The 41,564-nt window shown below is 71.0% G+C and carries 44 protein-coding genes, 1 pseudogene and 1 riboswitch; of the genes and pseudogenes, 32 read left to right on the top strand and 13 right to left on the bottom strand.

The features are described 5' to 3' along the window. Positions 1 to 2,858 (top strand): helix-turn-helix transcriptional regulator (locus tag ACT4N7_RS16565; protein ID WP_444829630.1); only part of this gene is annotated, 2,858 nt, incomplete at its 5' end. A gap of 114 nt (positions 2,859 to 2,972) precedes the next feature. On the opposite strand, the gene ACT4N7_RS16560 is transcribed toward ACT4N7_RS16565, so the two are convergent. Continuing rightward, positions 2,973 to 4,037 (bottom strand): GNAT family N-acetyltransferase, encoded by a 1,065-nt coding sequence (locus ACT4N7_RS16560; RefSeq protein WP_444829629.1) that lies wholly within the window; start codon positions 4,035 to 4,037, stop codon positions 2,973 to 2,975. 263 nt (positions 4,038 to 4,300) lie between these two features. Here ACT4N7_RS16560 and ACT4N7_RS16555 point away from each other — a divergent pair, with 263 nt between their 5' ends. Then, positions 4,301 to 4,897, top strand: coding sequence for a carboxymuconolactone decarboxylase family protein (locus ACT4N7_RS16555; protein ID WP_444829628.1), 597 nt, complete (start codon positions 4,301 to 4,303; stop codon positions 4,895 to 4,897). Here ACT4N7_RS16555 and ACT4N7_RS16550 read toward each other — a convergent pair. After that, the gene (locus tag ACT4N7_RS16550) at positions 4,867 to 5,319 is read right to left on the bottom strand and encodes a MarR family winged helix-turn-helix transcriptional regulator (protein WP_444829627.1); all 453 of its coding nucleotides are present in this window, start codon (positions 5,317 to 5,319) and stop codon (positions 4,867 to 4,869) included. The two genes, ACT4N7_RS16555 and ACT4N7_RS16550, sit on opposite strands and share 31 nt — an antisense overlap. A 14-nt stretch (positions 5,320 to 5,333) precedes the next feature. Between ACT4N7_RS16550 and ACT4N7_RS16545 the strand changes: the two genes are divergently transcribed. After that, positions 5,334 to 5,909, top strand: a complete 576-nt coding sequence (locus tag ACT4N7_RS16545) for a pyridoxamine 5'-phosphate oxidase family protein (protein WP_444829626.1) — start codon at positions 5,334 to 5,336, stop codon at positions 5,907 to 5,909. Here the strand turns inward: ACT4N7_RS16545 and ACT4N7_RS16540 are convergent. Further along, complete coding sequence (locus tag ACT4N7_RS16540; protein WP_444829625.1) at positions 5,906 to 6,106, bottom strand: hypothetical protein; 201 nt, start codon at positions 6,104 to 6,106, stop codon at positions 5,906 to 5,908. The genes ACT4N7_RS16545 and ACT4N7_RS16540 overlap by 4 nt on opposite strands. Before the next feature lie 68 nt (positions 6,107 to 6,174). Between ACT4N7_RS16540 and ACT4N7_RS16535 the strand changes: the two genes are divergently transcribed. Then, on the top strand, positions 6,175 to 6,648 hold the full coding sequence (locus ACT4N7_RS16535; RefSeq protein ID WP_444829624.1) for an NUDIX domain-containing protein: 474 nt from the start codon (positions 6,175 to 6,177) through the stop codon (positions 6,646 to 6,648). Between the two features lie 150 nt (positions 6,649 to 6,798). Here the strand turns inward: ACT4N7_RS16535 and ACT4N7_RS16530 are convergent, their stop codons facing one another. Next, positions 6,799 to 7,422, bottom strand: coding sequence for a TetR/AcrR family transcriptional regulator (locus ACT4N7_RS16530; RefSeq protein WP_444829623.1), 624 nt, complete (start codon positions 7,420 to 7,422; stop codon positions 6,799 to 6,801). 131 nt (positions 7,423 to 7,553) lie between these two features. Here ACT4N7_RS16530 and ACT4N7_RS16525 point away from each other — a divergent pair, with 131 nt between their 5' ends. The 3 genes from ACT4N7_RS16525 (at position 7,554) to ACT4N7_RS16515 (ending at position 11,523) form a co-directional block, all read left to right on the top strand. Further along, positions 7,554 to 8,675: an acyl-CoA dehydrogenase family protein gene (locus ACT4N7_RS16525; RefSeq protein WP_444829634.1), complete on the top strand. Its 1,122-nt coding sequence runs from the start codon at positions 7,554 to 7,556 to the stop codon at positions 8,673 to 8,675. A gap of 29 nt (positions 8,676 to 8,704) precedes the next feature. Then, a complete protein-coding gene (locus tag ACT4N7_RS16520) occupies positions 8,705 to 9,841 on the top strand; it encodes a CaiB/BaiF CoA transferase family protein (protein WP_444829622.1) in 1,137 nt (378 codons plus the stop codon). Positions 9,842 to 9,948: 107 nt separating this feature from the next. Beyond that, the gene (locus ACT4N7_RS16515; RefSeq protein WP_444829621.1) at positions 9,949 to 11,523 is read left to right on the top strand and encodes a protein kinase domain-containing protein; all 1,575 of its coding nucleotides are present in this window, start codon (positions 9,949 to 9,951) and stop codon (positions 11,521 to 11,523) included. A 30-nt stretch (positions 11,524 to 11,553) separates the two neighbouring features. Here the strand turns inward: ACT4N7_RS16515 and ACT4N7_RS16510 are convergent, their stop codons facing one another. Next, positions 11,554 to 12,336 carry a crotonase/enoyl-CoA hydratase family protein gene (locus tag ACT4N7_RS16510; protein ID WP_444829620.1) on the bottom strand — a complete coding sequence of 261 codons (783 nt, stop codon included), beginning with the start codon at positions 12,334 to 12,336 and terminating at the stop codon, positions 11,554 to 11,556. Positions 12,337 to 12,536: 200 nt separating this feature from the next. On the opposite strand from ACT4N7_RS16510, the gene ACT4N7_RS16505 reads away from it, so the two are divergent. The 7 genes from ACT4N7_RS16505 to ACT4N7_RS16475 all read left to right on the top strand — a co-directional run bounded on the left by ACT4N7_RS16505 (position 12,537) and on the right by ACT4N7_RS16475 (position 16,307). After that, complete coding sequence (locus tag ACT4N7_RS16505) at positions 12,537 to 12,698, top strand: hypothetical protein (protein WP_444829619.1); 162 nt, start codon at positions 12,537 to 12,539, stop codon at positions 12,696 to 12,698. Between the two features lie 223 nt (positions 12,699 to 12,921). Beyond that, positions 12,922 to 13,410, top strand: coding sequence for a helix-turn-helix transcriptional regulator (locus tag ACT4N7_RS16500; protein WP_444829618.1), 489 nt, complete (start codon positions 12,922 to 12,924; stop codon positions 13,408 to 13,410). A gap of 109 nt (positions 13,411 to 13,519) precedes the next feature. Continuing rightward, complete coding sequence (locus ACT4N7_RS16495) at positions 13,520 to 14,350, top strand: lytic transglycosylase domain-containing protein (RefSeq protein WP_444829617.1); 831 nt, start codon at positions 13,520 to 13,522, stop codon at positions 14,348 to 14,350. 103 nt (positions 14,351 to 14,453) lie between these two features. After that, positions 14,454 to 15,296 (top strand): helix-turn-helix domain-containing protein, encoded by an 843-nt coding sequence (locus ACT4N7_RS16490; protein ID WP_444829616.1) that lies wholly within the window; start codon positions 14,454 to 14,456, stop codon positions 15,294 to 15,296. Positions 15,297 to 15,309: 13 nt separating this feature from the next. Continuing rightward, positions 15,310 to 15,564: a DUF397 domain-containing protein gene (locus tag ACT4N7_RS16485; protein WP_444829615.1), complete on the top strand. Its 255-nt coding sequence runs from the start codon at positions 15,310 to 15,312 to the stop codon at positions 15,562 to 15,564. A gap of 75 nt (positions 15,565 to 15,639) precedes the next feature. Next, a complete protein-coding gene (locus ACT4N7_RS16480) occupies positions 15,640 to 15,957 on the top strand; it encodes a hypothetical protein (RefSeq protein WP_444829633.1) in 318 nt (105 codons plus the stop codon). After that, entirely contained in the window at positions 15,954 to 16,307 is a 354-nt protein-coding gene (locus ACT4N7_RS16475) for a DUF3817 domain-containing protein (protein ID WP_444829614.1), read from the top strand. The genes ACT4N7_RS16480 and ACT4N7_RS16475 overlap by 4 nt, the downstream gene beginning before the upstream one ends. Positions 16,308 to 16,346: 39 nt before the next feature. Here the strand turns inward: ACT4N7_RS16475 and ACT4N7_RS16470 are convergent, their stop codons facing one another. The 5 genes from ACT4N7_RS16470 to ACT4N7_RS16450 all read right to left on the bottom strand — a co-directional run bounded on the left by ACT4N7_RS16470 (position 16,347) and on the right by ACT4N7_RS16450 (position 20,868). Continuing rightward, positions 16,347 to 17,192 carry a spermidine synthase gene (locus ACT4N7_RS16470; RefSeq protein ID WP_444829613.1) on the bottom strand — a complete coding sequence of 282 codons (846 nt, stop codon included), beginning with the start codon at positions 17,190 to 17,192 and terminating at the stop codon, positions 16,347 to 16,349. Next, positions 17,189 to 17,593 (bottom strand): adenosylmethionine decarboxylase, encoded by a 405-nt coding sequence (speD, locus tag ACT4N7_RS16465; RefSeq protein WP_444829612.1) that lies wholly within the window; start codon positions 17,591 to 17,593, stop codon positions 17,189 to 17,191. Before speD ends, ACT4N7_RS16470 begins: the two co-directional genes overlap by 4 nt. Before the next feature lie 24 nt (positions 17,594 to 17,617). Next, positions 17,618 to 18,787, bottom strand: coding sequence for a type III PLP-dependent enzyme (locus ACT4N7_RS16460; RefSeq protein WP_444829632.1), 1,170 nt, complete (start codon positions 18,785 to 18,787; stop codon positions 17,618 to 17,620). Between the two features lie 87 nt (positions 18,788 to 18,874). Then, entirely contained in the window at positions 18,875 to 20,464 is a 1,590-nt protein-coding gene (locus ACT4N7_RS16455; protein WP_444829611.1) for a solute symporter family protein, read from the bottom strand. After that, a complete protein-coding gene (locus ACT4N7_RS16450; protein WP_444829610.1) occupies positions 20,461 to 20,868 on the bottom strand; it encodes a DUF485 domain-containing protein in 408 nt (135 codons plus the stop codon). The genes ACT4N7_RS16455 and ACT4N7_RS16450 overlap by 4 nt, the downstream gene beginning before the upstream one ends. 858 nt (positions 20,869 to 21,726) lie before the next feature. On the opposite strand from ACT4N7_RS16450, the gene ACT4N7_RS16445 reads away from it, so the two are divergent. From ACT4N7_RS16445 to ACT4N7_RS16430, 4 genes are read left to right on the top strand one after another with little or no spacing between them, the layout of a single operon-like run. Continuing rightward, a complete protein-coding gene (locus ACT4N7_RS16445; protein WP_444829609.1) occupies positions 21,727 to 24,918 on the top strand; it encodes a nitrate- and nitrite sensing domain-containing protein in 3,192 nt (1,063 codons plus the stop codon). Between the two features lie 39 nt (positions 24,919 to 24,957). Further along, positions 24,958 to 25,398, top strand: coding sequence for a roadblock/LC7 domain-containing protein (locus ACT4N7_RS16440; protein WP_444829608.1), 441 nt, complete (start codon positions 24,958 to 24,960; stop codon positions 25,396 to 25,398). Between the two features lie 7 nt (positions 25,399 to 25,405). After that, the gene (locus ACT4N7_RS16435; RefSeq protein WP_444829607.1) at positions 25,406 to 26,008 is read left to right on the top strand and encodes a DUF742 domain-containing protein; all 603 of its coding nucleotides are present in this window, start codon (positions 25,406 to 25,408) and stop codon (positions 26,006 to 26,008) included. Continuing rightward, positions 25,989 to 26,591, top strand: coding sequence for a GTP-binding protein (locus tag ACT4N7_RS16430; RefSeq protein ID WP_444829606.1), 603 nt, complete (start codon positions 25,989 to 25,991; stop codon positions 26,589 to 26,591). The genes ACT4N7_RS16435 and ACT4N7_RS16430 overlap by 20 nt, the downstream gene beginning before the upstream one ends. Here ACT4N7_RS16430 and ACT4N7_RS16425 read toward each other — a convergent pair. After that, positions 26,530 to 27,210 (bottom strand): TetR/AcrR family transcriptional regulator, encoded by a 681-nt coding sequence (locus ACT4N7_RS16425; protein ID WP_444829605.1) that lies wholly within the window; start codon positions 27,208 to 27,210, stop codon positions 26,530 to 26,532. The two genes, ACT4N7_RS16430 and ACT4N7_RS16425, sit on opposite strands and share 62 nt — an antisense overlap. Positions 27,211 to 27,306: 96 nt before the next feature. Between ACT4N7_RS16425 and ACT4N7_RS16420 the strand changes: the two genes are divergently transcribed. From ACT4N7_RS16420 to ACT4N7_RS16360, 13 genes are all read left to right on the top strand, one after another. Continuing rightward, positions 27,307 to 28,458 carry an acyl-CoA dehydrogenase family protein gene (locus ACT4N7_RS16420; RefSeq protein WP_444829604.1) on the top strand — a complete coding sequence of 384 codons (1,152 nt, stop codon included), beginning with the start codon at positions 27,307 to 27,309 and terminating at the stop codon, positions 28,456 to 28,458. Positions 28,459 to 28,468: 10 nt separating this feature from the next. Further along, entirely contained in the window at positions 28,469 to 29,638 is a 1,170-nt protein-coding gene (locus tag ACT4N7_RS16415; protein WP_444829603.1) for an acyl-CoA dehydrogenase family protein, read from the top strand. Between the two features lie 94 nt (positions 29,639 to 29,732). Beyond that, a complete protein-coding gene (locus ACT4N7_RS16410; RefSeq protein WP_444829602.1) occupies positions 29,733 to 30,815 on the top strand; it encodes an alcohol dehydrogenase catalytic domain-containing protein in 1,083 nt (360 codons plus the stop codon). A gap of 149 nt (positions 30,816 to 30,964) precedes the next feature. Next, entirely contained in the window at positions 30,965 to 31,672 is a 708-nt protein-coding gene (locus ACT4N7_RS16405) for an energy-coupling factor ABC transporter permease (protein ID WP_444829601.1), read from the top strand. Continuing rightward, positions 31,669 to 32,031 carry a PDGLE domain-containing protein gene (locus tag ACT4N7_RS16400; RefSeq protein WP_444829600.1) on the top strand — a complete coding sequence of 121 codons (363 nt, stop codon included), beginning with the start codon at positions 31,669 to 31,671 and terminating at the stop codon, positions 32,029 to 32,031. The genes ACT4N7_RS16405 and ACT4N7_RS16400 overlap by 4 nt, the downstream gene beginning before the upstream one ends. A gap of 2 nt (positions 32,032 to 32,033) precedes the next feature. Next, positions 32,034 to 32,789, top strand: a complete 756-nt coding sequence (gene cbiQ, locus ACT4N7_RS16395) for a cobalt ECF transporter T component CbiQ (RefSeq protein ID WP_444829599.1) — start codon at positions 32,034 to 32,036, stop codon at positions 32,787 to 32,789. Then, a complete protein-coding gene (locus tag ACT4N7_RS16390) occupies positions 32,786 to 33,559 on the top strand; it encodes an energy-coupling factor ABC transporter ATP-binding protein (RefSeq protein ID WP_444829598.1) in 774 nt (257 codons plus the stop codon). Before cbiQ ends, ACT4N7_RS16390 begins: the two co-directional genes overlap by 4 nt. Before the next feature lie 31 nt (positions 33,560 to 33,590). Next, positions 33,591 to 33,685, top strand: a riboswitch (glycine riboswitch). 288 nt (positions 33,686 to 33,973) lie between these two features. Next, entirely contained in the window at positions 33,974 to 35,074 is a 1,101-nt protein-coding gene (gene gcvT / locus ACT4N7_RS16385) for a glycine cleavage system aminomethyltransferase GcvT (RefSeq protein ID WP_444829597.1), read from the top strand. 18 nt (positions 35,075 to 35,092) lie between these two features. After that, positions 35,093 to 35,470, top strand: coding sequence for a glycine cleavage system protein GcvH (gene gcvH / locus ACT4N7_RS16380; RefSeq protein WP_444829596.1), 378 nt, complete (start codon positions 35,093 to 35,095; stop codon positions 35,468 to 35,470). An 8-nt stretch (positions 35,471 to 35,478) separates the two neighbouring features. Then, the gene (glyA, locus tag ACT4N7_RS16375) at positions 35,479 to 36,750 is read left to right on the top strand and encodes a serine hydroxymethyltransferase (protein WP_444829595.1); all 1,272 of its coding nucleotides are present in this window, start codon (positions 35,479 to 35,481) and stop codon (positions 36,748 to 36,750) included. Between the two features lie 71 nt (positions 36,751 to 36,821). Next, entirely contained in the window at positions 36,822 to 38,195 is a 1,374-nt protein-coding gene (locus ACT4N7_RS16370; RefSeq protein WP_444829594.1) for an L-serine ammonia-lyase, read from the top strand. Continuing rightward, positions 38,089 to 38,538, top strand: coding sequence for a DddA-like double-stranded DNA deaminase toxin (locus ACT4N7_RS16365; RefSeq protein WP_444829631.1), 450 nt, complete (start codon positions 38,089 to 38,091; stop codon positions 38,536 to 38,538). Before ACT4N7_RS16370 ends, ACT4N7_RS16365 begins: the two co-directional genes overlap by 107 nt. Then, the gene (locus tag ACT4N7_RS16360; protein ID WP_444829593.1) at positions 38,526 to 38,930 is read left to right on the top strand and encodes an Imm1 family immunity protein; all 405 of its coding nucleotides are present in this window, start codon (positions 38,526 to 38,528) and stop codon (positions 38,928 to 38,930) included. The genes ACT4N7_RS16365 and ACT4N7_RS16360 overlap by 13 nt, the downstream gene beginning before the upstream one ends. Positions 38,931 to 38,944: 14 nt before the next feature. On the opposite strand, the gene ku is transcribed toward ACT4N7_RS16360, so the two are convergent. Beyond that, positions 38,945 to 39,907: a non-homologous end joining protein Ku gene (ku, locus tag ACT4N7_RS16355; protein ID WP_444829592.1), complete on the bottom strand. Its 963-nt coding sequence runs from the start codon at positions 39,905 to 39,907 to the stop codon at positions 38,945 to 38,947. Positions 39,908 to 40,005: 98 nt separating this feature from the next. Continuing rightward, complete coding sequence (locus ACT4N7_RS16350; protein WP_444829591.1) at positions 40,006 to 40,788, bottom strand: SigB/SigF/SigG family RNA polymerase sigma factor; 783 nt, start codon at positions 40,786 to 40,788, stop codon at positions 40,006 to 40,008. A 365-nt stretch (positions 40,789 to 41,153) separates the two neighbouring features. On the opposite strand from ACT4N7_RS16350, the pseudogene ACT4N7_RS16345 reads away from it, so the two are divergent. Next, positions 41,154 to 41,564: pseudogene (locus ACT4N7_RS16345) on the top strand (hypothetical protein); the annotation flags it as partial.

Here is a 41,564-nt window from a genome sequence, read left to right as displayed (position 1 = left end):
AGACCCGGATGACCGCGGAGGTCGGGGCGTTCGCCCGCGACCAGGGAGCGCTGGTACTCACCGGCCGCTGCCTGGACGCGGGCGAGACCGGTTTGCCCTATCTGCCCGTCGCCGAGGCGCTGGCGGCGGTGCGGGACCGGGCGCGGGTCCGGCCCGCGCTGGGCAGGCTGTTCCCCGAGATCGCGATGCCCACCGGGCCCGACCCCGGCAGGCTCGCCTCCGGCATGGCGATCCCGGTCGTCGGCCCGCGGTCCGAACAGGACATCGGGCAGCTCCAGCTCTTCGACGCGGTGCACGGGGTGCTCGGCGACCTGGCCGAGGAGTCGCCGGTCGTGCTGGTGCTGGAGGACCTGCACTGGGCCGACGCGTCGACCCGCAGCCTGCTGTCGTTCCTGTTGTCCCGGCTGCGATCGCAGCGGCTGCTGGTGCTCGGCACCTACCGCGCCGACGACCTGCACCGCAGGCATCCGCTGCGCCCGCTGCTCGCCGAACTGGTGCGCCTGCCGCAGGTCGAGCGGATCGAGCTGGCGCCGTTCGGGCCCGCCGACGCGCGCGCGTTCGTCGCCGCGCTCGCCGAGGACCGGCTGTCCGAGCCGACGCTGCGCGAGGTGGCCGGGCGCTCGGAGGGCAACGCGTTCTTCGCCGAGGAACTGCTCGCCGCCTACCTCGACTGCGGCGCGGGCGGCATGCCCGCCACCCTGGTCGACGTCCTGCTCGCGCGGATCGAGCGGCTCAGCCCGGCCGCGCAGAACATCGTGCGGGTGGCCTCGGTGGCGGGGCGGCGGGTGCCGGACGCCCGGCTGCGCGCGGTCGCCGACCTCGACGACGCCGGCCTGGAGGAGGCGCTGCGCGAAGCCGTGCAGCGCCACGTGCTCGTGCCGGACGACGGCGAGGTCTACACCTTTCGGCACGCCCTGCTGCGCGAGGCCGTCTACGGCGATCTGCTGCCCGGCGAACGGGTGCGGCTGCACAGTGCCTACGCGCGCGAGCTGACCCACGAGGCGGGTGTACGCGGGGTCGCGGCGGCGCTGGCCCACCACAGCATGGAGAGCCACGCGCTGCCGCGCGCGTTGTCGGCGTCGGTCGACGCGGCCAAGGAGGCCGAGCGGCTGGGCGCGCCCGCGGAGTCGTTGGAACACCTGGAACGCGCGCTGAAACTGTGGGACGCGGTGCCGCCCGCCGAGCGCCCGCCCGATGTCGACGAACTGGTCCTGCTGCGGCGCGCGTCGTGGGTGGCGGGCATGTCCGGCGACCCGGAGCGGGCCATCGCGTTCGCCAAGTCGGCGGTGGCGCTCGCCGACCAGGGCGCCGACCCGGAGCCCGCGGTGAAGCTGCGCAGGCGGCTCGCGCAGGCGCTCTACGCCGTGGACGGGCGGGAGGTGGAGGCGCAGGAGGTCATCGAGCACGCGTGGGCGCTGGTGGCCGACCGGCCGCCGAGCCCCACCCAGGCGTGGGTGCTCGCCGCGTACGCGACGATCCTGCGCGGCATGGGCCGGATGGACGACGCCCGGGAGCACGCCGAGCGCGCGGTCGAGGTGGCCCGGTCGCTGGACGCGGGCGGACCGGAGGCCGACGCGCTCATCACGCTGGCGATCCTCGCCGAGGCCCGCGGCGAAGGCGTCGAATCGCGCGCCCGGCTGGCCGACGCGATGCGTCGGGCCGAGGAGGTCGAGGCCATCACCGTCGAGCTGCGGGCCCGATATTCCTTGTGTGTCAACCTTTACGAGCAGGGCCTGCTCGACGAGGCAGGTGCGGTGGCCGACGCGGGGGTCGACCGGGCCTGCTCGACCGGCCTCACCTGGAGCGTCTACGGGCTGGAGCTGCGCGTCATCCAGGTGGTGATCCGCTACGCCCGCGGCGACTGGGACGGCAGCGAGGCCGCCGCGGAGCCGCCGGGCCACCGGGTGTCCAGCACGGTCTCGGCCCGGCTGGCCGCGGTCGGCGCGTATGTCGCGGTCGGTCGGGGCCGGTTCACCGAGGCCGAGCGCCTGGTCACCGAACTGCGGTCGGACTGGCACCGCGACCTGCAGATCCCGCTGGTCGCGGGCGGGGTCGGCGCGGAACTGGCGAGCTGGCGCGGTCGCCCCGATCGCGCCGTCGAGTGGGTCCGCGAGGCCCTGGACTGGGTGGCGCAGGCGGGCGGGCAGTGGTTCCTGGCGGGCATTCGGATGGCGGCGCTCGGCATCGCCGCGCACGCCGACCTCGCGCACGCCGCCGCGACCGGCCGCGATCCCGACGCCGGGGACCGTGCCGTCGCCGACGGTGTCCGGCTGGTCGAGCGGGCCCGCCGGACCGCCGAGCTGGGCAAGCCGCGCACGGGTGTCCTAGGCCCCGAGGGCCGCGCGTGGCTCGCGCGTGCCGAGGCCGAGCTGAGCCGCCTGCACGGCGCGAGCGACCCGACCCGCTGGCGCGCCGCGGTCGACGCCTTCGACTACGGCGCCGTGTACGAACAGGCGGTCTGCCGCAGGCGCCTCGGCGAGGCCCTGCTCGCCGCCGACCGCCGCGACGAGGCCGCCGTCGAACTCCGCGCCGCCGACGCCGTCGCCACCCGGCTGAACGCCAAACCCCTGCGCGACGCCGTGCGCAAGGCGGCCCGCCGGGGCCGTGTCTCGCTCGACGAGACGGTCGATCCGCGCGACGAGCTGGACCCGTTCACGCCGCGCGAGCGGGCGGTTCTGTCGCTTGTCGCGTTAGGACGGACGAACCGGCAGGTGGGGGCCGAGCTGTTCATCAGTGAGAAGACGGTGAGTGTCCACTTGAGCCGGATCATGGCGAAGCTGGGCGCGAGCAGGCGGGCGGAGGCGGTGGCGGTCGCCTATGACCGGGGGCTGCTGACCGAGCAGGCCGCGCAGTCCTGACCGGTCGGCGGGGAGGTGCGCCTGGCCGCGTTGCCGGACACGGCCATGGACAACCCGGTACGCGACCATTCCGGCGCCTTGCCTGCCACGCCGTCGACCAGCCGATACCCGGCACTAGCGAACAGTCACCTCGGCGGCCGGACTCCAGGCCGGGGCCACGCCCAGCGACACCCGCAGCATGCTGTCCTCATGCCGGACCGACACCGGCAGCCCGGACGCCACCGCCGCCCGCTCGAACCCGACCTCCGACGGCAGGCACCAGGCGATCATCCGCTGGTGGCCCGCCGCGCGCGCGACCGTGCCGAGCCGAGAGATCATCGCGGTGCCGATGGCCTGGCGCTGCCACTGGTCCTCGACCAGCAGCGAGATCTCCGCCTCGGCCGGGTCCTGGGTGTGGATGAGCTGCGCCATGCCGATGACCTCGGTGCCGCACAGGGCAAGCAGCGTGTTGCCCCGCGGCGGCTGCAGCAGCCGGTGCAGCCAGCGCCGGGGCAGCGTGCGCAGCCCCGCGTGGTACCGGGCGAACAGGGTCTGCGCCGAGCAGCGCGCGTGCAGCGCCGACACCGCGTCGGCGTCGGCGGGCGTGGCGCCGCGCAGCACGATGCCCGCGCCGTTCGCGGCGATGACGGCGGACGGGGTGGTCGCGGCCATCGCGCCCGCGGCCAGCACCTCGCCGAACGCCGCCACCCTGGCCAGTTCCACCTCGGTGAACGGCGCCCACCCCCGGCGCGCCACCAGCGTGGTCCCGTCGCGCAGCGTCAGCGGCGCGCGGTGGCCGATCGCGTCCGGCTCGTCGGCGCCGTCGGCTGTCGTCACCGCGTCGGCGCCGAGCATGGTGCGCACGGCCTCGGCCACCGCCGCCGGGTCGCCCAGGGCCGCGGCCACCGCCCGCAGCGCCGAGGTCGTGTTGTCCACCAGGTGGCGCAGGTCGGCCCGGGTGATGCCGACGCACCGGCCGCCTTCGGCCCGGATGTCGGCGATCACCTGCGCGGGCGTGGTGTCCGCCGGGGTGTTCACCACGATCTCGTCCACCACGCCGCCCGGCACGGGCAGCACCGACAGCCCCAGCACGTTGCAGTCCCGCGCGGCGAGCCGCGTGGTCACGCGGGCGAGCGTGCCCGGCCGGTCGTCGAGCTGAATCCGCAGCCGCCAGGTCGTCGGTGTGCCGATCGTGTCCATGCCCCCAGGGTGCTGGCGCACTGTTGCCGATCGGGGACCCCGGTGTTTCCAGTGTGTGAGCAGCCGGGCCGCCGGACGCGCACCCTCGCCCCGGGTACCAGTGTCCACAGTGGACCGCTATCGCGCAGCACCTCGGCCCAGCCCTGCTCGGCCCAGCCGACCCCGGTGCGGAAAGCGCCGCCTGAGCGGATCGAGCTGTTCGAGGGGACCTGAGCAAAGTAGTCAACTAGATTGACTATATCGACGACCGCGGGCTACCTTCGATGGACAGGTTCGACCGAAGGGAAACCATGTTCATCACCCACACCGCCGACACCGCCCCGGCGGGCTCGAAGCCGATCATCGTTGGCGCGGCCAGGAAATTCGGCTACGTCCCCGCCCCGGTGGCCAGGATGGCCGCATCACCGGAACTGCTCGGCACCTTCATGGCGAACCTCGCCGTGTTCGACCGCACCACGCTGACCGAGTTGGAGCGCGAGATCGTGGTGATGACCATGGCGACCCACGTCGAGTGCCACTACTGCGTCGCGATGCACTCCGCGACCCTGGCCGCGCGGGCCACGCCCGCCGAGGTCATCGACACGCTACGTGACGAGAAACCGTTGGCGGACAACCGGTTGGAGGCGCTGCGCCGGTTCACCCTCGCCGTGCTCGCCACCCACGGCGGAGTGTCCGAAGTGGACACCAAGGCTTTCCTCGACGCGGGCTACACCCAGCGCGCCGCGCTGGAGGTCGTGCTCGGCATCGGCACCTACACGCTGTCCACCTTCGCCAACCGGCTGACCGGCGCGCCGCTCGACCCCCCGTTCGAGCCGTACCGCTGGCCGGGTCACCAGACCGGGCGCAACCCCACCGGCTGACCCGAATCCGCGACGATCGTGCCCAGGTCCGCGCGCAGCCGGGCGAGCCGGTTCGCGCCGATCAGGTCGGCCCAGTGCCGCTCGGTCTCCGCCCACAGCTCGGTCACCCGCCCGATGCACGCCCACCCGCGCGGGGCGAGCGCGACCAGCCTGCTGCGCCGGTCGGTCGGGTGCGGCGTGCGCTCGACGTACCCGCGCTGCTCCAACTCGTCCACGAGCTGCACCGCGGCCTGCTTGGTCACCCCGAGGTGCCTGCCCAGTTCCACCGCGGTCGCCCCCGGCCGGTGCGACAGGTACTGGAACACGAAGCCGTGCGCGGGCCGGATGTCGTCGTACCCCTCGGCGGCGAGTCGGGTGTGGACCTGGTCCGTCACGGTCCGAAACGCCATGGCCAGCAGCGCGGGGATGTCCGCCGATGTCATGGCCATACTGTGGCATGGGGAAAACCTATGAGCGCATCGACGGCAGACTGCGGGAGTTCATCGAGCGCCAGCCGATGTTCTTCGTGGCCACGGCACCACTGGCCGACGACGGCCTCGTCAACGTCTCCCCGAAGGGACGTTCCGGGTCGCTCGCCGTGCTCGACGAGCACACCGTCGGCTACCTCGACTTCGGCGGCAGCGGCGCGGAAACCGTGGCCCACCTGCGGGAGAACGGCCGCATCACCGTGATGTGGTGCGCGTTCGACGGCCCGCCGACCATCGTGCGGGTCTACGGCCGCGGCGCGCCCGTCTTCCGTGACGACCCGCGCTGGGCCGAGCTGATCCCGCGTTTCCCCGACGGCCACGCGCCATCGGTCCGCGCGATCGTCGTGGTGACGGCCGAGCGGATCAGCGACACCTGCGGCTACGCCGTCCCGCTGATGGACTACCAGGCCGACCGCACCCTGCACGCCGAGTACTTCGGCCGCAAGACCGACGCCGAGTTCGCCGCGTACTGCGAAGCCAAGCCGCACGTCGGCACCAGCCTCGACGGCCTACCCGGACTGCCGCTCCCACTGCCGCCGCGCTAGCCGCGGCCGACGAACTCCGCCGGTCTCACCGTGCCGATCACCACCAGCAGTGGCCGTTCGGCGAAGATGGCAGGCACCGCACCGTCCACAGTGGCCACCTCCGGCGGGCAGTCGGGTTCGCGTGAGACCGACGCGAGCGTGCCGGGCCAGCCGTGGCAGCGCTGGGTGCCGCCCGGGGTGACGGTCCATTCGGGCACGCGATGGTGCCCGGCCGCACACCTGGTCGGCGATCGACGGGAACCGCCCGCGCGTGTGCACTGGGGCCATGACCGAGATGGTGGTGGCGGGCGCGGCGATCGTCCGCGCGTTCCGGCTGTTCGTCGCCCGGCGCTCGCAGCCGCAGTCGGTGTCGGGCTACTGGGAACTGCCCGGCACGGAGGTGGCCTCGGGCGAGGACGAGCAGTCCGCCCTGCAGCGCGAGTTCACCACGGAGTTCGGCATCTCCCTGCGCTGCGTCGACCGGATCCTCGGCGACCGCGCGCTCACCGCCTGGCCCACGGCGGACGGCGACCACGACGCGGCGGTGCTGCGGGTCTGGCGCTGTCAGCTCCCCAGTGAGTCCACATGGGACCTGGAGATGGGCGATCCCCGCCCGAACCACTACGCCTACGACGAGACCCGGTGGGTCGCCATCGACGACCTGGACGCGGTCGGCCCGTGGCGGGACGCGGACCGGATCACCGCGGGCGAGGTCGCCGACTACTACCACGCCGACGAGTGGTGGCAGGTGGCCGACTGACGGTGTGCGTCGCCGGCAGCGGGTTCGAAGAAGAAGTTCGAAAGAAGTTCACGAAAGCGAACGTCACCAAACCGGGTGCGGCCCCTCATCTATGAGTAGCAGCGGCCGACCCGAGCGAGGGCCGGGTCGGCCGCTGCAAACCACGGGTCGTCAGGTCCGCTCGACCGCGGTGGCATAGCGGTCGAGCACGGTGGCCTTCCATTCCTCCAGCAGCCGCGCGCGCCGCTCGGCGCCGCCGCCGATCATCGCGTCGAGGGCCAGGCCGCGCACGAAGTTGACGCTCAGCAGCATCAGCGTCTCCACCTCGGCCTCCGGCAGTTCCACCCCGGCCGCCTCCCGGTACAACTGCAGCGTCGCGTGCCCCAGGGCCCGGTCGACCGGGCGCAGCGTGTCCCGCAGCTCGTCGTCGGTGCGCGCCGCGACCCAGAGTTCCACCGCCGCCGTCGACAGCGTCCCGGAGTACGCCTCCCAGAGCAGGTCGATGCCCATGGTGACCCGCTCGCGGCCGGGCGGCAGCGACGACGCCGCGGCCGTCATCTCGCCGATCAGCCGGGCGAACAGGTGCTCCAGCGCGGCGGTCAGCAGCTCGGCCTTGGTGGTGAAGTGGTGCTGCTGGGCGCCGCGGGACACCCCGGCCCGCGCGCAGATCTCCTGCACGGTGGTGCGGGCGTAGCCCAGTTCCACCAGGCAGCCGATGGTGGCGTCGAGCAGGGCGACGCGGGTCTGTGCGCGGCGTTCCTGCTGGGTGCGGTGCGTGCGCACGGTCGACACCACGGCGACCTCCTCGGAGGCTTTACGGACAGTCTCGGCGACAGGTACCTTCTGGGGAGAACTTACCTGCACTCTGGAATGTTTACCAAGCACAGGAGGTCGGGGTCGTGACCCTCACCCAGCGTTCCCCCTGGATGGACGAAGACCTGGACGCCTTCCGCGATCTCGCGCGCACCTTCTGCGAGAAGGAGCTGAGCCCGAACACGGAGCGCTGGATCGAGCAGAAGCAGGTCGACCGGGAGCTGTGGACCAAGGCGGGCGAGGTCGGGCTGCTCTGTCTGTCGATCCCGGAGGAGTACGGCGGCGGCGGGGGCAACTTCGCGCACGAGACCGTGCTGATCGAGGAGCAGGCCCGCGCGGGCGACAGCGGCTGGGGCGTCTCCCTGCACAACGCCATCGTCGCGCACTACGTGCTCGCCTACGGCAGCGAGGAGCAGAAGCACGCCTGGCTGCCCCGGCTCGCCTCCGGCGAGTGGGTCGGCGCGATCGCGATGACCGAGCCCGGCACCGGCTCGGACCTGCAGAGTGTCAAGACCAAGGCGATCCGCGACGGCGACGAGTACGTGGTCAACGGCTCGAAGACCTTCATCACCAACGGCGGCCAGTGCGACTTCGTGATCGTCGTCGCCAAGACCGACCCGAGCAAGGGCGCCGAGGGCACCTCGCTGATCGTGGTCGAGACCGAGCGCGCCGGGTTCCGCCGCGGCCGGGTGCTGGACAAGATCGGCCTCAAGGCCCAGGACACCGCCGAGATGTTCTTCGACGACGTCCGGGTGCCCGTCACCAACCTGCTCGGCGCGACCGAGGGGCAGGGTTTCGTCCAGCTCATGCAGCAGTTGCCCCAGGAGCGGCTGCTCATCGGCATCACGTCGGTGATCGCGATGGAGTTGGCGCTGCGCGAGACGCTGCGCTATACCAAGGAGCGCGAGGCGTTCGGCCGCCCGGTGTTCGGCTTCCAGAACACCAAGTTCACCCTGGCCGAGGTCGCCACCGAGGCCCGCATCGGCCGCGTGTTCCTGGACGACTGCATCATCAAGCACCTCAAGGGCGAGTTGGACATCCCGACCGTGGCGATGCTCAAGTGGTGGACCAGCGATCGCGCCATGAAGGCCGTCGACGAGTGTCTGCAACTCCACGGCGGCTACGGCTACATGAACGAGTACCCGATCGCGCGGATGTTCACCGACCAGCGCGTGCAGCGGATCTACGGCGGGACCAACGAGATCATGAAGGAGATCATCGCCCGCACGCTCTGACCCGATCCTGATCGAGAGGAACACCCCGTATGGGTACCGGACCGCTCGCTGGTCTGCAGGTGGTCGAGCTGGCCGGGCTCGCCCCCGCGCCGTTCGCCTGCACGGTGCTGGCCGACCTGGGCGCCGACGTCGTCCGGGTCGACCGCGCCAAGCCGGGCCTCGACGTGCTCACCTTCCCGAACGACCCGCTGACCCGCGGCAGGCGCTGGATCGGCGTCGACGTCAAGGCGCCCGAGGGCCGCGACCTGGTCCTGCGCCTCATCGACGGCGCCGACGTGCTGATCGAGGGGTTCCGGCCGGGCGTGGCCGAGCGGATGGGCCTGGGGCCCGACACGGCGCTCGCGCGCAACCCGCGCCTGGTCTACGGCCGGATCACCGGCTGGGGCCAGGACGGCCCGCTGGCGCCCGCCGCCGGGCACGACATCAACTACATCGCCATCGCGGGCGCCCTGGAGCCGATCGGCCAGGCGGGTCACAAGCCCACTGTCCCGCTGAACCTGCTGGGCGATTTCGGCGGCGGCGGCCTGATGCTCGCGATGGGCGTGCTGGCGGCCCTGGTCGAACGGCAGTCCTCCGGCCGCGGCCAGGTCGTCGACGCGTCCATGGTCGACGGCGCCGCGCTGTTGATGACCAGCCTGCACGGCCTGAGGAACGTCGGCGCCTGGAACAACCCGCGCGGCGCCAACCTGCTGGATGGCGGCGCCCCGTTCTACGACACCTATGAGACCGCGGATGGCAAACACGTCGCGGTGGGGGCGATCGAGACCAGGTTCTTCGCCGCCCTGGTGAAGGTCCTGGACCTGCACGACGCGCCCGATCACCTGAACCCGGACAACTGGCCCGCCCTGCGTCAACTCCTCACCGACGTCCTCCGCACCCGCACCCGCGACGAATGGGCCGCCCTCGCCGAAGGCACCGACGCCTGCCTGTCGCCCGTACTCACCCCCGAGGAGGCCACGACCCACCCCCACAACGTCGCCCGCCACACCTTCGTCAAGGTCGGCGACGACGTTCAACCCGCTCCCGCCCCGAAGTTCAGCCGAACCGCCCCGGGCGTGCCGACCCCACCGAGCGAGGCCCGCGCGGACACGGCTGAGGTCCTGGCGGAGCTGGGCGTGCGCGCCGAGGAAGTGGACCGCCTGCGGTCGACCGGCGTCATCGCCTGACCCGCTCCATCGCCGGTACCGACCGGCACGCCGCCCACCAGGCCGTTGTTTCGGTTGTGCGTGCTGGTGCAATCACTATGGAGTGAGTGCTGACCTGGTGAGTCGCGGTGAGTGACGACGACAGCCTGATCGCGGGCCGGTATCGGGTGATCGAACGCCTCGGTAGTGGCGGGATGGGCGTGGTCTGGCGGGCCTACGACGAGCGGTTGCACCGCACGGTCGCGGTGAAACAGTTGTTCATGCCGGAAACATTGAGCGGACCGCAGCTCAAGGAGGTCAAGCGGCGAGCGATGCGCGAGGGCCGGATCGCGGCGAAGCTGCAGCATCCGCACTCGATCACGGTGTTCGATGTGACCGAGGACGACGGCAGGCCGTATCTGATCATGGAGTACCTGCCGTCGACCAGTCTGTCCCAGCGGCTGGCCGAGCACGGCACGATGGGGGAAACCGAGGTAGCGGAGATCGGCTCCCAGGTCGCGGCCGCGTTGGCCGCGGCGCACGCGGTCGGCGTGGTGCACCGCGACGTCAAGCCGGGCAACGTGCTGCTCGGGCACGACGGCACTGTCAAGATCACGGACTTCGGCATCTCCCGGGTCGTCGAGGACGTCACCGGGACCGCGACGGCGGATGTCGGGGGCACCCCCGCCTATCTGGCGCCCGAGGTGGCGAGGGGCAGCCGGGCGACGTTCGCCTCCGACGTGTTCTCCCTCGGTGCCACGTTGTACAGCGCGGTGGAAGGCGTATCGCCGTTCGGGGCGAGCGACAACGCCATGGCGCTGCTGTACCGGTCCGCGTCCGGGGAGATCACGCCGCCGACCCAGGCAGGCCCGGTCACCGACGTGCTCGGTCGGTTGTTGAGCGTCGACTCCGACAGTCGTCCGACCATGGCCGAGGTAAGGGACATGCTCGCGTCGGCGGCGGCATGGCCGTTGGTCGCGGGCGAAGAGGTGTGGTCGACGATGACGCTTCCCGCGGAACCGCGGCACACCAGCCAGGTCGCCTGCGCTCGGCCCGAGAGCGGTCCAACCGGCTCCGGCGCCCAGCAGGCGACCGTATCCGGCGCACCGGGGGGCGGGCCGTCGAGGAAGCGCAGACGGCTCGTGGTGTCGGTCGCCACGGCCGTCCTGTTGCTCGCGCTGGCCGGGACCCTGTTCGCGGCGAACAACGGCGTATCCGGCCGTGGTAGCACGGCCGAACAGCTCCCTTCGTCCCCGACGTCCCCGTCTGCTACCGAGTCCGGTCGGCCGGCCGAAGGCCGGCCACCCGCCGCCCTGCCCGTGGCCACCACGACCGTCACCACCACGACCGTCGTGACCACGACGGCCGCGTCTCCGGCAGCCCCGGTCGCACCGCCTGGCGGCCCCCAGACGCCACAGGCCGCGGTGATCGACTACTACGCGCTGGTGCCCGGCAACCTCCAGGAGGGCTGGACGCGGTTGACGCCGAAGTACCAGCGGAGTCCGGCAGGCGGCTACAGCGGTTATCAGGCTTTCTGGAACCAGATGAGCGGTGTGCGGGTTCCCGAAGCCACCGGCACGCAGGGAGACACGGTCGAGGCGACTGTGGAGTACGCCTTCAAGGACGGCAGGGGCCTGCGCGAACGGCACCGCTACTCGCTGGTCCGGCAGGACGGTCGCTGGAAAATCGACGAGTCCACCGTCATCAGCAGCGTGTCCATCTGATCAGGCGGGGCTTGCCCCTGCTGCAGAGTGTCACTCCGCAGGTGGGTGATGGCGTTCACTCGAACGTGCTGTGTCTGCCCCCGCCGCGAACCGGCCCGCGCCCGTCAACGCCTCGGCCAGTACCCGCGAGCCCAGCGCGAACTCGCCTGCCAGCGCGTCCGTCGCGTCCAGCCCCCACTGTCCGAGCGCCGACATCCGGTCCGCGCGCAGGCAAGCCTGCGGGAACCGCGCCAGCGACTCCGCCAGCTCCCGAGCCGCTGCCAGAGCGGTGCCCTCAGGCACCACCCGGTTGGCCAGGCCCATCGCCAGGGCTTCGTCGGCGGGCACCGGCCTGCCGGTCAGGATCAGGTCCATGGCCCGGCTCTGCCCGATCAGCCGGGGCAGCCGCACCGTCCCGCCGTCGATCAGCGGCACGCCCCACCTGCGGCAGAACACCCCGAACACCGCGGTCGTGTCGGCCACCCGCAGGTCGCACCACAGCGCCAGTTCCAGCCCGCCCGCCACCGCGTGCCCCTGCACGGCCGCGATCACCGGCTTCGACAGCCGCATCCTGGTCGGCCCCATCGGCCCGGCGCCGTCGGGAGTCACGCCGTTGCTCGACGGCCCGCCCAGCGCCTTGAGGTCCGCGCCCGCGCAGAACGCGGGCCCGACCCCGCCGAACACCGCCACCGACGCGGTCGGGTCGGCGTCGAAATCCGCGAACGCCGAGGTCAGCGCCGTCGCGGTCGGGCCGTCGACGGCGTTGCGGGCTTCCGGGCGGTTCAGCAGGATTGTGACGACCGGACCATCGCGTTCGACGAGGACAGCGGCCATAGTGTGTCTCCAGAGTGATTGTCAGGCTAGACCCGTAGAGTGATCGTCTGAGCGAGGGTGGCTCCCCGGAGCCGAGTTTCTCACTCTCGGTGGGCCAACTGCGTGACATTGGTGCCGAGCGTGGTCGAGTTGGAGGACCATGATGCGGTACGGGGGCTCGTAGGCTTGGGGGCCACGGGCGGAGCGGATGGAGTGAGCTGATGAATGCCAAGAAGGCCGTGATCCTGGTAGGGGTCGCCCTCGTGCTGTTCTACGTCATCACGCAGCCGACCCAGGCGGGCGATGCGGTGCAGAGCCTGTTCGGCTGGCTCCGCGAGGGCGCCGAAGCGATCATCACATTCTTGAAGAACCTCTTCGCCTAGCCGCGAACGGGGGATCGACGCGACGGCGCGGAGCCCTGCCCGTAACGCGGTCACCGTCCGTAGCGATCTCTGTCGACAAGAGATCCACATTGGACCGTCCGGGTGGATCTGACCCGTAGAAGCCCAGATCGCGAAACTGGTCGGGCTTTGGGTCTGGCGATCTGTCGGTGTGGACCCCTACGGTTTCAGCCATCGAGTGATCATGAGACCTCCAGGAGGCAGAATGCTCGACGACCCCGGGGTCGACGCCTTGGTCCGCCAGTGGACCGCAGAGCGCTCGCAGGACGCCGACGCGGCGGAGGCACACCGCATCGCGTCGGAATGGCTGGCCGACGCCCCCGTTGCCGCGCCGGGTATCCCCGGCCAACGCGCACGCGGCGGCAACCCGCGCTGGTCCGCCGTCGAAGGAGCCGACCCGCGCTATGTCGCCGCCATGCGGCGACGTCTGCCGGAGGCTCCACAGGAGCTGTTGGCGGCGGCGGCGAGCTGTTGGCAGATGGTCGGCGGTGTGGCCGAGGCCGAGGAGTGGTGGGACGCGGGCATGAGCCCGCTCGACCAGCGCGCCCTCGACTACCGCGCGGCCGGTCTCGCGCCGTCGGATCTCGGCCGCAGACTCGGCCCGCTCACCGTGCTGGAACACCTGCGCCGGGGCAGCGCCCCCGCGTGGTGCGTGGCCCGGCTGCAGCGGCAGCGCCGCGACGGCGCCGCCTAGTCTCCGGTCGCGTACGTCACGTGGCGTAACGCTACTGTGGTCAAGTCGTTGATGTTGTCGTGACCGGTGCGCGCACGCGCCCGGCACGGCGATCCAGGGCTGGAGCACGGTGGCGGACACGAACAGCGCGACGTCCCGACGCGGCGCGGGCATCCTGACGAGGCTCATCGTCGTGGTGTCCGTGCTCGTGGTGGCCGCGGGTGCCGTGTGGGTGGTCCGGGCGGCCGTCGTGCCGAAGTCGAGTGACGTCGCGGCGGAGATTCCCGCCCTGGAGGTCCAGGCCGCGCAGGTCGAGCCGAACTCCGTGGTTCCGGCCCAGGTCGACACCGCGGTCATCGCGCCACAGCCGCAGGCCGGGCAGAGCGGCACCGACCCGCTGCGCGCGTGGGCCGAACGGTTGGCAGGCCCGACCGGCGTCCCCGCGCGGGCCCTGATGGCCTACGGCAACGCCGAACTGGTGGTGCGGTCGACCACGCCGAAGTGCGGGCTGTCCTGGGCCACGCTGGCGGGAATCGGCCGCATCGAGTCCAACCACGGCCAGTACGGCGGCGCCACCCTCGGCGACGACGGCCTGCCGTCCATCCCGATCATCGGCGTCCCCCTGGACGGTTCCCCGGGCGTCAAGGCGATCGCCGACACCGACCGCGGCCAGTTCGACGGCGACACGGCGGTCGACCGCGCCGTCGGCCCGATGCAGTTCATCCCGTCCACCTGGCGCCGCTGGGCCTCCGACGCCAACCTCGACGGCCGCGGCGACCCCCAGCAGATTGACGACGCGGCGCTCGCGGCAGGCCGGTACCTGTGCGCCAACGGCCGCGACCTCGGCACGGCGGCCGGCTGGTGGCAGGGCGTGTTCTCGTACAACAACTCGGTGCCCTACGGCCAGAAGGTCTTCGGCCTCGCCGACGGCTACGCCCGCACCGCCGCCGCGCGCGGCTGAGTCGGGGAGAACGCGATTCGCCGATGGGCGGATGTGCACACTCAGGTACGCACCGTGCGTGTGGATGATGGTAGGTAATCATTCGCACACGGGAGGTAGTTGGATGGCAGTCGTACCGCCGTTCCGCCGCAGGCGGCTGGGTCGCAGGCTTCGCGAGCTGCGCGAGAGCAGGCACCTGACCATGGAGGAGGCCGCCGAACGCCTGGAGATGACCCGTTCCAGCCTCAGCAGGCTGGAGTCGGGCCACGCCAGGGTGAACATTCACCTGGCCAAGTCGATGTTGGACCTGTACTGCGACGACTACGACGAAGACCTGATGGAGCAGGTCCGCCACGCGGCCCCGCCCGGCTGGTGGACCAAGTACGGCATCCAGGATCGCGGCTACATCGGCATGGAATCCGAGGCATCACACGTCCGCGAGTTCAGCCTGGTCTATGTGCCCGGGCTTCTCCAGACCAGCGACTACATGAACGCGCTGTTCGCAGCAGTCCGGGTGCCCTGGAGCGCCAGACAGGTCGGAAACCACGTAGCGGCCCGACTGATCCGGCAGAAGCGACTGGTCGATGAGGAGTACCCGCTCCATGTTTCGGCCATCCTCGATGAGGCCGTTCTCCACCGACCAGTGGGAGGATCGGAGGTGATGCACGCGCAACTGATGCACCTGGTCGCTACCGCCGAGCTGGAAACGGTGGTCGTGCAGGTGCTTCCCCATGCGGCAGGTGCACATGTCGGCATGAATGGCGCCTTCACGCTGCTGAGCTTCCCCGACAGGAACGATCCCGACATCGGCTATGTCGCCTATCCCACCGGCGCCGCGCACATCGAGCGGGAGGACGAGGTCGAGGAGACTAGACTGACTTTCGATCATCTTTGCTCGCTGGCGCTGAGCCAAGCTGAGTCGGTGCGCTTCATCGAGGAGTTGGCGCGCCAGTACCGGACCGACTAGAGAGGCGATTTTCATGGCAGCTGTGACCTTCTCGGAAGCGGTGTGGCGCAAGAGCAGTCGCAGCGGTATCGGCGCAAACGACAACTGTGTCGAGGTGGCGTTCGCCGAGTGGCGCAAGAGCAGCGGCAGCGGCATGGGCGGCAATGACAACTGTGTCGAGGTGGCGGTTGAGGCTGAGGTGGTGGGGGTTCGGGATTCCAAGAACGGCACCGGCCCCCATCTCACCTTCCCCGGACCAGCCTGGCACCGCTTCCTCGCGGACAGCTAGCCCGAGACCCGGGTGTCGGCGCTCACTCAGCTTCCTGGCGTTAGCATCGCAGGCGTGGGCGATCGGTCGAACGGCATGCGCAAGGTCCTGGTAGTCGGGGTCTGTGTGCTGTCCCTGGTCGTCTGCTGCGGTCTGGCGTGGTGGCAGTGGCAGCGGTTCTCCGCCGCCAACGGCACCTTCCAGAACCTCGGCTACGTCCTGCAGTGGCCCCTCTTCGGCCTCGCCCCGGCCTACATGTTCTGGCGACTGCGCCGACTGCGTGCCCAGCACCCGGAAACCCAGCCGGAACCCGAGAAGCCGCCGGAACCCGTAAAGGTCATCCACGGGGACGACGAACTGGCCGAGTACAACCGCTATCTCGCACGACTCAACGCAGACCAGGAGACTCGATGAGCATGACCGACGAGGAGAACCCGGCACAGGCGGTCGCGGTGAAGGGCACTCGCGGCGCGCTCGCCCGGTTCCGGGTGCTCGCCTACATCGTCGGCGTCGGGCTGCTGACCCTGGTCGCGGCGATGATCCTCAAGTATGGCGCGGGAAACGCGGGCCCGATGGCCGTTGTCGGGCCGGTGCACGGGTTCCTGTACGCCGTCTACCTGGTGTTCGCGTTCGACCTCGCGCTCAAGGCCCGCTGGTCGGTCAAGGGCACGCTGGTGGTCCTGGTCGCGGGGATGATCCCGTTCCTGTCCTTCGTCGTCGAACGCCGCGTCACGCACAAGGTTCGGGCGGGCGAGAAGCTGTAGCGAAAGGTGCCCTTCGAGCCGAAGGGCACCTTTTCCTCGCTACCGCGACTTTCGGACGCGGTACGGCGGGATCGTGTTGCCGCGCAACGCTTCCGCGTCGATGGTTGCCGGCTGATAAGCGAGCGTCGACAGGCGTTCGATCATGCGGGGCGTCGGGTCCGGCTCCGGCTCGGCCAGGCCGAACAGGTACGCCCACTCGTGCTCGTCCGAGCCGTAGTACACCGTGGTGTCGAACACGTCGTGGAAGCGGCGCCAGGATCGCAGCAGCGTTTCGTTGCGCCACAGGGTTTGGCAGCCCGCCTGGCACACCACGACACCCCCCGGCGACAGCACCGACCGGCAGCGGGTGAGGAACTCCTCCTCGTACAACCGGTTGTGCTGGGCGAATTCCGGGCGCTCGTCGGGGAGGTCGACCAGGACGATGTCGTACCGCTCAGCGGTTTCCGCGAGGAACTGCCAGCCATCGGCGTAGTGCACGCGCACCGGGCCGTCGTGGGCGACGGCGCGGGCCAACTCCGCTTCCGTGTAGCCGTACGGCAAGTGTTCCGCGCACAGCTCCACAGCCTGGCGGTCGATGTCCACGTGGTCCACAATGGACGCTCCGGCGGCGACCGCGATCTGGCAGACGACGCCCTCGCTGGAACCGACGACGAGGACCCGCTCGACCGAGCGGGCCAGCAGCAGCGCGGGCACCAGCAGGGCCTCGTGGTAGGTGAGCTGGCTGAACTCGGTGCTCTGCCGATCGTCGTCGCAGAACAGGCTGATGCCCTGGGACGTCGTGCCGATCACCAGGTGCTGGAACTCGGTTCGGGTGTCCACCAGGACTTCCGGCAGCTCCCACACCCGGGTCATCCCCGGCGCAAGCGGCTCCACGATGGGGCTCATCGGGCGGACTCCGCGGCAGGCACGGGGTGTCCTCTGTGGACAGTGGTGATCCGGGCGTCCAGCGCGCCGAGGCTGTCGCGCAGCAGGGCGGCGGCCAGCTCCGGGTCCGCGGTCTCGCCGCAGGTGAAGATGTCGACGAACATCGAACCGATCTCGGGATAGGTGTGGATGGAGGCGTGCGACTCCGACAGCAGCGCCAGCACCGTGACGCCCTGCGGCTCGAATCGCTTGGACACCACGTCGCAGATGGTGGCCCCGGCCCGGCGCAGCGAATCCTCCAGTGTGGCCCGCAGGACGGCCGGATCGTCGAGCAACAACGGATCGACGCCGTCGAACTCGGCGAGCACGTGTCGGCCTGCGAAGTAGCCGACGTCTGGACCGGACGCACGGTCGTACGACATCTGTCTAACCTCCTGCGGGGGTTATCAGCCGACGAACAGTGTCGGCAGGGGCGGAAAACCGTTGAAGGACACCGAGGAATAGCTCGCGGTGTAGGCGCCCGCGTCGAGGATGTCGACGTGATCACCGGCCCGCAGTGCCAGCGGCAGACGATACGGGGTGTGTTGGTATAGCACATCGTCGCCGTCGCACGTGGGGCCCGCGATGATCACCGGACCGTCCGGTGTGGCCGGATGGGCCGTGCGCAGCCGGTAGGCGATGTACTCGTTCTCGGTTTCCGCCAGCCCCGAGTAGCGGCCGATGTCCAGGTAGACCCAGCGGTGCTCGTCGGCGTCGTCCTTGCGCGACACCAGGACCACCTCCGAGCGGATGACCCCGGCCGTCGCCACCACGGCGCGGCCGGGCTCGATCAGCAGCTCGACACCGGTGCCGAAATGCTCGGCGACCGCGGCGCGGATCGCGGCCGCGTGGTCGGCCAGCGGCGGCGCGGGGCAGCGGTAGCCGGTGGGGAAGCCGCCGCCGAGGTTCAGCGAGCGGGTCGGCACGCCGCGCTCGGCCAACTCCCTGGCGATCCGCGCCGCCTGGGTGATGCCCGCGACCCACGCGGCCGGGTCGACGTGCTGCGAGCCGACGTGGAAACACGCGCCGTCGGCGTCGAGGCCCAAGTCGCGCGCGCGGGCCAGCAGCCGCACGGCCATCTCCGGCGCACAGCCGAACTTGCGGCCGAACGGCGTACCCGACTCGGGCGCGTCCACCAGGAACCGGCACCACACCCGCGCGCCCGGTGCGTGCTCGGCCAGGTTGGCCAGGTCGCCGTCGGAGTCGAAGGTGAACCTGCGCACGCCGCGCGCGTGGGCGTAGCCGATGTCGGCGGCCTTCTTGATCGGGTTGCCGTAGGACAGCGACGCCGCGGCGGCACCCTGCGCGAGGCACAGGTCGATCTCACCGGTGCTCGCCACGTCGAAGCTCGACCCCTCGGCGACCAACGCGCGCACGACCTCCGGCGCCGGATTCGCCTTCACCGCGTAGAACACCGCCGCTTCCGGCAGCGCCGCCCGCAGCGCGCGATAGTTCGCGCGCACCGCGTCGAGATCCAGCACCAGGCACGGCGTCGCGGGCGCGCGGTCGTCGAGGAACGCGCGCAGCTGTGCGGAGACCGCGGGCGACGACAGAGAGGTGTCGAGCACGGCGTGCACTGTAATACCGCGCCACCGCCACGCGGACGGTATGGCCATCGACCACCTGATTACGGCGGTCTTACCATCTTCCGCCCGCGCGGGCGGTCAGCGACCGATGCCGGTTAGGGAGCGGACTTCCATCTCCTTCTGCTTCGCCGCGTCCGCGGGCTCCCTGCTGAGCACCGTGCCCAGGTAGCCGCAGATGAACGACACCGGGATCGACACGATGCCCGGGTTGGTCAGCGGGAACAACTGGAAGTCCACACCGGACACGATCGACGTCGGCGTGCCCGACATGACCGGGGAGAAGAACACCAGCAGCAGGCACGAGCCCAGCCCGCCGTACATGCCCCACAGCGTGCCGGTGGTGTTGAACCGCTTCCAGAACAACGAGTACAGCAGCGTCGACAGGTTGGCCGACGCGGCGAAGGCGAACGCCAGCGCGACCAGGAACGCGACGTTCTGGCCGTTGGCGAGGATGCCGCCGACGATGGCGAGCACGCCGATGACCACCGCCGTGAGCCGGGCGACGCGCACCTCGGACACCGGGTCCGCCTTGCCCTTGCGGAAGATGTTCGCGTACACGTCGTGGGCGAAGGACGCCGACGCGGTGATCGTCAGGCCCGCGACGACGGCCAGGATGGTCGCGAACGCCACCGCCGCGACGATGCCCAGCAGCACCGTGCCGCCGATCTCGAACGCCAGCAGCGGCGCCGCCGCGTTCTCCCGGCCGGTGGCCTGCAGGATGCGCTCCGAGCCGACCAGCGCCGACGCGCCGTAGCCGATGATCAGGGTGGCGCCGTAGAACACGCTCATCGTGCCCACGGCCCACACCACCGAGCGGCGGGCCTCGGTGGCGTTCGGCACGGTGTAGAAGCGCATCAGCACGTGCGGCAGGCCCGCCGCGCCCAGGATCAGCGCCAGCGACAGCGAGATGAAGTCCAGCGTGGTGGTCGAGGACTTCCCGTACTGCGCGCCGGGGTCGAGCACCCGCTCGCCCTTGGTGTTGTTGGCCGCGGCCTGCTCCAGCAGCGCGCTCAGGCTGAACCCGAACTTGCCCAGCAGGAACACCGTCATCAGCACGACGCACAGGATCAGGATGGACGCCTTGATGATCTGCACCCAGGTGGTGCCCTTCATCCCGCCGACCAGCACGTAGAAGATCATGATCAGGCCGACGACGGTGATCACCAGCGCCTGGCCGCCCTTGCCCTGCACGTTGAGCAGCAGCGCGACGACCGCGCCCGCGCCCGCCATCTGCGCCAGCATGTAGAAGAACGAGATGACCAGCGTGGAGGTCGCCGCCGCGGCGCGGACCGGGCGCTGGCGCATCCGAAACGCCAGCACGTCGCCCATGGTGTAGCGGCCGGTGTTGCGTACCAGCTCGGCGATCAGCAGCAGGTTCACCAGCCAGGCGACCAGGAAGCCGATGGAGTAGAGGAAGCCGTCGTAGCCGTTGATCGCGATGGCGCCCGCGATGCCCAGGAACGAGGCGGCGGACAGGAAGTCGCCCGAGAGCGCGATGCCGTTCTGCACGCCGGTGAACCGGCCGCCCGCGGCGTAGTAGTCCGCGGTGGAACTGTTGCGTGAGCTGACGCGATACACCACGTACAGGGTGATCACCACGAACGCGGCGAACACCACGGTGTTGAGCACCGGGTCGCCGACCGCGGCCGCGGCCAAGGGCTTGGTCACCGGTCCACCCCCGCCGCCTTGCGGATCGCCGCGATCTGCGGGTCGATCCGCTTGCGCGCCCAGCGCACGTAGATCGCGGTGATCGCGATGGTCGAGACGAACTGCAGCAGGCCGAGCACCAGGCCGATGTTCACCGCGCCGAACACCCGGATGCTCATGAAGTCCTTGGCGTAGGCGGCGAGCAGCACGTAGGTGAGGTACCAGAGGAAGAACAGCGCGGTCATCGGGAACACGAACAGGCGGAACCGCCTGCGCAGCGCGCCGAACTCGGGGCTGTCGTGGATCGCGGCGAAGTCGGGCCCGGCGGGCGGGGCGGGCGCGGGCGCGGACCCGATGCCGCCGAACGCCGCGGCGCGCGGTGTTGGCGGCCGCGCGGTGGCGGGCGGCGGGACGACCTCGGTCATGCATTCCTCCGAAGGGGAGCGGGGGCGAGGCGATCGGGCGGAAAGCGGCGCGCGGACCCGGAATGGCCGGGCGAATGGACCGCGGTGCCCGGCGCGTCAATGCGGGGGCTTGGCGGCGCCATACTAACCACGAGTTCGGTGAACGCCTAATGGGTGTTCGGGGACCGGCGGCGGAACGGGTGCGACGGACTGGACGGCACTCGCTCGTCGTGCCTGGTAATTCACGGTGGGGATCACCGAACGATACCGGTTCGGTTCGGGTTCGGTGAACTGCGCTGTTCACACGTACCGGTGAATTTGATGGTCACGTTGCGTCGCGAAAGTTGCACACGGCAGGGTGGCCGTCACGCACGGTGGGATGAACGTCGGGTAAACGGCTGCTTACCGGAGTCATGCTGGGGCTATTTCCGCAGGTGGGAGCGGTGAAGGAGGCGACGGCCGGACGGCTGGGCCGGTGGTGCGGCAGATTTACCCGATCGAGTGATTAAGTTTTCCAATTCGGCGCATTGTGTAGCGAAATGGCGATCATGAACCCCGGTCGTGCGGCAGTCGTACCGTTCGGGGGCCGAATTCCGACCGTTGTCCCAGGTCAGTGCGACGCGGTCGAAGACCTTTCCCGATCGTCGGATTGCGGTACGCTCTGTCGGCGAGTTCCCATGCGAGTCATCGATGTCCGGGGAGGGGCGCCGACCGGCTCGGGAATCGGCTAAACGTGGTTCCGTCCGTGTGTTGTTCCTGTTGTGCCAGCTACTGCCCAAGAGTTGCATCAGCGCTGCCGAGTATTCGTCGTGGAAGGGAGAGCGGCGCGGTGAGGCTGTTATTCCGACAGCTCCCTGAGTCCGTCGCGGAGGATTGCGCGTGACAGAAACCGTCCCCAACGCCGACACCCCCACCGGTGCGGCGACGCATCGGGCACCCGCCGGTGGGGAAGCCGGCGGCGCGCCCAGGTGGTGGTCCGCCATCACCCGATGGCGCGACTGGAGCATCCTGGTCAAGCTCGGCGCCGTCATCCTGGTCCCCGTCGTCTTCGCGATCGTGCTCGGCGCCCTGCAGATCGGCGCCCAGATCGACCGCGCCGACTCCTACCGCCGCGTCGACCAGTTCGTCGCGGTCAACGACGACCTGCGCAAGACGCTCACCTGGCTGCAGCGCGAGCGCACCAAGGCCGCCGTGCTGCTCACCACCGGCTCCCGCGATGTCGCCGTGGAGCTGATGGCCGAGCAGTTGAGCGTCAACGCCGCGCGCCTGTCGCTGGTCACCTCGGCCGACCGCGCCGACTTCGCCAACGAGGTCACCCAGGTGCGCTACGCCGACGTCACCGCCCGCTTCGGCGAACTCGACGCGCTGCGCGCCAGGGTCGCCGCCCGCGAGATCGACGGCTCCACCGCGCTCACCGGCTACACCATGGTCATCCGGGCGCTGCTCGGCTTCGACCGCGCCGCGGCCGAGGAGATCGCCGACCCCGCGCTGGCGGGCACCGCGGCCGCGCTGCACGACCTCGAAGCCGCCAAGGAGGAGGTCTACTTCCAGCAGGGCCTCGTCGGGCTCGGCATCGCGCGCGGCGGGCTCAGCGCCGAGGAACTCGACGCGCTGCGCGGCTCGCAGGCTCGCCTGGAGGAGCGCACGGCCGACTTCCGCGCCATCGCCACCCCGGCCCAGCAAGCCGAGTACGACCGGCTGCTGGACGTGCCCGGCGTGGCCAACCGGGTCGCGCTGCTGCGCCTGGTGCTCGGCGACGGCTCGGGCGCCGGGCCGGTGGCGGGCATCCCGCTGCCGATCACCTCGGTCGACTGGAACAGCGCCGCCGAGCAGACCTCCGGGCGGATCAGCAACGTCAGCGGCCAGCTCGGCAGGCAGATCACCACCGGGTCGGCGGCGCTGCAGGACTCGGCGAGCGACGCCGCGGGCCTCGCCTCGGTCATCCTCATCGTCGCGCTGGTCGCCGCCGCAGCGGTCATGATCATCATCGGCAGGCAGCTCCTGCGGTCGCTGGCCACGCTGCGCCGCACGGCGCTCGACGTCGCCAGGAACCGGCTGCCCGCCGCGGTCGCCCGCATCCGCGACGGCATGGACGTCAAGGAGGGCGACGTCGTCATCGACCTCGTCCCGGTGCAGTCCGCCGACGAGGTGGGCCAGGTGGCCCGCGCGTTCGACGCGGTGCACCAGCAGGCGCTGCGCCTGGCCACCGAGCAGGCGGGCCTGCGGGCCAACTACGCGGGCGTCTTCGTCAACCTGTCCCGGCGCAGCCAGGGCCTGGTGCAGCGGCAGCTCCAGCTCCTCGAACGGCTCGAACGCGACGAGGAGGACGCCGACCAGCTCGCCACGCTGTTCCAGCTCGACCACCTCGCCACCCGGATGCGCCGCAACAACGAGAACCTCATGGTGCTCTCCGGCAGCGACCTTGCCCGCCGCGCCCAGCAGCCCGCCAGCCTGGCGGACCTGCTGCGCGCCGCGGTGTCCGAGATCGAGCAGTACCAGCGCGTGGTCATCCAACCGCCGCCGACGGTGCTGGTGGTCGGCTACGCGGTCGGCGACCTGGTCCGGCTCACCGCCGAACTGCTCGACAACGCCGCCGCGTTCTCCGCCCCCGCCACCCAGGTGTCGATCTCCAGCCACCACGGCGACGCGGGCGCCATCCGCATCGAGGTGATCGACCGCGGCATCGGCATGACCGAGCAGGAACTCGACCACGCCAACGGCCGCCTCGACGACACCGGCACGGTCGACGCGACCACGTCGCGCCGGATGGGCCTGTTCGTCGTCGGCAGGCTGGCCGCCCGACACGGCGTGCGGGTGCAGTTGCGTCCCGGCAGCCCGGCCGGTCTGCGCGCCACGATCACCGTGCCCAGCGAGCTGGTGTCGGTCGGCGCGGCCGACGCGCCGCAGCCGCCGGTCGCGAGCGTCGAGCAGGCGCAGCGCCGGGAAGTGGGGCCCGCCAACGGAAAGCCCGCCAACGGCAAACCCGCCAACGGGCACCGCAACGGCCACCCGCCCACCGCCAACGGCGTGGGGCTGCCCCGGCGCGCGGGCACCAATGGAGCGTCCACTTCGGACATGCTGGGCATGTTCACCAAGGGCGACGGCGCCGAGATGCCCGAGACGGTGCCCCCGCCGCGCGAGCCCGTCGAGCGGGCCGACGACGTGCCGCTGCCCCGGCGGGAGAGCAAGCCGATCGACGTGCCGCCCGCGTCCTGGCCGAGCCACCCGGTCCCCGCCGACCCGGCCCCGCCGGTCAGCCCCGAGGCGCTGTTCACCCCGGTGCTGCCGAGCAGGCCCGAGCAGGTCGACGACACCAGCGGCTGGTGGGACACCACGATCGTGCACGAGCGGGTGCCCGGCGCGCGCCCGGAGCCCGGCATCCACGAGACCACGCCGATCTTCGACGAGATGGTCTCCGCCTGGTTCCGCGCGGTCACCGACGACCCGACCTCGACCGAGGCCGACGCCCGGCGCGGACCGGGCTGGGACTTCGCCGCCGACCAGGGTTTCAGTGCGGCCCGCGCGGTCTCGGCCGCCGAGCCGGACGAGTTCACCAACACCGGCCTGCCGCGCCGCACGCCCCGGCAGAACCTGGTGCCCGGCAGCGCCGAACAGCGCGTCTCACTGTCGGCTCCCATCCCGGACCGCGACGCCGAGGAACTGCGGACCCGGCTCTCCAGCTACCAGCGCGGCGTCCACCGCGCGCGCGGCGCCCACCACACGGGCCCCGCGCACGGCCGGTCCGAGGGCCTCGACCTGCGCGGCGCGCGCTGGCGCTTCGCTGCCGACGCCGGCTGGCAGGCCGCCGACGCGGTGGCCCGATCCGCGCCGGCGCCGGACACCCGGACCACCGGCGGACTGCCGCGGCGCACCCCGCGCGAGCGGCTGCTGCCCGGCAGCCTCGACCCGGTGCCCGGCGTCGAGCCGGTCCGCGTCGAGCGCGACGCGGAGGCGTTGCGCGCCCGGCTCGGCAGCCTGCAGCGCGGCATCGGCCGCGGCCGCAGCAGCCTCGCCCAGCGGGGTGCGGGCAGTCACGACCACGACCACGGGCGGAGCGACGGCGATGCCTGAGCTCCGGCCCGCGAACGGCCTCACCAGGAATGGAGCACGATGACGTCCACGCAGTCCAAGCCAAGCCAGTTCGGATGGTTGGTCAACGACTTCGCGGAGCGGGTCACCGGCGTGGCGCACGCCGTGGTGGTCTCCGCCGACGGCTTGCTGCTCACCTCGTCGGCGCGGCTGCCGGTCGACCGGGCCGACCAGCTCGCGGCCGTGGCCTCCGGGTTGGTCAGCCTCACCCAGGGCGCGGCCCGCTGCTTCGAGGCGGGCACGGTCAAGGAGACCGTGGTCGAGATGGAGCGCGGGATCATGCTCCTGATGGCCGTCAGCGACGGGTCGTGCCTTGCCGTCCTCGCGTCCCCGACCTGCGACATCGGTCAGGTGGCGTACGAGATGACGATGATGGTCGACCGTGTCGGGCAGATCCTCACCCCGGAGCTCCGCGCGGCCCTGCAGGGGGCAGCCGGGAGGATGGTGGGGCAGCCCGCATGACCGCCGCATGAGCAGCGACTGGGGCGCCGAGCCGCCCGAGCAGACCATCGCCGATGTGATGAACGGTCTCACCCTCGGCGGCGGGCGCAGGCGCAAGCGCCGCAAGTCCGAAGTGGACGCACCGCCGCCGCAGGCGGACGTGGTGGCCGACGGCGTCGTCGAGCCGGACTGGCCGTGGCCGGAGCGGGACGCGGGCGAGGCGCCCGCACCACCGCCCCCGCCGCCGGTCGTGCGGGTCGAGCGGCTGCCGGAGTCGGTCGACCTGCCGTCGGACGCGGCGATCGTCCGGCCCTACGCGTGGACCCGGGGGCGTACCCGCTCCACGTTCGAACTGCGCCTGGAGACCATGGTGTCCACCAGCGACCGTGCCGCCGACCTGACGATGTTCGCCGAGTCGGAGCACCGGGCGATCGGCGCGCTGTGCCGCGAGCCGCGCTCGGTCGCCGAGGTCGCCACGCTGTTGGGCGCCCCGCTGGGCGTCGCCAAGGTCCTGTTGGGCGACATGGCCCAACTCGGCCTGGTCACCGTGCACAAGACCGCTACCGGCGGCGCCAACCGGGCGCACCTGGTGTTGATGGAAAGGGTACTGAGTGGACTCCGTCGGCTATGAGGACACGGCGGCTCCCACGCTGACCTCGGTCAAAATCGTCGTGGCGGGCGGCTTCGGAGCGGGCAAGACCACGTTCGTCGGGTCGGTCTCGGAGATCATGCCGCTGACCACCGAGGCCGTGATGACCAGCGCCAGCACGGGCATCGACGACACCTCCGCGACCCCCAACAAGACCACCACCACGGTGGCGATGGACTTCGGCCGCGTCTCCCTCGACTCGGACCTGGTGCTCTACCTGTTCGGCACGCCGGGCCAGCAACGGTTCTGGTTCATGTGGGACGACCTGGTGCGCGGCGCCATCGGTGCCGTCGTGCTCGCCGACACCCGGCGGCTGGCCGACTCGTTCTCCCCGATCGACTTCTTCGAGGAGCGCGGCCTGCCCTATGTGATCGGGCTGAACTGCTTCGACGGCGTGCTCGGCCACGACCTCGAAGAAGTCCGCGACGCGCTCGCCATCGGCCACGAGGTACCGATCGTGACCTGCGACGCGCGCGACCGGGAGTCGGTCAAGCAGGCGCTGATCACGATGGTGGAGTACTCGATGCGCCGGTGGGTCGCGCTGCACGGCGCCGGGGTGAGCTGACCCGTGCGTGCAGCCGGGTGAGGCCGGCCACGAAGGCGTCCAGCGCCAGCTCGAAGCTGTCCGCGTCGATCTCGTCGGCGTGCTCGCGCAGCCGGTGTGCCTGCGTCAGGTGCGGGTAGCGGTCCACGTACACCTGCACGTCGTCCTCGAATCCTCGGGAGAACGAGCTTATCGCCGCGCCGAGGACGAGGTATTTGGTCGACGCGCCGATCATGGTGGCGTAGCGCGGCGGCCAGCCCGCGCGCACCAGACCGCCGTGTACGGCGTCCGCGCGCTCCAGCGCCGCGGGCCGGCGCGCCGGTCCGGTGGCCAGCAGCGGCACCATGTTCGGGTGCGCGGCCAGCGCCGCCCGGTAGGACCGCGCCCACGTGCGCAGGCCCGCCGCCCAGTCCGCGGCCGCGAAGTCCCGGACGTCCACTGTGGACACGATATCGTCGGCGATGTCCTGTAGCAGCTCGTCTTTCGTGCGGTAGTGGCTGTAGAGCGACGGTGCGCGCACGCCGAGTTCGCTCGCCAGCTTGCGCATCGACAACCCGGCCAGGCCGGCGCTGTCGATCATGGCTAGGGCGCTCGCCCGGATGCGCTCCCGGCTCAGGATCGGCGTGCTCGGCCGCGGCATGTCTCCCACCTCACCCCCGGCGGTGGTTGCCGGGACAGGTCGACTGATCCTATCCTGGTAAACCTAACACCGTATGGTTTACCGACGGGAGACGCGATGGATCTGGCCCTCACCCGCGAGCAGCAGGCGCTGTGGGATCTCGCCAGGGACTTCATCGACCGCGAGGTCGTGCCCAACGCCGCCGAGTGGGATCGCCGCGAGCAGGTGGACCGCGCCATCGTCGGCAAGCTCGGCGCGGTCGGCTTCCTCGGCATGACCATCCCGGAGGAGTACGGCGGCTCCGGCGGCGACCACCTGGCGTACTGCCTGATGATGGAGGAACTCGGCCGCGGCGACTCCGCGATCCGCGGCATCGTCTCGGTCTCGCTCGGCCTGGTCGGCAAGTCGATCGCGGGCTACGGCACCGAGGAGCAGAAGCGGCACTGGCTGCCCCGGATCAGTTCCGGCGAGTCGCTGGCCTGCTTCGGCCTCACCGAGCCCGATACCGGCTCCGACGCCGCCAACCTGTCCACCCGGGCCGTGCGCGACGGCGACGACTGGGTGCTCACCGGTTCGAAGATGTTCATCACCAACGGAACCTGGGCCGACGTCGCGCTGATCTTCGCGCGCAGCGGCGGCCCCGGGCCCAAGGGGATCAGCGCGTTCCTGGTGCCGACCGCGGTGGCGGGCTTCGCGCACCGGGAGATCAAGGGCAAGCTCGGCCTACGTGGACAGTCCACAGGGGAGCTTGTGCTCGACGGCGTGCGGGTGCCCGATTCCGCGCGCCTTGGCGAGGAAGGCGTCGGCTTTCGGATCGCCATGTCCGCTTTGGACAAAGGCCGGATGTCGGTGGCCGCCGGGTGTGTCGGACTGGCCAAGGGCGCGCTTGAGGCCAGCGTGAAGTACGCGGGCGAGCGCACCCAGTTCGGCAAGCCGATCGCCGGTTACCAACTCGTGCAGGAGATGCTGGCCGACATGGCGGTGGCCACCGACGCGGCGCGGCTGCTGGTGTGGCGGGTCGCCGACCTGATCGAGCGCGGGAAACCGTTCGGCACCGAGGCGTCCATGGCGAAGCTGTTCGCCAGCGAGAACGCCGTCACCGCGGCGAACCTGGCGATCCAGGTGTTCGGCGGCTACGGCTACCTCGACGAGTACCCGGTCGCGAAGTTCCTGCGCGACGCCCGCGTGATGACGCTCTACGAGGGCACCAGCCAGATCCAGAAACTGCTGATCGGCCGTTCGCTGACCGGCATCAACGCATTCGTCTGAAGGTGGAGTCGTGGATTTCGGTCTGAGTGAGGAAGAGCGCGAGGTACGGGACTGGGTGCGCACCTTCGTGCGCAAGGAGATCCAGCCGCTGGAGCCGGAGGTGCTGCGCCGCGAGCGCGCCCACCAGCCCGGCCTCACCCGCGACGAGCTGACCTCGTTGCAGCTCAAGGCGAAGGAGTCCGGCTTCTGGGGCGTGCAGACGCCGGAGGAGTACGGCGGCATGGGCCTGGGCGCGGTGCTGACCGCGCTGCTGGAGGTCGAACTCGGCCGCTCGTTCGTGCCGTTCCGGTTCGGCGGCGACGCGGACAACATCCTCTATTTCGCCAACGAAGAACAGAAGCAGCGCTACCTGCTACCGACGATCGCGGGCGAGCGCCGCTCCTGCTTCGCGATCACCGAACCCGGCGCCGGGTCGGACGCGAAGGCAATCCGCTGCTCCGCCAGGCAGGACGGCACGGACTGGATCATCAACGGGGAGAAGACGTTCATCACCGGCGGCAACGAGGCCGACTTCACGATGGTGTTCGCCGTGACGGACAAGGCGAAGGGCGCCGACGGCGGCGTCACCTGCTTCCTGGTCGACCGCGCGGCGGGCTGGCGTTCGGAGTACATCGACACCATGGGCGAGTGGGGTCCCGCGGCGCTGGTGTTCGAGGACGTGCGGGTGCCGAAGGAGAACATCCTCGGCGAGGTCGGCCGCGGCTTCGAGCTGGCCATGAAATGGATCGGCCGCGGCCGCTACCTGCTGCCCGCACGGGCGCTCGGCGGCTGCGAGCGGCTGGTGGAGATGGCGATCGGGCAGGCCAACACCCGGGTCACCTTCGGCGAGCCGATCGCCAACCGGCAGGCGATCCAGTGGATGCTGGCCGACTCCGCGGTGGAGATCGAGGCGCTGCGGTGGCTGGTGCTGCACGCCGCGTGGGTGGTCGACCAGGGCGGCGATTCCCGGCACTGGCAGTCGATCGCGAAGCTCTACGGCGGCGTCAAGGCCAACGAGATCGTCGACCGGGTGCTGCAGATCCACGGCGGCATGGGCTACACCCGCGAGCTGCCGGTCGAGCGCTGGTACCGCGAGCTGCGGCTGCTGCGCATCTACGAGGGCACCGACGAGATCCAGCGCCGCACGATCGCCCGCAACCTGATCAAGGGGCACGCGAGCGTGTCCGGCACACTCGGCTAGAACCGAAGAAGGGAGCGAGCGTGCGAGCGAACCCGTGTCACAGGGCGTCCGCGAGCGGCGTCCCGAAGCCTGCGAGGGGGCGTCCGTGAGCCACATGGTCAGGGCAGCTGTGCTGTCCGAGCAGGGAAAGCCGTTGCACGTCACCGAGATCGTGCTGCCCGAGCCCGGTCCGGGACAGGTGCGCGTGCGGGTCGCGGCCACCGGTGTCTGCCACTCGGACCTGTCCCTGGCCAACGGCACGCTGCGCCAGCCGGTGCCCGCGGTGCTCGGGCACGAGGGCGCGGGCGTCGTGGTGTCGGTCGGCGACGGCGTCACCCGGGTGGCTCCCGGCGACCACGTGCTGCTCAACTGGGCGCCCGCGTGCCGCGAGTGCTGGTTCTGCGCGTCGGGGGAGCCCTACCTGTGCGAGCGCGCGGCGGACGCCGCCGGGGTCCCGCACGCCACCCTCGCCGACGGCACGCCGCTGTACCCGGGGCTCGGCACGGGCGCGTTCGCCGAGGAGACGATCGTGCCCGAGCGGGGCGCGGTGAAGATCCCGGCCGACGTGCCCCTGGCGCAGGCCGCCGTGCTGGGCTGCGCGGTGCTGACCGGCGCGGGCGCGGTGTTCAACACCGCGGCGGTCACCGCGGGCCAGGCGGTGGCGGTGGTCGGCGTCGGCGGCATCGGGCTGTCGGTGCTGCAGGCCGCGCGGATCGTCGGTGCCGACCCGATCATCGCGCTCGACGTGCACGAGGCGAAGGCCGAGCTGGCCCTCGCCCAGGGCGCCACCCACTTCGTCGTGTCCGACGACAAGGCGCCCAAAGCGGTCCGCGCGCTGACCGGCGGCCGCGGCGCCGACGTCGCCTTCGAGTGCGTCGGACACCCGGCGGCCATCCGCACGGCCTGGTCGTCGAGCAGGCGCGGCGGCCAAGTGGTCGTGGTGGGTGTCGGCTCGGCCAAGGCGATGGTCGAGTTCAGCGCGCTGGAGCTGTACTGGTTCGGCCGCACGCTCACCGGGTGCCTGTTCGGCTCCACCGACCCGGACGTCGACGTCCCCCGGCTGCTGGAGCTGGTGGGCTCCGGTCAGCTCGACGTCGGCGGGCTGGTCACCTCGACCACCGACCTGGACGGCATCGAGGCCGCCTTCGAGGACATGCGCGCGGGCCGCGGCGGCCGCACGCTCGTCCGTCTGGACTAATTTGTCCCAGCGCGCGGGGTACGGGCAAGCCGACTCGGGAAACCGTCCGAATGGACAGTGGTGCGACCGCGAGGCTGTTGCCAAGCTCTGGCGGTAGCGGACGTTTGGCAACTAGGCTGGGCGGACTTCGGTCCCGCAAGGAGGTGTCCATGTCCACCTCGGTCGCGATGCACATGAGTGATGGCCTGCTCAACACCACCACCTCGCTGCTGTTCATCGGCGTCTCCGTCGTCGGCGTCGCGATCGCCGCCGGCAAGGCCCGCGCCGACCTCGACGACCGCACCGCGCCCATGGCGGGCCTCGTGGCGGCGTTCGTCTTCGCGACGCAGATGCTCAACTTCCCCGTACTGCCGGGGGTGAGCGGCCACCTGCTCGGCGGTGCGCTCGCCGCGATCCTGGTCGGCCCCTGGGTCGGCGCGCTCTGCGTGTCGATCGTGCTTGTCGTGCAGGCGTTTGTGTTCGCCGACGGCGGCCTGACCGCACTCGGCGCCAACATCACCAACATGGCGCTCATCGGCACCGCCGCGGGCTTCCTCGTCGCGGTCGCGCTGCGCCGCGTGGCCGCCCGCGGCCGGACCGGTCTGATCGGGGTGGCGTTTGTCGCCGCGCTGCTCAACACCGTGGTCGCGTCGCTCGGCTTCGTCCTGCAATTCGCGCTCGGCGGCGACGCGGCGTTCTCCCTCGGCGGTGTCGCGGCCACCATCGTCGGCGTGCACGTCCTGATCGGCATCGGCGAGGGCGTCATCACCGCGCTGACCGTCGGCGCCGTCGCCGCCGTCCGGCCCGACCTCGTCTACCTGCTGCGGGGCACCCAGCGGCAGCTCGAACTGCGCACCCCGGAGGTGGAGCGGGCATGAGCACCGAGACCGCCAACCGCAAGAGCCTGCGCTTTCTGCTCGGCTTCCTGCTCGTCGCGCTGGTCCTGGCGGGCGGGGTGTCCTATCTGGCCGATTCCAACCCCGACGGCCTCGACCACGCCACGCTGTCCGGCTGCGAGGTAGTCGAGACCGACGGCGGCAAACAGCTCAACGGCTCGTGCATAGCGCAGAACGCGAAAGAGCACGAGCTGGCCTCCGGCCCCCTGGCCGACTACACCGTGGGCGGCGACGACACGCTGACCGGGCTCGCGGGCGTGATCGGCGTGGTGGTCACCCTGATCGTGGCGGGCGGACTGTTCTGGCTGCTGCGCAGGCGGCCCGCGCCCGTCAAGGACTAGGGGTGGGCGCGGGCCACCTCCTGCACCGGCCGGGCACCTCCCCGGTGCACCGGCTGCCGCCGCAGGTCAAGGTCGTCTCGGCGCTGGCGCTGGTGCTGTGCGTGGTGTCCACGCCGCGGACCGCGTTCTGGGCGTTCGGTGTCTACTTCGGACTCCTCGCCTGCGTGTGGGCGGTCGCGCACATCCCGCCGCGCTGGATCGCGGTGCGGGCGCTGATCGAGGTGCCGTTCGTGGTGCTCGCGCTGGCGCTGCCGTTCCTCGACGGAGAACCCAGGTTCGAGGTGTTCGGGCTGAGCCTGTCCGAGCCGGGCGCGCTGGCCGGGTGGAACATTCTCGCCAAGGGCACCCTCGGCGTGCTGGTCTCCCTGACGCTGGCCGCCACGACCGCGCCGCGTGAGCTGATAGTCGGTATGCAGCGGCTACGGGTGCCCGCGATGGTGATCACCATCGCCACGCTGATGCTGCGCTACCTGGAGGTCATCGCGGCCGAGGCCAGGCGGATGCGCACCGCGCGGATCTGCCGGGGTCACGACCCGCGGTTCCTGTGGCAGGTCGGCGCCACCGCGCGCGGCATCGGCACACTGTTCATCCGCAGCTACGAGCGGGGCGAACGGGTGCACCTCGCGATGGTGTCGCGCGGTTGGGCGGGCATGATGCCCGACCAGGGCGGGGGTCCGGTCGGCCGCGCCGCCTGGCTCGCCGGTCTGGCGCCCGCCGCGCTGGCCGCGGCCGTGCTCGGGACGGCGCTGTGGGCGTGACGCCGGAGGTCGCCGCCGATGCCGCCGGGGTCACGCGCGCCCCGGCCGCCCTGCTCGTCGAGCGCCTCGCCTACGCCTACCCCGACGGCCACCAGGCCCTCTTCGGCGTCGACCTGCGGGTGGCGCCGGGGGAGCGGGTCGCCGTGCTCGGGCCCAACGGCGCGGGCAAGACCACCCTCGTGCTGCACCTCAACGGCGTGCTCGCGGGCGGCGCGGGCCGGATCGAGGTGGCCGGGCTGCCGGTGCAGAAGGCGAACCTGCGCGAGATCCGCAGGCGGGTCGGCATCGTCTTCCAGGACCCCGACGACCAGTTGTTCATGCCGACCGTGCGCGACGACGTGGCGTTCGGACCGGCCAACTTCGGCCTGCGCGGGGCCGCGCTCGACGCCCGGGTCCGCCAGGCGCTCGACGCCGTGGGCATGGCCGGGCACGCCGACCGCTCGCCGCTGCACCTGTCCGGCGGCCAGCGCCGCCGCGTCGCGCTGGCCACCGTGCTCGCCTGCGACCCCGAGATCCTGGTGCTGGACGAGCCGTCGGCGAACCTCGAACCCGTCGCCCGGCGCGAACTCGCCGAGGTGCTGCTCGGCCTCGGCCGCACGATACTGATGGTCACCCACGACCTGCCGTACGCCTTGCAGCTCTGCCCGCGCAGCGTGCTGATCGACGACGGCGTGGTGATCGCCGACCGCCCCACCCGCGACCTGCTCACCGACACCGCGCTGCTCGCCGCGCACCGGCTGGAACTTCCGTTCGGGTTCCGGCTCGACTAGGGTTCGCCCGACAACCGAATACCGGGCCGTACGAGCCGGAACGGGAGAGCCCCCAGCTACTCCAGGTGGGGCACCGAAGGAGCAAACTCCCCGGAAACTCTCAGGTAAACCTACCGTTCCAGGCCAGGCCACTCTGAAAAGCAGGCGCGAGTCCGGCGCCTCACCCACGGTGCAAGCCGCGTTCCGGCGGCGAAGCTCTCAGGTGCCATGACAGAGGGGGAGTTCCCAGCCGTGGGACGGGTGTGCCCCGTCCTGCCTACCGCAGGAGCTCCCGATGTCGCTCGCCTTGAACGCCCCTGGGTTGTCCACATCCCCTCGATTCATCCACAGCATTTCCGGCGGGGCGGCGTTCGCGCGCCCGCCGTGTCACGCTGCAAGGACAGTATTCAGCGCGCCGAAGGAGATCGAACTTCCATGAGCACCCCCTCCCCGCTGCACGCGGTGCACGAGGCCCTCGGCGCCTCGTTCACCGACTTCGCAGGCTGGGCGATGCCCCTGCGCTACGGCAGCGAGCTGGCCGAGCACCGGGCGGTCCGCGCGGCGTCCGGCCTGTTCGACCTCAGCCATATGGGTGAGATCGGGCTGACCGGCCCCGAAGCGGCCCGGGCCCTGGACCACGCGCTCGTCGGCAACCTGTCGGCGGTGAAGCCCGGCCGCGCGCGGTACACAATGATCTGCGACGCCGAGGGCGGCGTGCTCGACGACCTCGTGGTCTACCGGCTCGCCGAAGACAGCTTCATGGTGGTGGCCAACGCGTCCAACGCCGCCACCGTGGCCGCCGCGCTGCGCGAGCGGGCGGGCGGGTTCGCCGTCGAGGTGGACGACCGCTCGGTCACCACCGCGCTGATCGCCGTGCAGGGCCCGACCTCGCCCGCGATCGTTCGCGCGGTGACGGGCGCCGACCTGGACGCGCTGAAGTACTACGCCAGCGTCCCGGCCACGGCCGCGGGCCACGACGTGCTGCTCGCCCGCACCGGCTACACCGGCGAGGACGGCTTCGAGCTCTATGTCGACGCCGCGAAGGCCACCGACGTCTGGCGCGCGCTGACCGACGCGGGCCAGGAGCACGGGCTGATCCCCGCCGGTCTGGCGTGCCGCGACACGCTGCGGCTGGAGGCCGGGATGCCGCTGTACGGCAACGAACTCGGCCCCGAGCAGACCCCGTTCGACGCGGGCCTCGGCCGGGTCGTCAAGTTCGACAAGCCCGAGGACTTCGTCGGCCGCGCCGCACTGGAGCGCCGCCGCGACACCGACGTCGCGGACAGCGTCCTCGTCGGGCTCACCGGCACCGGCAAACGCGCCGCCCGACACGGGTACTCGGTGCTCGACGCCGACGGCGAGCCGGTCGGTACCGTCACCAGCGGCGCCCTCTCCCCGACTCTCGGCCACCCGATCGCCATGGCGTACGTGCCTGCCGCGCTCAGCGAGCCCGGCACGGCCCTCGCGGTCGACATCCGTGGCTCCGTCACCCCGGTCGAGGTCGTCAAGCTGCCCTTCTACACGCGTCCCGCCTGATCAGGAGATCGAGAAGAGATGAGCATTCCAGAGAACCTCGGCTACACCGCCGAGCACGAGTGGGTCGACCTCGGCGAGGGCGGCGCGGCCACCGTGGGCGTGACGAAGTACGCCGCCGACGCCCTCGGCGACGTGGTCTTCGTGCAGCTCCCCGCGGTCGGCGACAAGGTCGCCAAGGGTGAGGTGTGCGGCGAGATCGAGTCGACCAAGTCGGTCAGCGACCTGTTCGCGCCCGCCGACGGCGAGGTCGTGGAGATCAACGAAGCGGTCGTGGACAGCCCCGAACTGGTCAACATCGACCCGTTCGGCGACGGCTGGCTGTTCCGCGTCCGGGTGGACGACGAGCCCGAGCTGCTCGACGCCGCCGCGTACGCCGAGCTGACCACCGAGAGCTGAGAGAGCACATGAGCACATTCGGACAGTCCCTTGCCGAGGTCGACCCCGAGGTGGCCGCCGCGGTCGGTGCCGAGCTGCGCCGCCAGCAGACGACCCTGGAGATGATCGCGTCGGAGAACTTCGCGCCGATCGGCGTGCTGGAGGCCAACGGCTCGGTGCTGAACAACAAGTACGCCGAGGGCTACCCGGGCCGCCGCTACTACGGCGGCTGCGAGCACGTCGACGTCATCGAGCAGCTCGCGATCGACCGGGTCAAGGCGCTGTTCGGCGCCGAGCACGCCAACGTGCAGCCGCACTCCGGCGCGCAGGCCAACGCGGCGGCCATGGTGGCCGTGCTGAACCCGGGCGACACCATCCTCGGCCTCGACCTCAGCCACGGCGGGCACCTGACGCACGGCATGCGGATCAACTTCTCCGGCAAGCTCTACAACGTCGTCGCCTACCACGTCGACAAGGACAGCGGTCTGGTCGACATGGCCGAGGTCGAGCGGCTGGCCCAGGAGAGCAAGCCGAAGCTGATCATCGCGGGCTGGTCCGCCTATCCGCGGCAGCTCGACTTCGCCGAGTTCCGCCGGATCGCGGACTCGGTCGGCGCGCTGCTCATGGTCGACATGGCGCACTTCGCCGGGCTGGTCGCGGCAGGCCTGCACCCCAACCCGATGCCGCACGCCCAGCTCGTCACCACCACCACGCACAAGACCCTCGGCGGTCCGCGTGGCGGCGTCGTGCTGTGCACCCAGGAGCTGGCGAAGAAGGTCAACTCCGCGGTGTTCCCCGGCCAGCAGGGCGGGCCGCTGGAGCACGTGATCGCGGCCAAGGCGGTGTCGTTCAAGATCGCCGCGACCGAGGAGTTCGCCGAGCGGCAGCGCCGGGTGCTCGACGGCGCCCGGATTCTCGCCGAGCGACTGTCCGCGCCCGACTGCGCGGCGGCGGGCGTCAAGGTGCTGACCGGCGGCACGGATGTGCACCTGGTCCTGGTCGACCTGGTGAACTCGGCGCTGGACGGTCAGCAGGCCGAGGACCGGCTCGACTCGGTCGGCATCACGGTCAACCGCAACGCGGTGCCGTTCGACCCACGGCCGCCGATGATCACCTCCGGGCTGCGCATCGGCACGCCCGCGCTGGCCACCCGCGGCTTCGACACCGAGGACTTCACCGAGGTCGCGGACGTCATCGCGGTGGCGCTGCGGCCCGATTTCGACGACCAGACCCGGCAGGAGCTGCGCGACCGCGTGGACCTGCTGGTGAAACGCCGCCCGCTCTACCCGGAGCTGGGCTGATCGACGGCCCGCCGGGGGCCGCGCCGTACCCGGCGCGACCCCCGGCGCGCCGCTAGCAGTGGAGGATCGTCGTGGCGATCAGCGTGTTCGACCTGTTCAGCATCGGGATCGGCCCATCCAGCTCGCACACCGTGGGCCCGATGCGCGCCGCGCTGATGTTCGCCACCGGACTGCGCGAGGGCGGCCTGCTGGCCGCCACGGCGCGGGTGCGGGTGGAGCTGTTCGGCTCGCTCGGCGCCACCGGGCACGGCCACGGCAGCAACAAGGCGGTGCTGCTGGGGCTGGAGGGCGAACGCCCCGAGGACATCGACACGGCCGTCGTGCCGGTGCGCGTCGCGGCCATCCGGGAGGCGGGCCGGGTGCGGCTGCTCGGGACACACGAGATCGCGTTCGCCGAGGACGACGACCTGGTCATGCACCGGCGCAAGTCTCTGCCGCTGCACCCCAACGGCATGACCTTCGCCGCGTGGGACGCCGCGGGCGCGCTGCTCGCGTCGCGGACGTACTACTCCGTCGGCGGCGGTTTCGTGCTGGACGAGACGGCCGCGGACGGTCCGGTGATCTCCGCGGACACCACGCCCGTGCCGTTCCCGTTCCGCACGGCGACCGAACTGCTCGCGCACTGCGCGTCGAGCGGGCTGACGATCGCGCAGGTCATGCTGCGCAACGAGTTGGTGTGGCGCACCGAGGCGGAGGTGCGGTCGGGGCTGCTGCACATCTGGCAGGTCATGCAGGACTGCGTCACCCGCGGCTGCGAACAGGACGGCGTGCTGCCGGGCGGCCTCAAGGTCCCGCGCCGCGCCAAGGCACTGCACGCGAAGCTGCTGTCCGAGGACGGCGCGGGCGATCCGCTGTACGTGATGGACTGGGTCAGCCTCTACGCCCTCGCGGTCAACGAGGAGAACGCGTCGGGCGGCCGCGTCGTCACCGCTCCCACCAACGGCGCGGCCGGGATCATCCCCGCGGTGCTGCACTACTACACCCGGTTCCTCTCGGTCGCCTGCGAGGACGGCGTGGTCGACTTCCTGCTCACCGCCGCCGCGATCGGCGTGGTACTCAAGGAAACCGGCTCGATCTCGGGTGCTGAAGTCGGCTGCCAGGGCGAAGTCGGCTCAGCCTGCGCGATGGCCGCCGCCGGCCTCACCGCGGTGTTGGGCGGGTCCGTCGCCCAGGTGGAGAACGCGGCCGAGATCGGCCTGGAGCACCACCTCGGCCTCACCTGCGACCCAGTCGGCGGCCTGGTCCAGATCCCGTGCATCGAACGCAACGCGGTCGGCTCCACCAAGGCCATCAACGCCTCCCGAATGGCCCTCCGCGGCGACGGCACCCACGTGGTCCATCTGGACAAGGTCATCAAAACAATGCGCGAAACCGGCGCCGACATGCACACCAAATACAAAGAAACCTCCCGCGGCGGCCTCGCCCTCAACGTCATCGAATGCTGAGCGGCTACTTGACTTTCGATTACCAACCAAATTCATGGTCAGCGGAGGGGATGAACTGACACCGCGCGTCAACGAGACTCTGCGCGAATTGGGCTGCCCGAAGCTGCCTGCCACGACCGCCGCAGACGTCGAACTGAAGCTGGCGACCTACATGCGGGATCGAGGAAAAGACGATCCCGCCATGAGGCACATAACCTTGATTGTCAACAACTTGCCGTGTGTCGGTCCGTTGGGTTGCGAGGAATTGGTTCCCGTGGTGCTACCCGACGGGTACACGCTGACTGTGCACGCTCCGGGCTACGAGAAGACATTCACAGGAGGGGGCAAACCATGGTGGCGCTAGCTGCCTACTACCTTCGGGAGCCGGTCACGATCCGAACGGGCGATGAGCTGGACGGCCTGTTGGATCGTGTACTGGACGACGGGATGAACTACCAGGTTCCGCCGTTGATCGAACTGTCCCATCGCGGCGAAAGCGGGTGGTTCATCGTCCAGATAGGAATCAACGTCAAGCAGAATCGCGGATTCATCGCGCACGCCGGGCCGATGGGCTCCGTACTCAGCAGCGATGGGACGACTGACACCGCAATGGTCGAGTACGACTACATGGGACATGTGCGCGAGATACCCCGCAACGCCGAGATCACCCTCTCCGTCGTTCGCCGCGCCGTCCACCAGGTATTGGCAAGCAATGGGGCCCGGCCAACCGACATCACCTGGCAACAGGTCGACTGAGTCCCAGTGGTCGCCTACGAAGCCTTGCTCGATCGGGTGCTCGCGGTCTGCGCGCTCGCCACGGCCTCGCGGAGTTCGTCGCGGGTCATCTTGGAGCGGCCCTTGACGTCGAGGTCTCGGGCCAGTTTGTCGAGGTCGGCCTTGCTGAGGTCGGCCAAGTCCGTGGCCTTGTCGTCCTCGACGGGCGTTTCCCGGCGCTTCTTGCGGCTCTCCACGCTCTTGCTGAGGGCGTCGAAGAGGTCGACCACCTTGGTCGGCTGGCTCGGCTCGGTCTCGCTGACGACCTCGCGGCCCTCCTTCTTGTCCTCGATGAGCTGTTCGACGCGCTGGGTGTAGGTGTCGTGGTAGGTGTCGGCCTGCCAGTCCTCGGTCATCGAGTCGATCAGGGAGACGGCCATGTCGAGTTCTTTGCCGCGCGCGGGGGTGATCTCCGGGAGCGACTTGAGTTCCTTGGCCGGGTCGCGGATGTCCTCGGCGAACAGCAGGGTGGTCAGGATCAGCAGATCCTCGCCCGCCCGGACGGCGGTGAGGTATTCCTTGCCGCGCATCACGAAGGTGGCGATGCCCGCCCGGTTGGTCTTGCGCATCGCCTGCAGCAGCAGGCCGTACGCCTTGCCGTATTCCTCTTTGGCCGGCGCGAGCCAGTAGGTGCGCTGGAAGTGGATCGGGTCGATCTCCTCCAGGTCCACGAACGCCGAGATGTCGATCGTGCGGGACCGGCCCGGCGCGATCTGGTCCAACTCGTCCGGCTCGATGATCACGTAGTCGCCGCCGCCGACCTCGGCGCCCTTGACGATGTCGGAGAACGGGACCTCCTGGCCGGTGCGCTCGTTGACGCGCTTGTACCGGATGCGGTCGGACGTGCCGCGTTCGAACTGCCGGAAGCTGATCGTGTGGTCCTCGGTGGCCCCGTACAGCTCGACGGGGACCGTCACGAGCCCGAAGTTGATCGCCCCGCTCCAAATCGGTCGTGCCACGCGCTGCCTCCCCGGGCTGTCATCGGTCCCGTTCAGTGTGGACCACACCACCACCATAAGTCCTGTTCGACCCGCTCATGATCGATTCGGAACGTCGATCACGCGTCGTCGGTGAGGCGGGTGCGCAATTGGCCCAGTGTGCGCGTCAGCAGCCGCGAGACGTGCATCTGCGAGATGCCGAGCCGCTCGGCGATCTGGGTCTGGGTCATGTTCCTGAAGAACCGCAGCAGCAGGATGTGCCGTTCCCGCTCGGGCAGCGCCGCGATCAGCGGCCGCAGCGACTCGTGGTTGTCGACGCCGTCCAGCGCCGCGTCGTCCACGCCGAGGGTGTCGCCGAGCGGGTTCGACGCCGCGCTGTCGGACAGCGCCTCGTCCAGCGACACCGACTGGTAGACCTGGCCCGCCGCGAGGCCCTCGTAGACGTCCTCCCGGCTCATCCCCAGGTGCTCGGCGAGTTCGCTGGGCGTCGGCGCCCGGCCGACCCGCTGGGACAGTTCGCCGCTGGCCGCGGCGATGGCCAGGTGCAGCTCCTTGAGCCTGCGCGGCACCCGCACCGACCAGGCCGTGTCCCGGAAGTGGCGGCGGACCTCGCCCATGATCGTGGGCACCGCGTAGGACAAGAAGTCGACCCCGCGGTCCGGGTCGAACCGGTCGACCGCGTGGATCAGACCCACGGTGGCGACCTGCGTCAGATCCTCGCGGGGCACGCCGCGGTGCGCGAACCGCAGCGCGATGTGCTCGGCCAACGGCAGGTGGCCGGTGACCAGCGTGGCCCGCAGGTCGCCGCGCCGCCGGTCGGTCGGCGCGAGCGCGGCCAGCTCCGCGAACACCGGCGCGAGGTGGCTGTACTCGTGCGCGGGCGTCTGGACTCCCGTGCTCACCAGGTGACCGCCCCGCGACACCCCGTTATCCGGCCCGGGTCGGCGCCGTCCCCCGGGTCGTGCGCGGACACAGGCGTGCTCCCTCCGGTCGGTGTGCGGACTGGCGGGCGAAACGGGTACGCCCACAGCCGAGAACGTGGCACTCCGGGTGGGTCCTCGCGACCACGGCCCCAGCGCGGCTGTCCGCTCAACGCTGCCCCTTCCACCGTAGGCATCCGCGCCGCCCGCGACAACTCGGGTGCGCGGACCGTCCACTTCGGAATCACGGCGGGCCCGCGCGCCACCGGCGAAATCGCACTAATCGGATTGAACCCACCCCACCTGGGTAGTCCCTGCGGGACACCGGACTTCTCAGGAGGCGTTTCATGCGGCAGCGCGAGACCGGCCGAGGCGAGCAGCGGTCCAGACCGAGGTGGCGGGGCTTGGACTACGGCCCCGCGATCGTCGTCCTCGACACGGCCGAGGTGTTCGACGCCGGGCTGCCGATCGCGTGGCAGCCGCTGGAGCAGGGCTTCCAGATCGCCTGGTGCGTGTCCGACGGGGCGGGTTCGCTGGACCCTGTCGAGGACGTGCTGGAGACCCTGGCCGACCGGCGAACCCGGACCCAGGTCGTCGCGCATGTCGCGCTCGGCGCCGTGGCCGCCAGGCTGGTGGCCGAGTTCCCGGAGACCGTTCGGAACCTGATCCTGGTCGGGGCGGGGCCGCGGCCCCAGCCCACCCGGAGACCCCAGGCCCGCGGGGCGCGGGGGGGGGGCCCCGAAAGGGGCGACCCCGCC

This window comes from Actinokineospora sp., assembly GCF_052390155.1.
Taxonomy (GTDB): domain Bacteria; phylum Actinomycetota; class Actinomycetes; order Mycobacteriales; family Pseudonocardiaceae; genus Actinokineospora.
This window is presented reverse-complemented; position numbering and strand designations above follow the sequence as displayed.

Coding starts and splice junctions, on each gene's coding strand:
- ACT4N7_RS16560 (WP_444829629.1), bottom strand. CDS start 4,037: ATGGACACGATCGGCACACCGACGACCTGGCGGCTGCGGATTCAGCTC.
- ACT4N7_RS16555 (WP_444829628.1), top strand. CDS start 4,301: ATGGACAGGTTCGACCGAAGGGAAACCATGTTCATCACCCACACCGCC.
- ACT4N7_RS16550 (WP_444829627.1), bottom strand. CDS start 5,319: ATGACATCGGCGGACATCCCCGCGCTGCTGGCCATGGCGTTTCGGACC.
- ACT4N7_RS16545 (WP_444829626.1), top strand. CDS start 5,334: ATGGGGAAAACCTATGAGCGCATCGACGGCAGACTGCGGGAGTTCATC.
- ACT4N7_RS16535 (WP_444829624.1), top strand. CDS start 6,175: ATGACCGAGATGGTGGTGGCGGGCGCGGCGATCGTCCGCGCGTTCCGG.
- ACT4N7_RS16525 (WP_444829634.1), top strand. CDS start 7,554: ATGGACGAAGACCTGGACGCCTTCCGCGATCTCGCGCGCACCTTCTGC.
- ACT4N7_RS16520 (WP_444829622.1), top strand. CDS start 8,705: ATGGGTACCGGACCGCTCGCTGGTCTGCAGGTGGTCGAGCTGGCCGGG.
- ACT4N7_RS16510 (WP_444829620.1), bottom strand. CDS start 12,336: ATGGCCGCTGTCCTCGTCGAACGCGATGGTCCGGTCGTCACAATCCTG.
- ACT4N7_RS16505 (WP_444829619.1), top strand. CDS start 12,537: ATGAATGCCAAGAAGGCCGTGATCCTGGTAGGGGTCGCCCTCGTGCTG.
- ACT4N7_RS16500 (WP_444829618.1), top strand. CDS start 12,922: ATGCTCGACGACCCCGGGGTCGACGCCTTGGTCCGCCAGTGGACCGCA.
- ACT4N7_RS16490 (WP_444829616.1), top strand. CDS start 14,454: ATGGCAGTCGTACCGCCGTTCCGCCGCAGGCGGCTGGGTCGCAGGCTT.
- ACT4N7_RS16485 (WP_444829615.1), top strand. CDS start 15,310: ATGGCAGCTGTGACCTTCTCGGAAGCGGTGTGGCGCAAGAGCAGTCGC.
- ACT4N7_RS16480 (WP_444829633.1), top strand. CDS start 15,640: ATGCGCAAGGTCCTGGTAGTCGGGGTCTGTGTGCTGTCCCTGGTCGTC.
- ACT4N7_RS16475 (WP_444829614.1), top strand. CDS start 15,954: ATGAGCATGACCGACGAGGAGAACCCGGCACAGGCGGTCGCGGTGAAG.
- ACT4N7_RS16470 (WP_444829613.1), bottom strand. CDS start 17,192: ATGAGCCCCATCGTGGAGCCGCTTGCGCCGGGGATGACCCGGGTGTGG.
- speD (WP_444829612.1), bottom strand. CDS start 17,593: ATGTCGTACGACCGTGCGTCCGGTCCAGACGTCGGCTACTTCGCAGGC.
- ACT4N7_RS16450 (WP_444829610.1), bottom strand. CDS start 20,868: ATGACCGAGGTCGTCCCGCCGCCCGCCACCGCGCGGCCGCCAACACCG.
- ACT4N7_RS16440 (WP_444829608.1), top strand. CDS start 24,958: ATGACGTCCACGCAGTCCAAGCCAAGCCAGTTCGGATGGTTGGTCAAC.
- ACT4N7_RS16435 (WP_444829607.1), top strand. CDS start 25,406: ATGAGCAGCGACTGGGGCGCCGAGCCGCCCGAGCAGACCATCGCCGAT.
- ACT4N7_RS16425 (WP_444829605.1), bottom strand. CDS start 27,210: ATGCCGCGGCCGAGCACGCCGATCCTGAGCCGGGAGCGCATCCGGGCG.
- ACT4N7_RS16420 (WP_444829604.1), top strand. CDS start 27,307: ATGGATCTGGCCCTCACCCGCGAGCAGCAGGCGCTGTGGGATCTCGCC.
- ACT4N7_RS16410 (WP_444829602.1), top strand. CDS start 29,733: ATGGTCAGGGCAGCTGTGCTGTCCGAGCAGGGAAAGCCGTTGCACGTC.
- ACT4N7_RS16405 (WP_444829601.1), top strand. CDS start 30,965: ATGTCCACCTCGGTCGCGATGCACATGAGTGATGGCCTGCTCAACACC.
- ACT4N7_RS16400 (WP_444829600.1), top strand. CDS start 31,669: ATGAGCACCGAGACCGCCAACCGCAAGAGCCTGCGCTTTCTGCTCGGC.
- gcvT (WP_444829597.1), top strand. CDS start 33,974: ATGAGCACCCCCTCCCCGCTGCACGCGGTGCACGAGGCCCTCGGCGCC.
- gcvH (WP_444829596.1), top strand. CDS start 35,093: ATGAGCATTCCAGAGAACCTCGGCTACACCGCCGAGCACGAGTGGGTC.
- glyA (WP_444829595.1), top strand. CDS start 35,479: ATGAGCACATTCGGACAGTCCCTTGCCGAGGTCGACCCCGAGGTGGCC.
- ACT4N7_RS16360 (WP_444829593.1), top strand. CDS start 38,526: ATGGTGGCGCTAGCTGCCTACTACCTTCGGGAGCCGGTCACGATCCGA.